Origin of the sequence: Kribbella polygonati, assembly GCF_050320105.1 — a bacterium.
Lineage (GTDB): Bacteria > Actinomycetota > Actinomycetes > Propionibacteriales > Kribbellaceae > Kribbella.
The window spans coordinates 5,978,356-6,035,842 of record NZ_CP190129.1; the positions used below are offsets into that span (position 1 = coordinate 5,978,356).

General features: G+C 70.0%; 47 protein-coding genes and 1 tRNA gene (2 of these 48 running past the window's edge). 17 read left to right on the top strand and 31 right to left on the bottom strand.

Annotated elements, in window-relative coordinates; translation table 11 throughout:
- A protein-coding gene (locus tag ACQHIV_RS28245) for a carboxylesterase/lipase family protein (RefSeq protein ID WP_427886688.1) crosses the window boundary here: on the bottom strand, positions 1–493 show its beginning. The gene continues 1,076 nt to the left of window position 1, outside the view; only the first 493 of its 1,569 coding nucleotides appear in the window; the start codon lies at positions 491–493; its stop codon lies off the left edge, out of view.
- Positions 494–585: 92 nt separating this feature from the next.
- On the opposite strand from ACQHIV_RS28245, the gene ACQHIV_RS28250 reads away from it, so the two are divergent.
- The gene (locus ACQHIV_RS28250) at positions 586–1,137 is read left to right on the top strand and encodes a TetR/AcrR family transcriptional regulator (RefSeq protein ID WP_427886690.1); all 552 of its coding nucleotides are present in this window, start codon (positions 586–588) and stop codon (positions 1,135–1,137) included.
- On the opposite strand, the gene ACQHIV_RS28255 is transcribed toward ACQHIV_RS28250, so the two are convergent.
- The 4 genes from ACQHIV_RS28255 to ACQHIV_RS28270 form a co-directional block, all read right to left on the bottom strand.
- The gene (locus tag ACQHIV_RS28255) at positions 1,134–2,138 is read right to left on the bottom strand and encodes a hypothetical protein (protein ID WP_427886692.1); all 1,005 of its coding nucleotides are present in this window, start codon (positions 2,136–2,138) and stop codon (positions 1,134–1,136) included. The genes ACQHIV_RS28250 and ACQHIV_RS28255 overlap by 4 nt on opposite strands.
- 11 nt (positions 2,139–2,149) lie before the next feature.
- Positions 2,150–2,668, bottom strand: a complete 519-nt coding sequence (locus ACQHIV_RS28260) for a SigE family RNA polymerase sigma factor (RefSeq protein WP_427886693.1) — start codon at positions 2,666–2,668, stop codon at positions 2,150–2,152.
- Positions 2,669–2,740: 72 nt separating this feature from the next.
- Positions 2,741–3,517 (bottom strand): GNAT family N-acetyltransferase, encoded by a 777-nt coding sequence (locus ACQHIV_RS28265; RefSeq protein ID WP_427886695.1) that lies wholly within the window; start codon positions 3,515–3,517, stop codon positions 2,741–2,743.
- Positions 3,518–3,532: 15 nt separating this feature from the next.
- Complete coding sequence (locus ACQHIV_RS28270; RefSeq protein ID WP_427886697.1) at positions 3,533–3,946, bottom strand: helix-turn-helix domain-containing protein; 414 nt, start codon at positions 3,944–3,946, stop codon at positions 3,533–3,535.
- Positions 3,947–4,008: 62 nt separating this feature from the next.
- Between ACQHIV_RS28270 and ACQHIV_RS28275 the strand changes: the two genes are divergently transcribed.
- The gene (locus ACQHIV_RS28275; protein WP_427886699.1) at positions 4,009–5,208 is read left to right on the top strand and encodes an MFS transporter; all 1,200 of its coding nucleotides are present in this window, start codon (positions 4,009–4,011) and stop codon (positions 5,206–5,208) included.
- On the opposite strand, the gene ACQHIV_RS28280 is transcribed toward ACQHIV_RS28275, so the two are convergent.
- A complete protein-coding gene (locus ACQHIV_RS28280) occupies positions 5,174–5,581 on the bottom strand; it encodes a winged helix-turn-helix transcriptional regulator (protein WP_427886701.1) in 408 nt (135 codons plus the stop codon). The genes ACQHIV_RS28275 and ACQHIV_RS28280 overlap by 35 nt on opposite strands.
- A gap of 64 nt (positions 5,582–5,645) precedes the next feature.
- Between ACQHIV_RS28280 and ACQHIV_RS28285 the strand changes: the two genes are divergently transcribed.
- The 3 genes from ACQHIV_RS28285 (at position 5,646) to ACQHIV_RS28295 (ending at position 7,793) form a co-directional block, all read left to right on the top strand.
- Positions 5,646–7,016 (top strand): MFS transporter, encoded by a 1,371-nt coding sequence (locus tag ACQHIV_RS28285; RefSeq protein WP_427886703.1) that lies wholly within the window; start codon positions 5,646–5,648, stop codon positions 7,014–7,016.
- 277 nt (positions 7,017–7,293) lie between these two features.
- Positions 7,294–7,473, top strand: coding sequence for a hypothetical protein (locus ACQHIV_RS28290; protein ID WP_380190534.1), 180 nt, complete (start codon positions 7,294–7,296; stop codon positions 7,471–7,473).
- Positions 7,470–7,793 carry a hypothetical protein gene (locus tag ACQHIV_RS28295; protein ID WP_427886705.1) on the top strand — a complete coding sequence of 108 codons (324 nt, stop codon included), beginning with the start codon at positions 7,470–7,472 and terminating at the stop codon, positions 7,791–7,793. The genes ACQHIV_RS28290 and ACQHIV_RS28295 overlap by 4 nt, the downstream gene beginning before the upstream one ends.
- 206 nt (positions 7,794–7,999) lie before the next feature.
- On the opposite strand, the gene ACQHIV_RS28300 is transcribed toward ACQHIV_RS28295, so the two are convergent.
- Entirely contained in the window at positions 8,000–8,752 is a 753-nt protein-coding gene (locus ACQHIV_RS28300) for a hypothetical protein (RefSeq protein WP_427886707.1), read from the bottom strand.
- 405 nt (positions 8,753–9,157) lie between these two features.
- Positions 9,158–9,949 carry a methyltransferase domain-containing protein gene (locus tag ACQHIV_RS28305; protein WP_427886709.1) on the bottom strand — a complete coding sequence of 264 codons (792 nt, stop codon included), beginning with the start codon at positions 9,947–9,949 and terminating at the stop codon, positions 9,158–9,160.
- A gap of 88 nt (positions 9,950–10,037) precedes the next feature.
- On the opposite strand from ACQHIV_RS28305, the gene ACQHIV_RS28310 reads away from it, so the two are divergent.
- On the top strand, positions 10,038–10,895 hold the full coding sequence (locus ACQHIV_RS28310; RefSeq protein ID WP_427886711.1) for an aminoglycoside phosphotransferase family protein: 858 nt from the start codon (positions 10,038–10,040) through the stop codon (positions 10,893–10,895).
- On the opposite strand, the gene ACQHIV_RS28315 is transcribed toward ACQHIV_RS28310, so the two are convergent.
- The 3 genes from ACQHIV_RS28315 to ACQHIV_RS28325 form a co-directional block, all read right to left on the bottom strand.
- Positions 10,876–11,613, bottom strand: a complete 738-nt coding sequence (locus ACQHIV_RS28315; protein WP_427886712.1) for a phytanoyl-CoA dioxygenase family protein — start codon at positions 11,611–11,613, stop codon at positions 10,876–10,878. The genes ACQHIV_RS28310 and ACQHIV_RS28315 overlap by 20 nt on opposite strands.
- A gap of 41 nt (positions 11,614–11,654) precedes the next feature.
- Positions 11,655–13,073: an alpha/beta hydrolase gene (locus ACQHIV_RS28320; RefSeq protein WP_427886714.1), complete on the bottom strand. Its 1,419-nt coding sequence runs from the start codon at positions 13,071–13,073 to the stop codon at positions 11,655–11,657.
- A gap of 85 nt (positions 13,074–13,158) precedes the next feature.
- Positions 13,159–13,521 (bottom strand): nuclear transport factor 2 family protein, encoded by a 363-nt coding sequence (locus tag ACQHIV_RS28325; protein ID WP_427886716.1) that lies wholly within the window; start codon positions 13,519–13,521, stop codon positions 13,159–13,161.
- A gap of 125 nt (positions 13,522–13,646) precedes the next feature.
- Here ACQHIV_RS28325 and ACQHIV_RS28330 point away from each other — a divergent pair, with 125 nt between their 5' ends.
- Both ACQHIV_RS28330 and ACQHIV_RS28335 read left to right on the top strand, forming a co-directional pair.
- Positions 13,647–14,441 (top strand): helix-turn-helix domain-containing protein, encoded by a 795-nt coding sequence (locus tag ACQHIV_RS28330; protein ID WP_427886718.1) that lies wholly within the window; start codon positions 13,647–13,649, stop codon positions 14,439–14,441.
- The gene (locus tag ACQHIV_RS28335; RefSeq protein ID WP_427886720.1) at positions 14,438–14,941 is read left to right on the top strand and encodes a DinB family protein; all 504 of its coding nucleotides are present in this window, start codon (positions 14,438–14,440) and stop codon (positions 14,939–14,941) included. The genes ACQHIV_RS28330 and ACQHIV_RS28335 overlap by 4 nt, the downstream gene beginning before the upstream one ends.
- A 38-nt stretch (positions 14,942–14,979) precedes the next feature.
- Here the strand turns inward: ACQHIV_RS28335 and ACQHIV_RS28340 are convergent, their stop codons facing one another.
- Together ACQHIV_RS28340 and ACQHIV_RS28345 are read right to left on the bottom strand one after the other, a co-directional pair.
- Entirely contained in the window at positions 14,980–16,011 is a 1,032-nt protein-coding gene (locus tag ACQHIV_RS28340) for a hypothetical protein (protein ID WP_427886722.1), read from the bottom strand.
- A complete protein-coding gene (locus tag ACQHIV_RS28345) occupies positions 16,011–16,526 on the bottom strand; it encodes a SigE family RNA polymerase sigma factor (RefSeq protein ID WP_427886724.1) in 516 nt (171 codons plus the stop codon). Before ACQHIV_RS28345 ends, ACQHIV_RS28340 begins: the two co-directional genes overlap by 1 nt.
- A gap of 174 nt (positions 16,527–16,700) precedes the next feature.
- On the opposite strand from ACQHIV_RS28345, the gene ACQHIV_RS28350 reads away from it, so the two are divergent.
- Positions 16,701–17,909, top strand: coding sequence for a hypothetical protein (locus ACQHIV_RS28350; RefSeq protein ID WP_427886726.1), 1,209 nt, complete (start codon positions 16,701–16,703; stop codon positions 17,907–17,909).
- Positions 17,910–20,034: 2,125 nt separating this feature from the next.
- Here the strand turns inward: ACQHIV_RS28350 and ACQHIV_RS28355 are convergent.
- The 5 genes from ACQHIV_RS28355 to ACQHIV_RS28375 form a co-directional block, all read right to left on the bottom strand.
- Positions 20,035–20,586, bottom strand: a complete 552-nt coding sequence (locus ACQHIV_RS28355) for a hypothetical protein (protein ID WP_427886728.1) — start codon at positions 20,584–20,586, stop codon at positions 20,035–20,037.
- Between the two features lie 151 nt (positions 20,587–20,737).
- Positions 20,738–21,262: a SigE family RNA polymerase sigma factor gene (locus ACQHIV_RS28360; protein WP_427886730.1), complete on the bottom strand. Its 525-nt coding sequence runs from the start codon at positions 21,260–21,262 to the stop codon at positions 20,738–20,740.
- Between the two features lie 21 nt (positions 21,263–21,283).
- Positions 21,284–22,606 (bottom strand): diguanylate cyclase, encoded by a 1,323-nt coding sequence (locus ACQHIV_RS28365; RefSeq protein ID WP_427886732.1) that lies wholly within the window; start codon positions 22,604–22,606, stop codon positions 21,284–21,286.
- A 529-nt stretch (positions 22,607–23,135) separates the two neighbouring features.
- Entirely contained in the window at positions 23,136–24,662 is a 1,527-nt protein-coding gene (locus ACQHIV_RS28370) for a helicase HerA-like domain-containing protein (RefSeq protein WP_427886734.1), read from the bottom strand.
- 52 nt (positions 24,663–24,714) lie between these two features.
- Positions 24,715–25,419, bottom strand: a complete 705-nt coding sequence (locus ACQHIV_RS28375) for a L,D-transpeptidase family protein (RefSeq protein WP_427886736.1) — start codon at positions 25,417–25,419, stop codon at positions 24,715–24,717.
- Between the two features lie 157 nt (positions 25,420–25,576).
- On the opposite strand from ACQHIV_RS28375, the gene ACQHIV_RS28380 reads away from it, so the two are divergent.
- Both ACQHIV_RS28380 and ACQHIV_RS28385 read left to right on the top strand, forming a co-directional pair.
- Positions 25,577–25,870: a type II toxin-antitoxin system VapB family antitoxin gene (locus ACQHIV_RS28380; RefSeq protein WP_209697067.1), complete on the top strand. Its 294-nt coding sequence runs from the start codon at positions 25,577–25,579 to the stop codon at positions 25,868–25,870.
- A gap of 32 nt (positions 25,871–25,902) precedes the next feature.
- Positions 25,903–26,466, top strand: a complete 564-nt coding sequence (locus tag ACQHIV_RS28385; protein WP_427886738.1) for a LytR C-terminal domain-containing protein — start codon at positions 25,903–25,905, stop codon at positions 26,464–26,466.
- Here the strand turns inward: ACQHIV_RS28385 and ACQHIV_RS28390 are convergent.
- The 5 genes from ACQHIV_RS28390 to ACQHIV_RS28410 form a co-directional block, all read right to left on the bottom strand.
- Complete coding sequence (locus ACQHIV_RS28390; RefSeq protein WP_427886740.1) at positions 26,463–27,974, bottom strand: potassium/proton antiporter; 1,512 nt, start codon at positions 27,972–27,974, stop codon at positions 26,463–26,465. The two genes, ACQHIV_RS28385 and ACQHIV_RS28390, sit on opposite strands and share 4 nt — an antisense overlap.
- A 109-nt stretch (positions 27,975–28,083) precedes the next feature.
- A tRNA-Ser gene (locus tag ACQHIV_RS28395) sits at positions 28,084–28,174 on the bottom strand.
- Positions 28,175–28,187: 13 nt separating this feature from the next.
- Positions 28,188–28,616, bottom strand: coding sequence for a nucleoside deaminase (locus ACQHIV_RS28400; RefSeq protein ID WP_427896582.1), 429 nt, complete (start codon positions 28,614–28,616; stop codon positions 28,188–28,190).
- A gap of 31 nt (positions 28,617–28,647) precedes the next feature.
- Positions 28,648–29,121, bottom strand: a complete 474-nt coding sequence (locus ACQHIV_RS28405; RefSeq protein WP_427886742.1) for a tRNA adenosine deaminase-associated protein — start codon at positions 29,119–29,121, stop codon at positions 28,648–28,650.
- Positions 29,122–29,380: 259 nt separating this feature from the next.
- A complete protein-coding gene (locus ACQHIV_RS28410) occupies positions 29,381–29,542 on the bottom strand; it encodes a hypothetical protein (protein ID WP_427886743.1) in 162 nt (53 codons plus the stop codon).
- A 104-nt stretch (positions 29,543–29,646) separates the two neighbouring features.
- Here ACQHIV_RS28410 and upp point away from each other — a divergent pair, with 104 nt between their 5' ends.
- Positions 29,647–30,288, top strand: coding sequence for a uracil phosphoribosyltransferase (gene upp / locus ACQHIV_RS28415; RefSeq protein ID WP_427886745.1), 642 nt, complete (start codon positions 29,647–29,649; stop codon positions 30,286–30,288).
- A gap of 6 nt (positions 30,289–30,294) precedes the next feature.
- Here upp and ACQHIV_RS28420 read toward each other — a convergent pair whose 3' ends face one another.
- A complete protein-coding gene (locus ACQHIV_RS28420; protein ID WP_427886747.1) occupies positions 30,295–32,793 on the bottom strand; it encodes a right-handed parallel beta-helix repeat-containing protein in 2,499 nt (832 codons plus the stop codon).
- On the bottom strand, positions 32,790–43,718 hold the full coding sequence (locus ACQHIV_RS28425) for an actin cross-linking domain-containing toxin (protein WP_427886748.1): 10,929 nt from the start codon (positions 43,716–43,718) through the stop codon (positions 32,790–32,792). The genes ACQHIV_RS28420 and ACQHIV_RS28425 overlap by 4 nt, the downstream gene beginning before the upstream one ends.
- Positions 43,719–43,850: 132 nt before the next feature.
- Here ACQHIV_RS28425 and ACQHIV_RS28430 point away from each other — a divergent pair, with 132 nt between their 5' ends.
- Both ACQHIV_RS28430 and ACQHIV_RS28435 read left to right on the top strand, forming a co-directional pair.
- Positions 43,851–44,753, top strand: a complete 903-nt coding sequence (locus ACQHIV_RS28430; RefSeq protein ID WP_427886750.1) for a hypothetical protein — start codon at positions 43,851–43,853, stop codon at positions 44,751–44,753.
- Positions 44,754–44,767: 14 nt separating this feature from the next.
- Complete coding sequence (locus ACQHIV_RS28435) at positions 44,768–45,076, top strand: hypothetical protein (protein WP_137255555.1); 309 nt, start codon at positions 44,768–44,770, stop codon at positions 45,074–45,076.
- A gap of 235 nt (positions 45,077–45,311) precedes the next feature.
- On the opposite strand, the gene ACQHIV_RS28440 is transcribed toward ACQHIV_RS28435, so the two are convergent.
- From ACQHIV_RS28440 to ACQHIV_RS28455, 4 genes are all read right to left on the bottom strand, one after another.
- Positions 45,312–45,758: a hypothetical protein gene (locus ACQHIV_RS28440; protein ID WP_427886753.1), complete on the bottom strand. Its 447-nt coding sequence runs from the start codon at positions 45,756–45,758 to the stop codon at positions 45,312–45,314.
- A 287-nt stretch (positions 45,759–46,045) separates the two neighbouring features.
- Complete coding sequence (locus ACQHIV_RS28445) at positions 46,046–50,545, bottom strand: FtsK/SpoIIIE domain-containing protein (protein ID WP_427886755.1); 4,500 nt, start codon at positions 50,543–50,545, stop codon at positions 46,046–46,048.
- A complete protein-coding gene (locus tag ACQHIV_RS28450) occupies positions 50,536–51,573 on the bottom strand; it encodes a hypothetical protein (protein WP_427886757.1) in 1,038 nt (345 codons plus the stop codon). Before ACQHIV_RS28450 ends, ACQHIV_RS28445 begins: the two co-directional genes overlap by 10 nt.
- Complete coding sequence (locus ACQHIV_RS28455; protein WP_427886759.1) at positions 51,570–52,094, bottom strand: sigma-70 family RNA polymerase sigma factor; 525 nt, start codon at positions 52,092–52,094, stop codon at positions 51,570–51,572. Before ACQHIV_RS28455 ends, ACQHIV_RS28450 begins: the two co-directional genes overlap by 4 nt.
- Positions 52,095–52,319: 225 nt before the next feature.
- Here ACQHIV_RS28455 and ACQHIV_RS28460 point away from each other — a divergent pair, with 225 nt between their 5' ends.
- Positions 52,320–53,285, top strand: a complete 966-nt coding sequence (locus ACQHIV_RS28460) for a ricin-type beta-trefoil lectin domain protein (RefSeq protein ID WP_427886761.1) — start codon at positions 52,320–52,322, stop codon at positions 53,283–53,285.
- Here ACQHIV_RS28460 and ACQHIV_RS28465 read toward each other — a convergent pair.
- Both ACQHIV_RS28465 and ACQHIV_RS28470 read right to left on the bottom strand, forming a co-directional pair.
- Positions 53,282–54,184: a 1,4-dihydroxy-2-naphthoyl-CoA synthase gene (locus ACQHIV_RS28465; protein WP_427886763.1), complete on the bottom strand. Its 903-nt coding sequence runs from the start codon at positions 54,182–54,184 to the stop codon at positions 53,282–53,284. The two genes, ACQHIV_RS28460 and ACQHIV_RS28465, sit on opposite strands and share 4 nt — an antisense overlap.
- 14 nt (positions 54,185–54,198) lie before the next feature.
- On the bottom strand, positions 54,199–55,212 hold the full coding sequence (locus tag ACQHIV_RS28470) for a LacI family DNA-binding transcriptional regulator (protein WP_427886765.1): 1,014 nt from the start codon (positions 55,210–55,212) through the stop codon (positions 54,199–54,201).
- Between the two features lie 145 nt (positions 55,213–55,357).
- Between ACQHIV_RS28470 and ACQHIV_RS28475 the strand changes: the two genes are divergently transcribed.
- On the top strand, positions 55,358–57,289 hold the full coding sequence (locus ACQHIV_RS28475; protein WP_427886767.1) for a Xaa-Pro dipeptidyl-peptidase: 1,932 nt from the start codon (positions 55,358–55,360) through the stop codon (positions 57,287–57,289).
- Between the two features lie 185 nt (positions 57,290–57,474).
- Positions 57,475–57,487, top strand: the start of a protein-coding gene (locus tag ACQHIV_RS28480) for a hypothetical protein (protein WP_427886769.1). It continues 821 nt past the right edge of the window; the window shows 13 of its 834 coding nt (coding positions 1–13); its start codon is at positions 57,475–57,477; the stop codon falls past the right edge of the window.

Below are 57,487 nucleotides of genomic sequence, written 5' to 3' on the forward strand. Positions count from 1 at the left end.
GAGACCGGAGGAACCCCAACGCTCCCAGGCGGTAGTTCAGCGTGACCACGACGACGCCGCCCTGGGTGACGAGTCGCGTCGGGTCGTACTGGCTGCCGGCGCCGGTCACGAACCCTCCGCCGGGGATCCACACGACGACCGGCAGCCGGCTCCCGACGCGGGCGGGTGCCCAGACGTTGAGGTTCAGGCAGTCCTCCTGGCCCGTCACACCACTGCCGTCCGGGGCGAACTGTGGGCAGCTCGGCCCGGGTCGGGTCGCGTCCCTGACACCGGGCCAGTGCGGTGCCGGCCGCGGCGATCGCCAGCGCAGCGGGCCGACGGGCGGTGCAGCGTACGGGATGCCGAGGTACTCGCGATGGTCATCGGCGACCGTTCCGCGGACGAGTCCGGCGGTGGTGCGTACGACCGTGGTGGCATCCGCGGGCACTGCGATCTGGGACGAGACGGCCACGGCGAGCCCGCCGACCGCGGCGAAGAGGCGACGAAGGTCCATGCCGTGAGCCTGCCGCGCGCTCCACCGGCGTGGCGTCCGCCACTGGGCGGCTTGCCCGGTACGCCCGACGTAGTACGGCTAACCTTGACAGGGTGTCAGAGAACGAGCCGGTACGTCGGCGTCGCGCGGACGCGGAGCGCAGTCGTTCGGCGATCCTGGCCGCGGCGCTCGAGCTGCTCGACGAGCACCCGGACGCCGGGCTGGAGCGGATCGCCGAGGCCGCGCACGTCACCCGGCAGACCGTGTACGCGCACTTCCCGTCCCGCGACGCGCTGCTGAACGCCGTACTCGGCGAGCTCACCGCGGAGACGCTGCGGGCCGTCGACGACCTGGACCTCGATCACGGTTCGGCGTTCGGCAACACGCTCGGGCTGATCGACCTGGCCTGGCGGACGTTCGAACGGCACCCGCTGCTGCTGCACGTACCGGCCGGCCACGACCCGGTGGCGGAGCGCCTCGAGCAGCTGATCCGCCGCGGCCAGCGCGAAGGCGAGATCACCCGCGAACTGCCGGTGCACTGGCTGGCCAGCACGCTGATCTCCCTCGGCCGCACGGCCGGCGACTCGGTCGCCGCCGGCCGCCTCACCGCCCGGGCGGCCTACAAGACGCTGCACACCACACTCACCCGGATCCCGCAGCCCTAGTGGTTGACGACCTTCAGGACGTTCCCGTGCTTGTCGTACGCGGTGAGCTTCGCGTCCGGGAGGCCTTGCTTGTTGCCGTTCAGCCAGGCCACGGCGTACCAGCCGTCGGTGACCGGGATGTCGTGCTTGCCGCCGGCGACCGGCTCGATCCGGATCCTGGCGATGTTCGACGCGACCCGGCCGCTGTCCAGGTACGCCCAGCCCGGGCAGGGCTTGATCGTCGCGCACTGCTGACCACCGGGCAGGTCGAAGTTCTGGTCGAACGGCTGCGGAGTGAGCGTCGCGACCGGGTAGATTCCCGACCCGGACTCCGCGGCCGGCGTCCACTTCGTCCTCAGCTGACACTCGGCGACCAGCCGGCCGGACGGCGACAGCGCGATCAGGGACGCACCAGCCCCCGGCTGCGTCTCGCGGGCGACGACCTTCCACTTGGTGAGGTCACTCCAGAACTGCACCGAGCAGTTGCGGAGCTGCCCTGCCTCGGTCGTCGGCAGCGGGTCCTGCTGCGCGGCCGCGATCAGCGCGGCCGACGGCCGGTCGCCGCCGGGAATCGTGCACAGCGAGGCGGCGGCGGGATCACCGGTCGTCAGTTGCCGCATGACGGTCATCGTCGTCCGCCACGGAAAGTTCGCCCGGAAGGGCTGGTGGTACTGCGGATACCTGACCTCGCACAGCCGCATCGCGTCGGCCTTCGACAGCTTCAGGCCGATCCCGGCCTCGCCGCGCGGGACGCCCGGTACGGCCGTGAAGTCAGCCTGCTTGGCCGTCGTCGCCGGCGTCCGTGGGCCGCTGACCGCAGGCTGGTCGGAGGCCGTACCGGCGTGCGGCAGCAGGCTCGCCGCGACGGCGACCGCCGCGACGCCCACGATGCCGCCGCCGGCCGACAGCAGCCTGCGCCGGCGACGGCTGCGCCGGCCGCGGGTCAGTAGGTCGTGCCCGTCGATCGGGTCCAGCGGGTCGGTGTTCGCCAGCCGCCGGAGTTCGGCGCCGATGTCGTCCATCTCGTTCTCCTTCACCGGGTCCGGCCGATCTGCCGGTTCCGATCGATGGCGTTCCGGAGAGTCTCGAGACCGCGGGCCGACTGGCTGCGCACCGTACCCGCCGAGCACCCGAGGATCGCGGCGGTCTGCTCGACCGACAGGTCCTCGTAGTACCGGAGCACGACGCAGGCGCGCTGCCGGGGTGCGAGCGATCCGAGCGCGGTCAGCAGCTCGTCACGCTCGGCCTGATCGCCGGCGAGGTCCGCGTGGTCGCCCGGCCGGACCCGGTCGGTCGACAGGTCAGCGGTCGGCACTTCCCGGCGCCAGGAGCGCCGGCCGCTGTCCAGGGCCGTGTTGACGACGATCCGCCGCGCGTACGCCAGCGGATTGCCCTGCCGGTCCACTTTCGTCCACGACCGGTAGAGCTTGACCAGCGATTCCTGTACGACGTCGTCGGCCCGGTGCCAGTCCCCGCACACCAGGAACGCGGTACGGCGTAACGCACCGCCCGCCGCTGCCACGAACTCGACATACTCCTGGTCCCGGTCCACCCGTCGTCCTCCCGCTCTCCGCTTGTCCCCCTCGATACGAGCCGGGGAGGCCGCGGCGTTGCATCGGGCCGGTCAGCGGAGGTCGGCGAGGTGCCCGCCCGGGTCGCCGAGGTGCACGGCGGTTGCCTTCGGCGCGTAGCCGAGCCGGCGGTACACGCGGTCCGCGCCGTCGTCGCCCGGGGTCAGCCAGGCGAGCGTCGCGCCGCCGAGCTCGAACGCCTTCGCGGTCGCGTACGCCGTCGCGATACCGCCGTACCCGCGGCGCCGGTGGCTGTGGACGGTGCCGACGCCGGCGACCTCGGTGACCGCGTCCGCGACCGCGGTCCAGGCGGCGGTGGCGACCGGTACGTCGTCGACGTACACGAGGACCGCGCCGCCGTCGACCGGGTCGGGCTTGAACGCGAAGCCGGAGTCGGGCATCTCGTACGCCTCCGAGGACACCGCGTCGGCAACCTTCTGGTCGCTCTCGGACGCGACAACCCGCACGGTCACGCCGTTCGGCAGGTCGGGGAGGATCAGGTCGGCGGGCTCGACGACGAGGAGCGGCAGGCGGGAGACGATCGTCATGCCGTTCGCCTCGAGGGCCTCGGCCAGGCCGGGGTTCGCCTCCTCGACCAGCTCCGCGCTCAGCCAGCGCCCCTCGGCCGCGAACGCCTGGCGGATCGTCTCGAGCGCCCACGGGAGGTCGTCCAGGCCGAACGGGTCCCCCGGCTCGGCGGCGACCATCGTCGACAGGTACCAGTCGTCCCGGTCGTGCAGCATCCCTGCCAACGGCCCCGCGACAATCTGCCGCCGCGACCGTCCCAGCCCCTCTACCTGCGCCCGCGCGATCCGCGCCCCGATCTCCACACCGCGGACCCTACGTCAGCCGAGTTCCGGCTGGCTGAGCTGGACGAGATCCAGGAGGCGGTTCAGGTCTGCGGAGGTGGGTGGATGGCCGAGGAGGGACTGGAGGGTGTCGAGGGTAGTGATGAGGTCTCGCCGGGCCGTGGCGTGGGAGCGGCCCAGGGATTTGAGGACCTTGCCGGCTCGGTCGGAGGCTGCGACCAGGTCCGCGGCGACGGACGGAGGTGGGGCGGGCTCCTCGTCGTCGATGCGGACTTCGAGGCGGGCGCCGAGCGCCGTCGCCAGGCGGTCGAGGGCGGCGAGGGTGGGATTGCCGCGGCCGTTCTCCAGGTTCGCGATGTACGGGACCGACAGCCCCGCGTCGACCGCCACCGACGCGATGGTCCGGCCGGCGGCCTTCCGGCGGTCCCGCAGTACGTCGCCAAGCTCCATGCGACCTATTCTCACAAAACAGTCTTGCCGATGTCTATCTCCTCAAGATAGATTCTCGAGCCGTGAGGAACCGAGACTTCCGACGGCTCTGGCTCAGCGGCGCCGTCTCCGGCATCGGATCGTGGCTGCTGGTGGTCGCGATCCCGGTGTACGTCTTCACGCTCACCGGCTCCACCGTCGCCACCGGCCTGACCCTGGCCCTCGAAGCACTCCCCGCCCTGCTCATCGGCCCCTGGGCCGGCGTACTCCTCGACCGCTGGGACCTCGCCCGTGCGATGTGGATCGCCGATCTCGTCAGCGCCGGCACGGTCGCGCTGATCCTGTTCGCGGACCGCGACCACGTCTGGCTCATCTATCTCGCGATCCTGCTGGAAAACACCGCGACCACGGTCTTCCGGCCGGCCGCCCGAGCGCTGCTCCCGGCCGTCGTCGGCACCGGCGACGAACTGGCCGCGGCCAACGCCCTGAACGCCGTCACCGGCAGCGTCCTCCGCCTGGCCGCGCCACCGCTCGGCGCCCTGCTCCTCGCCGGCCCCGGGATCGAGTTCGTCCTGGCGCTCGACATCGTCAGCTACCTCGTATCCGCAGCCGTGATCGCCACCGTCCGCACCCGCCGCCACGCGACCACCGCCGTACCGCCACGCCCCCTCGAAGGTCTCCGCGCCGCCGTCGAACACCGCGCGCTCCGCGGCATCCTGATCGGCCAAACCGTCTTCCTGACCGCGAACGCCGGCCTCACCGCCCTGCTGGTCCCGTTCACCGTCGACCGCCTGCACGCACCCGGGTACGTCGTCGGCTACCTGATCTCCGGCCTCGGCGCCGGGTACCTCGTCGGCGCCGCCCTCAGCACCCGCGCCGCCCGCCTGCTCGGCATCCGCGAACTCCTGACAGTCACCCAGCTTGCCAGCGCCGCGGCGTACTTCGCCCTCTTCAACGCCCCGAGCGTCCCGATCGCCGTCGCCGCCGCGGTGCTGATCGGCTTCCCGGGCAGCATCCTGCTGATCACCGCCGGTACGACGATCCAGCGCGCGGCCCCGTCTGCGGTACTGGCCAGCGTCGGCGCGATCTTCTTCGCCGCGGACTCGCTGGCGTTGCTGCTCGGCGGGCTGGTCGCGCCCGCGATCACGCTCGCGATCGGCCTGCCGACCACGCTGAACCTGCTGGCGGCGCTGGCGGTCGGCGCGGCCGGGCTGACGCTGATCGTCGTACCTCGGCACCCGGCAAGCTTCACGAGACCGCGTCGTACCTCGCCCGAGCCGTAGCGATCTCCGCCTGATGGGTCTCGGTCCAGGTGACGAGCGACTGGATCGTCGCATGCAACGTCACGCCGAGCGGCGTGAGCTCGTAGTCGACCCGTGGCGGCACGACCGGGTGGACCGTCCGGCTGACCAGTCCGTCACGTTCCAGCTGCCGGAGCGTGACCGTCAGCATCCGTTGGCTGATCCCATCGATCGTCTTCTTCAGCTCGGTGAACCGCATGCACCGGTTGTCCAGCAGCGCGATCACCAGGAGCGACCACTTGTCCCCGATCCGATCCAGGATCTGCCGGACGTCGCAGTCCTCCCGGGTGTCCCACTGGAACGCCTCCTCGGTGCAGCAGGAGTGACTCGGTTCCTTTGAAGTGCCTTCTTCCACGATTCCCGATGGTTCCTGATGATGGGGTCAGTTACAAGAGGTAACCATGAAAGGAACCACTCCTGTGTCGTCAACCATCACCCCGGAGCGCCTGACCGGCCGCGCCTGGGCCGTACTCCTCGTCCTCTGCGGCGCGATCTTCCTGGAAGGCATCGACGTCTCGATGATGGGCGTCGCGCTGCCGTCGATCCGGGCCGAGCTCGGCCTGGCCGTCGGCGAACTGCAATGGATCGTCAGCGCCTACGCGCTCAGCTACGGGGGCTTCGTGCTGCTCGGCGGCCGCGCCGCGGACCTGCTCGGCCGGCGCCGGATGTTCGTCAGCTGGCTCGTGGTCTTCCTGTTGTTCAGCGGCCTCGGCGGGTTCGCCACCGAGGGCTGGGTGCTGATCCTCGCCCGCTTCGTCACCGGCATCGCGGCCGCGTTCCTGACCCCGGCCGGGCTGTCCATCATCACCACGACCTACCCAGAGGGACCGCAGCGCAACAAGGCCTTGCTGGTGTACGCCGGTACCGCCGCCGGCGGGTTCTCGCTCGGGATGGTCACCGGCGGACTGCTCTCCGCCGTCAACTGGCGATGGGTGTTCTTCGCGCCGGTGATCGTCGCCGCGGTACTCCTCGCCGGGGCGCTCGTGCTGATCCCCCGCGACACCGCGGTCCGGAACCGCGGCGGCTTCGACCTCGGCGGCGCACTCACCCTGACCGGTTCGATGCTTCTGCTGGTGGCAACCGTCGTCCGCGCACCCGACGTACCGGCGACCCATACGCTGACGACAGCCGCGGCAGGCTTCGTCCTGCTGGCAGTCTTCACGCTCATCGAGCGGCGAGTGTCCACGCCGTTGATCAGACTCGGACTGCTGGGCAACGCCGCCCTGGTCCGAGCGAACCTCGGCGCGGTCCTGCTGGTCGGCTCGTTCACCGGATTCCAGTTCATCGCGGTGCTGTACCTGCGAGAACTCCGCAACTGGTCGGAGCTGGAGACCGGGCTCGCGCTGATGGTGATCGGCATCGACGCCGTCCTCGCGCCAACCCTCACCCCGTGGCTGGTCAGCCGGTACGGCGGCCGGCGGGTGGTCCTCGGCGGATTCGTCCTCGCTGCCATGGCGTACGGCGCGTTCCTGCCGCTGGGGCGGAGCTTCGCCGCGATGCTCCCGGCGTTCCTGCTCCTCGGGATCGCGTTCGCGCTGTCGTACGGCCCGTTGACGATCGCCGCGACCGAACGGGTGGCGGAGGACGAGCAGGGGCTCGCGAGCGGCGTACTGACGACGTCGTTCCAGTTCGGGTCCGCACTCGGTCTGGCCGTGGTGGCCGCGGTCCTGGCCGGCGACCTGACCGCAGACGAGTTCCGCACCGGCCTCACGGTGCCGTTGGCGGCCGCGGTACTCGGAATCCTGGTCGCCGCCGTACCGGTCCGTAAGCAGCTGCGCGCAAAGGGTTAGCAGGACGTCATAGATTTCGCTCCTCGTCGAATAACCCGGGGCGTCTCCGAATCGTTACCGGTAAATAGCTGCAAACATTCTTGACACCTTTCCTGAGGGGTCGGTGACCGTCCGGAGACGGCGTTGACCTGCACGTTCGAAGGTTTCCCTACTCTGCGTCAAGGCTCTGTAAAGGTCCCTACCGAAGTGTTCCGAAGGGCTGTCAGGTTTGGTGTTCTTTATCTCAACGCCGGACAAAGCCGTCCGGGGTGAGACCGAGACTGCCGAAGGAACCGCGATGACCGAGACGCTCGAAGCCCCCGCAACACACCGTCGGGTGCGGGTCTGGTTCGGCGCGCACCCGATCGCGGACCACACCGCCGACGCGGAGCAGGCAGTGCAGTACGAGGAAGCCATGCGGCGCCGCTTCGCCTCCCTCCGGGTGACGAGCGAGCCGGTGGTGGACGCGGCACGATGACCACCCGGCCGACGCTGCTCGGGTACGTACGGGCCGACGCGCTGAGTTGCGCGGAGGAACTGGCCGCGGCGACGGACTCCCTCGCCGCCTTCGCCAGCGCGGAGGGATTCACCCTCGGCACCGTGTACACCGAGCGCGACTCGGCCGAGTCCGCAGCCTTCCACGCACTGCTCGACGAGGTGAAACGCTCGGACGTCCGGGCGGTCGTCGTACCGACGATGAACCACCTCGGGCTCGGCAACCCCGGCGGCTCTCCGGCCGCGCTGCAGCAGCACCTCGAGTTCCACCACGCGCATGTGTGGGCGGTGGATCCGAGATAACTCCACAGACAAGCGGAGCTGACGTCTTGACCCCTGCATCGGCGTCGGTTCCGCTCTCCACCTCCACAGCTGCACCGGGGATGCCCGGGCGGTAGTGGACCACCAAGGCCCCACCGGCTGCTACCGGTGGGGCCTTGTCGTTGGATTGAAGGGGGTGGGGCCTTGTCGTTGGCCTGGGGACGAGTTGTGAGGGGCTGGGGGCTAGTTCAGGCGACGATCTTGTAGCCGTAGCGTTTCATTTCGTTGGCTACCGCGGTGTTGAAGATGCCGGTGACCTCGAGCTTGAAGTGCAGCTGGACCTTCCGGATCACCCGCTGGAAGTGCAGGTGCCACGGCACCCCCGCCGCCGGCACCGTCTCCGCCTTGGTGATCGCCCCGACCCGCGGATGCGCCGCCCACGCCACCACCCGCGCCCGGTCCGCGCCCCACACCCCGGTCATCGCGTCGTGGGTCCGCGCGTACGCCATCGCCGCCAGCGAGATCGTCGAGTCCGGCACCGGCTCCTTCGGCGGATGCGCCTTGAGATACAGCTCCCACGTCATCCCGTAGTACCCGGGCGGCCCGTCGTCCTTCCCGCGGTTCGCCAGCCCGTTCAGCTTCCGGTGGTACTCCGCCACCTGCACGGCAGCACCCCGCGACAGGTCCTTGTCCCCGACCGCGATCCCGTGCACGTGGTACGGCCAGTTGCCCTGCGCCGGCGTCCGCAGCCAGGCGGCGAACCCAACCTCGCGGAGCGCCTTCACCACCGCGACCCGCTGCGCGGCGCTCTTCGTCCGTACGTCGATGTCGACCGCGCCGCCGCCGTCGTGGGTGCCGGCGGAGGCCTCGACGCCGCCGGCGTTGTACGAGCCCTGCAGGATCGCGAACTTCGAGTGGTACAGCCGCTCGGCGGCCTCGACCATCGCCACGGTGCGCCTGTTCATGGTGAACCCGCGCCAGCTGATCCTTGCCTCAGGCATCTAATTCTCCGGACCCGAGCAGGACCTCGGCGTCGTCGGCCGCGCCGCGCGCCTCCAGTTCGTCCAGCTGGTCTTCGGTCAGCTCGTCGTCGAACACTTCCGGCATGGCGGATCCTCCCCGCGCACCGACCCCCGGTGCGGCGAAATCGGCGTACAGCGTAGGCCGTTGCCGGGTCAGGGACCCTCGAAGGTTTGAGGAATGTGAAGTTTTCCGGCCGTCCAGCGTGCCGGGAGGTGTGCCGGGCCGGAATCTGGGGTACCAGTAGGTGGTCCCGCGGTTCGGTCAGTGCCATTCGGGCATGGGTGGTGTTCACCGAGCCGCGAGTTCTCCCACTGAGGGGCGGGAGAACGACCGGCGCGGCGGGTGTGTCACTCCCAGGATGCACCCGCCGACTCCGGTAACTCTCACAATGCGGACGCGACGAACAGGTAGCGGTTGAGGCTGAAGAAGTAGCTGTCGCCGAGGCCGCGCAGGTCGTTCGCCCAGGCAGCGGTCTCCTCGGCCGTCACGTCGCCGTGCCCGGGGACGAAGTCCGACACGATGTCGATCAGCCCGGCACTGAACGTGCGTTCGTCGTACCCGGTGTTCAGGATCGGCACCACCTGCTGGTGCGTGGGCGTGAATCCGGTCTTCACCAGTACGTCGGCCAAGGTCCGCGGCAGGTGCGGATCCGCCAGGTGGTCCTCGAACGCGGTCAGCACCCGCGCCATCCGCGGATCGTCGTTCGACCGCCACACCACCGAACCCCAGTCGGTGTCCAGCAGTACGACGCGACCCGCCGGCCGCAGCACCCGCCGTACCTCGCGGAGCGCGCCGGCCACGTCCTCGACGTACTCGAAGACCTGGGTGGAGACCACGACGTCGAAGCTCTCCGCCGGGTACGGGATCCGGTCGACCGACGCCTGCTCGAGCTCGACCCCGGGTCCGCCCGGTACGTCGGCGCGGGTGCGCGCGATCGCGAGCATGCTGTCGCTGATGTCGATCCCGCAGATCCGCCCGTCCGGCCCGACCTCGCCGGCCATCTCCGCGGCCAGCAGCCCCGGCCCGACGCCGATGTCCAGCACCCGGTCACCGGGCCGCAACGCCAGCGCGGCCCGCACCGCCTGCCGCTGCTCGACCACGTCCGGCGTCGTGTACACCGCCTCGATCCGCCGGGACACCTGCGCGTCGAACTGCAATCCGTCAACATCAACCATCCCCACATCATGATCCCCGAGCCCGCCGCCGGGGAGGCCAGATCGAAATCGGATGAAATGCCCCGAGATGCCCCGATAAGTTGACGCGATGATCAAGTTGCCGGAGGCGTTCCTGGCGATGCCGCGGTGGTGGACGGAGGGCGGCGAGTGGCTGGAAGGGCTGCCGGCGGCGGTTGACCGGCAGTGTGCGGAGTGGGATCTGACCGTCGTGGGAGCGGTTGCACACGGGTCGAACGCCATCGTCATCCCGGTTGCGCGGGACGGTGCGGAGTTCGTCCTGCGGATGTCGCCGCCGGGTACCGAGGTCGACGAGCAGGTCTGGGCGCTCAACTGGTGGGCAGGCCGGGGCATGGCCCAGCTGTACGACGCCGACGCCGAGGCTGGGGCGATGCTGCTGGAGCGGTTGTCCACGCCCTTGACGAGCCGACCGATCGACGAGGCGGCCGCCGTACTCGGACGGCTGATGCGCCGGCTCGCCGTGCCGGGGCCGGACGACGCGCCGTCGACCGCGGACCTCGTGACGACCTGGACGGCCGAGCTGGAGCCACGGTGGGAGCAGCTCGGCCGACCGTTCGACGTGGCTGTCCTGCGCGAAGCAGTCGACGTCGCCCCGACCGAAACCACGTCGACGCTCGCGGTCAACGGCGACTTCCACTCCGACCAGGTCCTCGCCGGAACCCGGGAGCCGTGGTTGACCGTCGACCCGCTGCTGTACCGCGGCGACATCGAGTTCGATCTCGGCCGGGTGCTGTGGACCCGGCTGGACGAGATGCACGACATCGTCGAGTACTTCGACCTCGCCGTCGCCGAGGCCGCACTCGAGCGGGACCGGGCGCGCGACTGGGTGATCTGGCGGACCGTCGGCTACTGGCTGTGGGGGCTCTCGGTCGGGCTGACCGAAGATCCGGTCCGCTGCGCCCGGTTGATCACCGCGCTCGGTAGATGAACCGGCTGCGCATCATCCGGGGTACGTCGGCCGCGTTCGGCGCGATCGAGTGCAGGATCCACGGATGCGTCAGGTACACGTCACCCGCCTGACCCGTCAGCTCGACGACGCGCACCGGCAGACCGTCCAGGTCCACCGGCTCCATCGGGTCGACCGTACGCTCCTCGGACGTGAGGTTCCGGAACCACGGATCGGACCGCAGCAGCTGGTCACGGACCGCCTTGAACTCGCGCTCCTCGGTCGTGGTCAGGAACCGCTCGAACACCCGGTGCGAGCCCGCGACCTGCGGCGTACCACCGCCTCCTGGACCAACCGAGTCGTAGAACGCCCAGATCTTCACGGCGTGCAACGGCTCCTCGAAGCCCGCGTCCGTGTGCCACTGCCGATGCGGCACCGCCCACGGCACACCCTCCGGCATCGTCACCAGCACCTGTCCCTGGTGCTTCGGCTCCAGCCATTCGCCGAGCAGGCCGTCGAGCGCGGACCGCACCCGCGGCCCGAGGATCGCGTGTGCCCGGCGGTCGAACTTCGTCGTCTTCAGACCGGTCGGCCGCAACACCGTCCACGTCGTCCGGTCGTCCCGGTCCATCCCGTGCCGCTCGGAGAGCTCGCGCCACAGCACGTCGCGCATCCCGGCAGCCTCGTCGACGGAGAACGCGGACGGGATCTTCACGATCCCGTCCCGCTCGAAAATTTCCAGCTCCTCGGTGGTGAGCATGCGTTCCATGGTGCGCCCGCCACCAACACGGCGCGACCGAATTAGCAGCTGTCCGTAGGCATCTGTCCCTTCAGGAGGTACGTCGTGATCGCGTCGCGCGCGCACTGTGAGTTGAAGTACGCCGTGTGCCCGAACGTGTCGGCGGTGAGCAGTCGGCTGTTGTCGATCTGCCGCGCCAGGCTGCGGGCGTTGACGACCGGCGTCGACGGGTCGTGCAGCGTCGACGTGATCAGGATCGGCGGCGCACCGTGCACCGGCGTCGCCTGCCACGGATTGCTCGGCGGGATCGGCCAGCCGGCACAGGCGGCCGTGATCGCCCAGCCCTCGACCGCGGCACCGACGCGCGGCGCGACCGCCTTCGCCAGCGCGAGCCGGGCGCGCACATCGGCGTACCCACGCAGCTCACCTGGCAGGTCCATGCAGGACACCGCCGCGTACGCCGTCTCGGGATCGCCCACGTAGCTGATGTTCGCGACGTCGGTGCCGTCGCCCTTCGCCGCCTTCGCGAGCGCGGTCGCGAGCGCCGGCCAATTGTCCGACACCATTGATGTCAAGGGCAACAAACTCGGCAAGGCCATCCGGATCACGTCTCCGTTCACCGGGCCTCTCGGGCTTGGTAGCGGGGTCTTGTCGGCCTTCGCCACGGTCCGGTCCCAGACGGCGCCGACGTTCTGCCCGTGCAACGCGCAGGACGCCTCCTTCGAGCACCAGGCAGCGAACCGGTTGAAGCCGTCCTCCATCACCTTCGCCTCGTCCAGCATGAACTTCGCCGGATCCTGCTTGTGGTCGACGATCCCGTCGAGCACCATCCGGCCGACGCGTTGCGGGAACTGCTGCGCATACAGCGTGCCGAGATACGACCCGTACGACAGGCCGATGTAGTTGAACTTCGACTCGCCGAGCGCCGCCCGGATCGCGTCCATGTCGTGCGCGACCGTCCGGGCGTCGAGGTTCCGCATCAGGTCGCCGTGCTGCTTCAGGCACTGCTCACCCGTCGCCCGGCTCGACGCCACGAGAGCGTCGTACTGCGCCTTCGTCTTCGGGAACACCGGTACGCCGCGGCGCAGCACCGGGCCGCAGTCGAGCTGGCTGCTGCTCCCGGTCCCGCGCGGATCGAAGCTGACCAGGTCGTACCTGTCCCGGAACTGCGGCAGAACAGCATCCGCGAGCCCCGCCGCGAAGATCGACCCGCCCGCGCCACCGGGCCCACCCGGGTTGAAGAACAGCGCACCGAGCTTGTGTTTCTGATCCTTCGCCGGCACCTTCGCGACGAAGACCTTCGTGGTCGGACCGGACGGTCTCGACCAGTCCAGCGGCACGGTCAGCGTCGCGCACTGCTCGACCGCGCCGGGCCTACATTCCTTCCAGGACAGGGATTCCGCGGCCGCCGCCGTACCTGCCGGTACGACGGCGAACACCACGGCTCCGGCCATCGATGCCGCCGTCAACGATCTCCACATGCCCGCCAACCTATGCGGCAGCTCACCCGGATCACATCAACCGTTCGGCTAGTCCGGCGTCATCCCCCGGTCGCATACCCGGGTATCAGTGCGCCGGTGCGAAGTCGTGGAACCCGATCAGCTTCTGGATCTTGCCGTCGGCGTCCAGGACGACGACGTCGGTGCCGCCCGCCACCGGCTCCTGCCCCTCGGCCTGCAGGTGCCAGGTCCAGCGCAGGTAGCTGTGGTGCTCGTCGATGTCGCCGATCCGGACGAAGCTCAGCCCCGGGAACATGTGCTGCGCGGCGCCGACCAGCTTGTTCAGCTCGTCGTGTCCGGTGGTCTCGAAGCTCGGGTCCTGGAAGGTCGCGTCCGTGGTCCAGGTGGCCGCGATCAGCTCGGCCCGGCGGTCCGCATCGGCGGCGTTCCACATCGTGAAGTACTGGTCGGCGAGAGCCTTGGCGTTCATGGTGTTTCCTCCTTGGTCGGTTCTGCTGACCAGAACCTTGCCGCCACACCCGGCGTACCGTCGATGACGTCACAGGTAATGGAACTGTCTATGTCATCCAGGAGCGACCCGATAACGTCGGAGCTATGGCAGCGACGATCGAGGAGACCTTCCAGCGCCCGGTGGGGCAGCTCCTGCGCGGCTGGCGGGAACGCCGGCGGCTCAGTCAGCTCGAGCTGGCGAACCGGGTCGAGGTGTCCACGCGGCACGTGAGCTTCGTCGAGACCGGGCGGTCCAAGCCCAGTCGCGACATGGTGCTGCGGTTGGCCGAGCACCTCGACGTACCGCTCCGGGACCGCAACCAGCTGCTGCTGGCGGGCGGTTTCGCGCCGATCTACAGCGAGGCGTCGCTGCACTCGCCGGCGATGCTCGCGATCCGTACGACGCTGCGCCGCCTGCTCGAGGCCCACGCGCCGTACCCGGCACTCGTCGTCGACCGCTGGTGGAACATCGTCGAGGCGAACGCCGGGATCGCGATCTTCACCGCGGGCGTCGACGAGAAGTTGCTGCAGGCACCGGTCAACGCACTCCGGCTGACCCTGCACCCGGACGGCCTGGCCCGGCGGATCGGCAACCTCGCCGACGTCCGCGCCGCCGTACTGACCAGCCTGCAGCGGCAGGTCGCCAGTACGGCGGACCCCGAGCTGCAGGACCTGTACGACGAGCTCCGCGAGTACGCCGTCCACGACCAGCCGGCCGCGCCAGGCCCGACCGATGTCGTCGTACCGCTCGAACTCACCCACGACGGACGGGAGCTGTCCTTGCTGACCACGATCGCGACGTTCGGTACGCCGCTGGACGTGACCGTGTCGGAGCTGATGATCGAGTCCTTCTACCCAGCCGACGACGCCACCGCCGAGTACCTGCGGGCGCTGTCGTGAAGCCGGGCCGGGAGGTCTCGGACACGATCGAGCTGCACCTGCAGTACCTCGACCGGTACCGCGGGATCATCTCGGCGAAGCTGACCGGCCTGAGCGACGCCGACCTGCGCAGCAGCCGGCTTCCGTCGGGCTGGACGCCGCTGGAGCTGCTGAAGCACCTGATCTTCATGGAACGGCGCTGGCTGCGGTGGGGATTCACCGCCGAGCAGGTCGAGCACCCGTGGGGCGACTCTGCTGACAACCCGGACGGGCGCTGGACGCTCGCGCCGGAGGACACTCTTGACGGGCTGCTCGCTCAGCTGCACGCGGGTGGGGAGTTCACCCGCCAGGTGGTGAGCGGCCGGGATCCAGCCGAGAGTGCGTCGGCCGGGGGCCGTTTCGGGACCGACGACCGGCCGACGCTGAACTGGATCCTGTTTCACGTGCTGCAGGAATACGCCCGGCACGCGGGCCACCTGGACGTGGCCCGCGAACTCGTGGATGGTGCCACCGGCGAGTAGGCCTGCAGGGTTGACCTACTCGCCGGTGGCCGGGAGCCCTAGCGGCCGATGGAGGGGTGGCCGGTAGGGAACGACGTCGGGACGCCCGGGGTCGGGAAGCTGGGCTTTCCGGTCGGCGCCGGGATGGTCGGCTTGGACGGCAGCGTGGGCTTCGACGGCAGGGTCGGCTTCGCGGTCGGGACCGCCGGCGTACCCGGGTCGACCGTCACCTCGACACCGGCCGAGACCGAGGCCGACGGCTTCGGCAGCGACGGCTTGTCGGTGGGCTTGCCCGGGAGGGTCGGCTCAGGAAGCGACGGCTTCTCGGTCGGTACGCCGTGGACGCAGTCGGGGAGCTGCTGCGACGGGACCGCGGTCGGCTCCGGAAGCGTGGGCTTCGCGGGCAGCGACGGCTTGGTGGGCAGGTTCGGCTTGCCCGGCATCGTTGGCTTCCCCGGCAGGGTCGGCTTGCCTGGCAGGGTCGGCTTGGTCGTCGGCACGTTCGGCAGCGTGGGCTTGGTCGACGGGAGGGTCGGCTTCGGCGGGAGGGTCGGCTTGCCGGGGAGGGACGGCTTGCCGGGGAGCGTCGGCGTACCCGGCTTGCCCGGCAGGGACGGCTTGGACGGCAGCGTCGGCTTGCTCGGCAGCGTGGGGATCGCGGTCGGGAGGCTCGGCTTCGACGGCAGGCTCGGCTTGCCGGTCGGCAGGGTGGGCTTGGCCGGGACCGACGGCGGGGTGTTCGGGTCGATGGTCTTGTTCACCGACACCGTCACCTTCGGCAGCTGCGGCTTGGCCGGCTGCTGCGGCAGACAGGTCGGGTCGACCGTCGGCACCTTCGGGGTGTCGGTCGGGACCACGGCCGGCACCGGCGGCTTGCCGCCACCGGCCAGCAGGTTCTTCACCGGCGCCGGTCCACCCACCGCCGCGGACACCGTCGCAACGGTTCCGGCGAGGGCGGTGACACCCGCCGCGGCCAGCCCGCGGCGCAGCCAGGTGAGCCGCTTGCCGCGCCGCATCAGGTCGGCGGCGTTCGGCTGCCAGGGCTCCATCTCGTACGTGAGAGCGTCGCGTACTCGCTTCTCGTCACTCATCAGTTTCCTCCAACTCCGCTGTCGATCAGGTCGGGTGCCAGACGCAACTTGGCCAGCCCACGGGATGCCGTGCTCTTCACGGTCCCGGGTGCCATGCCGAGCAGCTCGGCGGTCTCGGCCTCGGAGAGATCCTGCGAGTAGCGCAGCGCGACCACGGCTCTTTCCCGGACGGTCAGACCACTCAGGGCCGAGAGCACGGCCTCCCTGGTCTGCACCTCCCCGGCGAAGTCCGCCACCGCTCGCTGGTCCCAATCGTTGAGCACCGGATCACTGGGTACTTCGTTGTTCCAGCGCCGGCGGGCCTGGCTGAGGAAGCGGTTCACCAGCACCCGGCGGACGAACCGCATCGGGTCGCCCTCCAGCCGGTGCCATTTCGGGTACGACCGCATCAACGCTTGCTGCACCAGGTCCTCGGCGGTGTGCCGATCTCCGCACAGCATCTCCGCGAAGCGGAGCAAGGGGGTCGACTGCGCCTGCACGAAGCGCTCGAAGTCGGCGTCCGCGGTCCGGGTCATCGAATCTCCTCAGCCTCAGCCTCTGTCACACCGGTCCAAACCCGGTGAGCGACCGATCGGGTTCTGTTTCGTCACCAACTCCTTCGAAGAAATTTATTGACGGGCTAGCCACAAGCGACGTTCATGAGTCACATTGGGTGAGCACACACCTTCACCGCCCCGGAGGTTCCGCCCATGCGTATCACTCGTACAAGCACGTCCGCAGCCTGTCTGACGGCTGCCGCGGCCATCCTTGCCGCGACCTTTACGCTGGCCTCACCCAGCACCGCGGCCCCGACCGCACCGGTCGCCGTCTCCGCCCGGCCGGCCGACTCGAGCAACGTGAAGCTCGACGGCAACCGGATCGTCCTCGGCGACGCTGCCGCCACGATCGGCGCCGCCGAGATCAAGCAGCGCTCCGGCCTGGCCGAGCTGACCCCGGTCCGGTTCGGTACGCCGACGTCCGCGGTGATCGTCGGGTACACGAGCGGCGTACCCGCCGGTTCGTCGGCCGAGGTCGACGTACGCGCGTGGGCGAACGACAGGTGGTCCGAGTGGACCGCCGCCAAGTCAGGTACGCCGACCGCGTTGCCGGCGGCAACTGACCGGGTACAGGTCCGGATCATCGTGCTGGCACCGCCGACCGGCGGGAAGCCGTGGGTCGGCGACGTCACCGTCCAGCCGACCGACAAGGCCGCCGCACCGCGGATGACGATCCAGGCCGCCCCGCTGAAGTCGCACGTGTTCGCCACCCGCGAGGGTCTGGTCGGCGGTACGACGGCCAACGGCCACGTGATCGCCAGCCGCGACCACTTCGTCGCGCTCCCGTCCCGGCGCGGCCTGGCCGGCAACGGATCCGGCACGTACTCCGTCAAGGTCTGCACGGCGACGCGCTGCGCCTTCGAGCCGGTGTGGGACGTCGGCCCGTGGAACACCAAGGACGACTACTGGAACCCGAGCGCGACCCGCGAAATGTGGAAGGACCTCGCCCAGGGCAAGCCGGAGGCGCAGGCGGCGTACCAGAACGGGTACAACGGCGGGAAGGACCAGTTCGGCCGTACGGTCGCGAACCCGGCCGGGATCGACCTTGCCGACGGCGTGTTCTGGGACGCGCTGAAGCTCGCCGACAACGGCTGGGTCGACGTCACCTACCTGTGGACCGGCGACGGCGGCCGCGGCACCGTCTCCATCTCGTCCGGCTACCTGAACGTCCGCAACGCCCCCAACTCGACCGGCGCCGTCGTCGGCATGGCCGGCAAGTCCGCCCAAGTCACCGTCGAATGCCAAACCACAGGCGAATCCGTCACCGGCTCCCAAGGCACCAGCAACGTCTGGCTCCGCGTAAACGCCGGCATGTACGTAGCCAAGGCCTGGGTAAACACCGGCACCTTCGGCACCTGCTGACCCCCGGGGCGCCCACACCAACCCTGCGGGCGCCCACCTGTCAGTCCCCACGCTCCCGACCAAGCATCCCCATCACGGCCACCGACCGCCCCGCGGCGACCGAGACACGGACCCCCACCCCATCACAATCCCCCACCACCCCGCCGTCCCCCGCACAACCACCCCCAGCCCCACCGATTGTGATGGCCTGCAGCTCCGCCCACCACCACTCACCACCCGCGCCCACACGCCTGCTATCCACCCAGCCGGCACCTACTTGGTGAGCGGTGGCGGTCCGGGCACCTACCACCTGCGAGAACACCCGCGAACGCGGCCGATCTGCAAACCCCCACGCCACCAAGACATCCAACACACAACCTGCACCCACCGGACCGCCACCACTCACCAACCGTCGCCAAGAAGCACGCACGCCTGCTGACCACACCGCCGCGCGCGTGGCACCTGCTTCGTGAGTGGTGGCCATCCGAGCACCTACCACCTGCAAGAACACCCGCAAGCGCGCCGGCTGCCCGCCAAACACCCACGCCACCAAGGCGGACAACACACAACCTCCTACACCAGCCGGACCGCCACCACTCACCAAACGACCACAACAGAGCAACCGCAGCCCCGCTTGCCCTCCAGCGAACCTGCGGCTGCCTGCTTGGTGAGTGGTGGGGGTCCGGGCTCGGCACCGCTCCAGACCCCTCGGCGGATAACGCGGCGCCGGCGTGTGTTGGCCCCGGCTCGGTGAGTGTCGGCCGTCAGGCCGACCGCCCACCGCCCACCGCTCACCGCCCACCGCCCACCGCCCACCGCACGGCGAGACCGCTGGTGTGATCGGGGTGCGGGCTGGCAGCTCGACTGGAGCCGGACCGCACGACACGGGCTCGGGTGGTTAGGCACCGCCTCTCGCGCCCGACACCCGATGGTCTGCTCGGGGTGCGGGTCGGGCGCTCGGTTGGAGGCGGCCCGCACGACGCGGGGGCGGGTGGGAGGGACTACTTGCCGCGTGGGGAGGCCGTTGGTGGGCGGGTGGGTTCGGGGGTGCGGGTCGGGGGCTCGGTGGGGGTGGGGCGCGGGGCGCGGGTTGGGGCGACGGTCGGCGGTTCGCTTGGCGTCGGGCGCGGGCCTGGGGTGCGCGTCGGCGGTTCGGTGGGGGTGGGGCGCGGACCGGGCGTACGGGTCGGCGGGGCCGAGGGCGATGCGGTCGGCGTACCAGAGGACTCGCAACTCGGCACCGCGCTCGGTACCGCACTCGGCGACACCGTCGGCGGGAGGGTCGGCGTTGCGACGCGGCGGGCGCTCGGGACGGCGCTCGGTGAGACGGTTGCCGTGGGCACCGTCCCGCGGGTTGGGCGGAGGCTCGGCGGCTGGGTCGGAGTCGCGACGTGGCGCGGGCTCACGGTGGGAGGCGGCGTCGGCCTGGGTACAGCGCGACGGGTCGGGCTTACCGTGGGCGGCTCCGTCGGCGGCAGTACGGCGCGACGGGTCGGACTCACTGTCGGCGGCTCAGCCGGGGTCGGACGGGCGCTCGGGGGCGTGATCGGAGGCGGGGTTGGGGTTGCGGCTCGGCGAGTTGGGCGAACGCTTGGAGGGATGGCTCGGGTTGGGGTTGCCACCGTGGGGGTCGGGATTGCTCGGCGGCTTGGGGTCGCCGAGGTGGGGGACGTGGTTGCGGTGGGGGTTACCCGAGTTGGCGCCGGGGGTGTCCAGCAGGTGGGCGTGGCGGAGGGGGTGGCATCGGTGGGGCTGGTGGTTGGTTGGGCTGGAGTGGCTACGGGACCACCCTGGACCACGGCGTCGGCGTCGGCGTTGTTGCTGCGAGCCATCGCCGTACCGCCGACAGCGACGCCGACCACCGCCGCGGCGGCGAGTCCACCGAGCACGATCCGGGTCGTACGCCGGTTCCGGCCTACCTCGTTCATTGTTGCCCTCCGCACCTATGTGATGTTCGGTCGGGCTGAAGGACGCCACCCGCATCCGAAATGGTTCCGCCCGCCGCCGAGTACGTCGTTCGCTCGGTTGGTGCCCCCCGGTCGGTGCGGGGCACCCAGTCGGCGCGGAGTACCCGGTCGGCACGGCGCACCCGGTTGGTGCGGTACACGCGGTTGTTCGGGGTGCTCGCTTAGTTCGAGGTGCGTGGTTAGTTCGGGGGGTGGGTGGGTGGGGTTGAGGGGGTGGGGCGGTGGCGGGAGGTGGGGGGTGTGGTCATGCTGGGCAGGCTGGTTGCGGGGCCGGTGGGGGTGGCGGTTGGGGCGTGGGTGGGTCTGTTGGTGCGGGCGCCGGGTGGGGTTGGGAGGTTGGTGGGGGTTGCTGGTGCGGCGCCGGTTCGGGTAGCGGTTGGGCGGACGGATGGTGGCTCGGTGGGCGGTACGGTCGGGGTCGGCTTGGGGGTGGTGGGTGGGGGCGTGGGGGTCGGGGTGGTCGGGGTGGTCGGGTGAGCGGGCACGGTGGACGGTGGGTTCGCGGGCTGCGGTACGTCGCCCCGCAGCGAACCGTTGCCCACAACACCCGCAAGCACGACCACCCCGGCAACAGCAACCGAAGCCGCCGCGGCAGCCGTCACCCGTCCGCGGAACCTCCGCCGCCGCGCCCCCGCGATCACCCGCGACGGATCGAGCGGCGCGATCGAATGGTCAGGCGCCAACGCAACCCGAAGCTCCTCCTCCACCACACTCCCCTGCTCGTCGGTCATCCCAACCCCCTTCCCACCATCACCCTCAAACCCCCACACACCACTCCCACCCCACCCAGCCCCAACCACAGGCAGCCCCGGGGGGTGCTGGTGTGTGAGTTGGCGTGCGGCGTTTGGGGCTTCCCGGGCAGGTCTGGGGGCAGGTTGTTGGTCATGGGCGGTCGCCTGCTTCGGTCAGTTCTGGGGAGGTGCGTAGTTTCAGGAGGGCTCGGGCGTTGGCGCTTTTGACTGTGCCGAGCGCGACGCCCAGGGTGGCAGCTGTTTCGCGTTCGGTGAGGTCTTCTACGTAGCGGAGTACGACGACGGCCCGTTCGCGGCGGCTCAGGGTTTGGAGGGCGGCTCGTACGGCGACTTGGTGGTTGATGCCGGTGCTCGGGTCGGACTCTGCTTCCAGGAACAGGTCGAGTTCGGCCGCGTCGCCGCTGGGGCGTTCCCGCCAGGGGCGGCGGCGTACCCAGGACAGGTGCAGGTTGACCACGGCCCGCCGGACGTACCCGAACGGGTCCGCCATCTCGATCTTGTCCCAGCGCAGGTACGCCTTCTCGAGCGCGGTCTGTACCAGGTCCTCGGCGAGGCCGGCGTCGCCGCAGAGCATCCGCGCGAAGTGCACCAACCGCGCGGATCTGGCCAGCACGAATGCCGTGAAGTCGTCGTCACGACTCCCCGTCGCCGCCATGCGCTCTCCGTCCTGCCGTCCTCACCTCACAGGACGCTGGGCAGGAGCCAAAGGTTCTGTCTGTTCCGGGAATTGGTGCAGGAGGACCGTGTCCGCGGCCAGCCGGACCCGGTTCCGCCCGGCGGCCTTCGCGGCGTACATCGTCCGGTCGGCGCGGAGGAGGAGGTCGTCGACGGCCGATCCGTCGTTCGGGTACACCGCGACGCCGATGCTCACGGTGAGCTGGAAGGTGTCCGGGTCCAGGTCCGGATCGTCGAGTACGCCGGCGCACATCGCGGCCAGCGGGCTGTTCGCGACCGCGTTGCGGAGCCGGTCCGCGGTCACCGTCGCCTCGTCGATACCGGTGTCCGGGAGCGCGATCACGAACTCCTCGCCGCCGAACCGGCCGATCACGTCCTTGGCCCGGATCGCGCTGCGCAGGATCGTCGCGACCGCCCGCAGCGCCTCGTCGCCGACCAGGTGGCCGTGCCGGTCGTTGACGAGCTTGAAGTGGTCGATGTCGATCAGCAGGACCGCCATCGGCTCGTGCTGGTTGCGCGCGGTGCGGAGCATCTGCTCGGTACGGCGACGCCACCAGTCGACCCTGGTCAGGCTGGTCTTCGGGTCGGTCTGCGCCTCGGTCTCCAGTTGACCGAGGAGCAGCGCGCGCTGCGCGGTCAGCGTGATCGGGATCGCCACGAACGCGAACCACGGAGTGACCAGGCAGGCGGCCGCGAGCAGGCAGCCGAGGGTGGCGGCGGTCGCGTCGGTGCACAGGTCGTCGAGGTCGCCGACGGTCTCGCGGCGGTTGCTGCCGGGGACGATCAGCGAGATCGCCAGGCCGCACAGCAGGGTGTCGGTGACGACGTACGCGAAGCCTCCGGCGGCCATCGAGACGACCAGGCCGAGGTCGCCGCCGCCGGTCAGGTGCCGCGCGGAGACGAACACCGCGTGCGCCGCGCCGACCGCGAGGACGCAGACCGCGGTCGAGAACGCCCAGCGGTACGGGATGCACTTGCCGGCGCGGATCCGCCACCAGATCCGGAGCAGTACGACGACCAGGATCGCCAGCGCGGGGTGGAGGACGACGGCCGCGGCGATCATCCAGGCCGGGGCGAGGTCCTTGTGGAGGGCGCCGCCGCGGCGCCGGCGGCTTTCCACCCGGCGGGCGCCCTCGACGGCGATCAGCGCGGAGACGGTGAGCGCGAACACGACGTCCAGGCCGCGCCAGCTGGGGCGGTCGGTGAACGCGTGTACGCCGTACCCGATGGCGCCGAGGTCGATGAGCACGACGAGCAGGAACGCCGGGACCGTCAGGGTCCAGAGCGCCCAGGTCCGGATCGCCTGCCTACTCTGTGCAACCATCACCTCACACGGTACGACGAGTGGGCGCCCAGGCCCAATCGGTCGCGGCGCGGTGCCGGATGACGAGTTGAGAACGATCGCCGCTACTTCAGGATTCAGTCGTTTGATCAACAATCAAACGAAGGTTTTCCCTTGCAAAACAGCAAAACACCTGCCCCTGCGGGGCGGGGCTGTGGGGCGCCAACCCAGCACTCGCGGTGCGGTAGGCCACCCTGCAGCAGGTGCAGCAGGTGCCTCGGCGGCAGGTGCAGCGGGGTGCCTCGGCGGCGGGTGCGGTGGATACGGCCGCAGCGGCGGGAAGCCGCCCCGTGTGAGGGCGCACCGCCGCTCCGGCGGCGGGCCGGCCGGCGGGGCAGACTCCGCGCAGGGGCCGGAGCCCAGGCCTTGGGTTGGTCGGCTGGGTCTGTCTCGCGTAGGGGCGGTCGTGAGGCCCGACCCGGGGGCGTGGGCCGGGGCGGTGGGGCCGGGAGCGGTGGGGCCGGGAGCGGTCGGCCTGTCCCGGGGGCGGAAGCCGCCCCCGGGGGGTCGGTTAGCGGCGGCGGGCGGCGCCGAAGAGGCCTCGGACTATTTCTTTGCCGGCGGAGCGGGCGAACTGTTTGAAGGCGGTGGAGCCGATCACCTGTTCGACCATCGACTTCTCGTGCTTCTGCGGTCGCGGCGCCGGCGCCTCTTCCTGCTGCTTCTCCGCCTCGGCCTGGGCCGCACCGGCCTGGACCTTCGCCGCGAGGATCTCGTACGCCGACTCGCGGTCGACCGCCTCCGAGTACTTCGCGTTGTTCGGCGAAGCCTGCACCGCCGCGGTCAGCTGCTCCGCCGTCGCGGGCGCCATCAGCGACTGCGGCGCCCGGAGCCGGGTCCACGCGACCGGGGTCGGTGCGCCGGACTCGTTCATCACGGTCACGATCGCCTCGCCGATGCCGAGCTGGGTGAGCACCTCGCCGAGGTCGTACGACGAACTCGGGAACGTCGACACGGTCGCCTTGAGCGCCTTCGCGTCGTTCGGGGTGTGTGCCCGGAGCTGGTGCTGCACCCGGGAGCCGAGCTGCGCGAGCACCGCGTCCGGCACGTCCTTCGGCGTCTGGGTCACGAAGAACACGCCGACGCCCTTCGACCGGATCAGCCGGACGGTCTGCGCGATCGAGTCCAGGAACGCCTTCGACGCGTCGTTGAACAGCAGGTGCGCCTCGTCGAAGAAGAACACCAGCTTCGGCTTGTCGACGTCGCCGACCTCGGGCAGGTCGTGGAACAGGTCCGCGAGCAGCCACATCAGGAAGGTGGAGAACAGCGCCGGCCGGTCCTGCAGGTTCGGCAGCTCGAGCAGCGAGATGACGCCCTTGCCGTCGCGCTGCTGCAGCAGGTCCGCGGTGTCGAACTCGGGCTCGCCGAAGAACGCCTCGGCACCCTGGTCGGCGAACCCGATCAGGGCCCGCAGGATGACGCCCGCGGTGGCCGCGGACAGCCCGCCGAGCTCCTTCAGGTCCTCCTTGCCCTCGTCCGAGGTGAGGTGCTGGATGACCGACCGCAGGTCCTTCAGGTCGAGCAGCGTCAGCCCGGCCTTGTCGGCGTAGTGGAAGATCAGCCCGAGCGACGACTCCTGCACGTCGTTCAGCCCGAGCACCTTGGACAGCAGCACCGGGCCGAACGAGGTGATCGTCGCGCGGATCGGGATGCCGGTCCCCTGCCCGCCGAGCGCGTAGAACTCGGTCGGGAACCCGCTCGCGGTCCACTCCTGGCCGATCGCCTTCATCCGGGCGAGCAGCTTGTCGCCGCCCGCTCCGGGCTGCGAGATCCCGGACAGGTCGCCCTTCACGTCGGCCGCGAACACCGCGACCCCGGCCGCCGACAGCTGCTCGGCCATCAGCTGCAGGGTCTTCGTCTTACCGGTACCGGTGGCACCCGCGACCAGACCGTGCCGGTTCATCATCCCGAGCGGGATCCGGACCGCCGCCTCCGGTTTCGGCTCGCCGTCGACCAGCAGCGCACCCAGCTCGAGAGCGGCTCCCTCGAACGCGTATCCCTGCTTGACGGTCTCGACGACGTCGGCTTTCTCGGCCATCTCAGCGTGCCTTTCCCCGGTTGACGGAAATAACCCGCTCGAATGTTAGACCTCAGCGCAGCACGATCACACGCGTCGGGGCCGCCGCGAACGACCAGATCGTCGCCGACATCGACGCCGAGACCCGGATGCAGCCGTGCGAGGCCCGGTAGTTGGTGCCGAGCAACCAGTCCGGGTGGATCTGCGCGCCGTTCGTCTTGTACGTCGGGACCTGGTGGAACCCGATCCCACACGGCGCGAACCGGACGAAGTTGTTCAGGTACAGCCGCGCGCCGTCGGTGTTCTGCCGGATCCGCGCCGCCTTGCCGCACCGGCTCCCGCTCAGGTAGCTGCCGGGCTTCAGGTACTGCGGGTTGTCGATCATCCCGCCCTGCCGCACGACCTTGCCCTGGGCATCGATCGCCCACAGCCAGTTCTGGGTCTGGCTGATCACGATCCGGCGCCCGCTCCCGGACCTGCCCGGTACCGCGCGGACGTCGCAGCGTTTCGCGGACGACCCCATCAGCCGGGTGTACGTCGTACCGCTGAGCAGCCCGGTCTGCCCGAGCGCGTTCGCGGACTGGAAGCGCGCGGTGGCGGCCTGGGTCATCGCGCCCGCCTGGCCGTAGACAGGTCCCGACGTACAGCCGAGCGCGTTCAGGCGGGCCTGAGCACCCTTCACCTGGGCCACCGTTCCGGCGTCGGCCGGCACCGCGGCTCCGAGGCCGACCGCCAGTACGGCCGCCGTGACGAGGCCGAGTTTGGGAAGAATTCGCATGACGTTAACCCCCGTTCAGGTGCCCGCCAGTGACGTGCACCGTCGTTGTCCGGGTCTGACGCCGTACTCCTCCGAAAGGTTGAAAAACGGCTGTTGACTGTTCCGGTGACATTCATGACCTCCTCGCGGGACCTGATCCCCGGCTAGACTCCGGGAGGTGATCTTCAAGCGCGTCGGGGACGATCGGCCGTACCCGGACCACGGACTGCGGCCCAAGGACTGGTCCGCCCTGCCTCCACGGCAGGTTCGGCTGGACGAACTCGTCACGACCAAGGGCACCTTGGACCTGACCGCGCTGCTGGACGAGGACTCGACGTTCTACGGCGACCTGTTCGCGCACGTCGTGGAGTGGAAGGGCGACATGTATCTGGAGGACGGCCTGCACCGCGCGCTGCGTGCGGCGCTGCAGCAGCGTCAGGTCCTCCACGCACGGGTACTGGTAGTGGACTGACCTATGGCTGCCGCTCACGGGGGGTGGAGCAAATGACAGCGATCCATCCGCAACCGAGACCGCACTCGCGGATCCGGTGGCGTACGCCGATCACGATGGTGATCCTGCTCGGAATACTGGCCGGTGGCGGCTGGTGGGGCTGGAAGTCGCTGATGAGTTCCAGCGCCGACCCGACCTGTACCGAGCAGACGCTCACCAACAACCGGCTGCTGCCCAAGCAGGTGGTACTGAACGTCTACAACGGCGGCGCCCGCGCGGGCTCGGCCGGCCGGGTGGCGGACGCGCTGAAGAAGCGCGGGTTCAACATCGACAAGATCGCGAACGAGCCGAAGGGCGACAAGACCCCGATCGTGGCGCTGCGCGGTGCCAGCGCGACGGCGCCCGAGATGCTGCTGGTCGCGGGTCAGCTGAACCAGAAGGCCCAGATGATCGCCGACGGCCGGACCGACCACACGGTCGACCTGGTGATCGGCGCCGGCTTCGGCTCGGTGAAGCTGAAGGGCATCCCGTCGGTCGCGGTCAAGGCCGGTACGTCGGTCTGCCTGCCGGTCGTCCACACCCCACAGCCGATCCCGTCGGGGCAGAACCCGAACTAGTGCTGCTCTCGCCCGCGTTCGCCGAACCAGCCGGCCAGGCGGCCGGCCCGGGAGACGGCGCGGAGGCGGCGTACGGCCTGTTCGCGGACCGGGCTGGGGGTGACGATCAGCAGCGAGTCCCCGGCCCGGAGCACAGTACGGCGGTCCGGGACGAACGCCTGGTCGCCGCGGATCACCAGCGAGACCGACACGCCCGGCGGGAGCCGTAGCTCGCCGATCTCGACACCGGCGAGCCGGGACTTGCTCGGGACGTGCACCTGCAGCATGTCCGCGCCGAGCGACTCCAGCGGCGCCACGTCGATGTCGACCTCGTGCGCCGCGTTCTCGTCGAGGACGTTCAGCCGCTTCGCCAGCCACGGCAGCGACGGCCCCTGCAGCAGCGTGAAGACGAGGACGAGCACGAACACCACGTCGAAGATCCGCTCGGCCTGCGGCACCCCCTCGGCCAGCGGAATGGTCGCGAGCACGATCGGTACGGCGCCCCGCAGCCCCGCCCAGGAGATGAACGTCCGCTCCGCCCACGGCAACCGGAACGGTGCCGCCGAGATCGCCACCGACGCGAACCGCCCGACGACCGTCACCGCGATCCCGATCACCAGCGCGACCAACAGGTCGTTCCACCCGAAGGCGCCGGGTGACGCGAGCAGCCCGAGCATCACGAACAGCCCGATCTGCGCCAGCCAGGCGATCCCGTCGACGAACGACCGGGTCGCCATCCGGTGCGGCAGCTCCGCGCGCCCGAGCACCAGCGAGGTCACGTACACCGCGGCGAAACCGGACACGTGCAGCAGCACGGAGCCCCCGGCGTACGAGAGGAAAGCCACCGCGAGTACGGCGACCGGGTACAGACCGGCCGACCCGAGCGCCATCCGCCGGATCAGGCGGACGGCCACCCAGCCGATCGCCAGCCCGAAGAGCGCTCCCACGACCAGCTCGTACAGAACGAGCCCACTGAACGCCAGCAGCCCCTTCTCGCCGACCTCGCCGGTGCTGACGAGTGTGACCAGCAACACGGTCGGAGCGTCGTTCAGACCGGACTCCGCCTCCAGCGCCCCACGCAGCCGCGGCCGGATCGGCACCCGTCTGAGCACCGAGAACACGGCCGCCGCGTCCGTCGGCGACGTCACCGCCCCGAGCAGTACGGACAGCTGCCAGTTCAGCCCGAGTACGAAGTGCGCGACACAGGCCACCACCGCGACGCTGATCGCGACCCCGACGGTCGCCAGCACCAGCCCGAGCGGCATCACCGGCCGTACTTCGTTCCACCGGGTGGTCAGGCCGCCCTCGGTCAGGATCACGACCAGCGCGGCGAACCCGAGCGCGTGCGCGAGCTGCGCGTTCTCGAAGTGGATGTGCCCCGGGCCGGCCTCGCCCAGCACCAGCCCCATGCCGAGGTAGATCAGCAGCGAGGGGAGCCCGATCCGGGCGGACAGCCGGACCGCGACCACGGCCACCAGCAGGACAGCCGCGCTCCCCAGAAGGATCCGGTCGAGCTCAGCAACGTCCATTGGGGGGCCTCTCGTCGAGCGTCGGGTCCCGAGTCAGGTCCAGAGAGACGAAAACCCTGACGCATCACACAGCATCAGGGTCTCCGGCTATCTGCCGCCCGAAGGCGGTTGGCGGTGGCGGAGGGATTTGAACCCTCGGACGGGGGTTGCCCGTCACGCGCTTTCGAGGCGCGCTCCTTCGGCCGCTCGGACACGCCACCGCCGAGGACAATATCAAGGTCTGTGGCCGATGAAGAAATCGCGGAGCCGGGCACCGGCCACGTCGGCCATCACACCGCCCACGACCTCGGGCCGGTGATTCAGCCGGCGGTCCCGTACGACGTCCCACAACGACCCCACCGCGCCGGCCTTCTCGTCGTACGCCGCGAAGATCAGCCGCTCCAGCCGGGACAGCACGATCGCCCCGGCGCACATCGTGCACGGCTCCAGCGTGACGACCAGCGTGCACCCGGTCAGCCGCCACTCGCCGACGTGCCGGGCGGCGGCGCGGATCGCCAGTACCTCGGCGTGCGCCGTCGGGTCGCCGGTGGCCTCGCGCTGGTTGTGCCCGCGGCCGATGATCTCGCCGTCCTCGGTCACCACCAGCGCGCCGATCGGTACGTCGGGCAGCGCCCGCTCGCCCTCCTCGAGCGCGAGCGCCATCAACCGCGACCACTCCCGGCGCAGCAGCGGGCTAGCCAACGGCCTCGACCGCGTCGTGGAACTGGCTGCCGAACCCGAGCTCCTCGGCGATCTCCTCGAGCATCTCCTCCGGGTAGAGGTCGACGTCGTCGCAGAGCGCGCCGAGGTCCATCGCGGTCATCCCGAGGTCGGCGATGATCGCCAGGTCGCCGGCCGGCACCTGCTCGTCGTCGTCATCGGCCAGCGGGATGTCCAGCTCGTCGACGATCTGCCGGGCCAGCGGCCACTCGGTCGCGGCGGTCACGTCCGAGATCAGCAGCCGGGCGCGCCCGCCCTGGACCCGGACCAGCACGAAGAAGTCCTCGTCGACCGAGACCAGCCCCAGCACCCCCGCGTCACCGGGGAACCGCCGGAGCGCGGAGACCAGCGTGGCCAGGTCCAGCTCACCGCGCAGAACCAGCGGCGTGACGGTCCAATGCCCGTCCTCGGTGTAGGCAGCGACCGCGAAATCCAGGTCCACGGTCATGGGGCCTCCCGGTCTGGACTGAGGAGCGGCGGGAGCGGAGCGACCAGAGCGACGAGGGAAGACCGGGAGTAACAGGCCCATGGCCCGCCGCGACGGAGTCGCGGCATCGGCACAGCCGTATCAGACACGCCTTCATGGTCGCAGAGTCGCGGGGGTTGTGGGGGGTTGCGGACGCCCAGGCCATCACAATTGCGTCTCTTCGGGCCGCGCTCGCCTGCGGCGGGCGGGCCGGTGCGATTGTGATGGCCTGGCGGTCCGCTCAGTGGTGGTACGTCGCCCAGCGCATCGCCTCGCGCAGTTGCCGGGCGCGGGCGCGCCGGGGCGCGATCCGGTCGCGCAGGGCCAGCGCCTCCTCGCGCTCCCGCAGGAACGCCGCGCGGCGCCGAAGGCGGTCGAGCTGCTCGGGCGTCTTCTCGGTCATCGGCTCACTCCCTGGAGGGCGACAGGGCAGAATCCAATGCAGTTTCCAGTGTGCCAGCGAGCGCGCTTCCCCGCGCCGAATCGCCGACGGTACCGTTCGGCCTTATGCAGATCCTCGTCGTGGACCACCCGCTCGTCGCCCACAAGCTCACCGCGCTGCGCGACGAGCAGACGGACTCACCCACGTTCCGCCGGCTGACCGAGGAACTCGTCACGCTGCTCGCCTACGAGGCGACCCGGGACGTGCGTACCGGTCCGGTCACCGTCCGTACGCCGGTCGCGGAGGCCGAGGGCGTGAAGCTCGCCGCCCCGAAGCCCCTCGTGGTGCCGATCCTGCGCGCCGGGCTCGGCATGCTCGAGGGCATGACCCGGCTGCTGCCGACCGCGGAGGTCGGCTTCCTCGGCATGGTGCGCAACGAGGAGACGCTGACGGCGTCGACGTACGCCGAGCGCCTCCCCGAGGACCTGTCCGGCCGGCAGTGCTACGTCCTGGACCCGATGCTCGCCACCGGCGGCACGCTGGCCGCGGCGATCCAGTTCCTGGTCGACCGCGGCGCGGACCACATCACCGCGATCTGCCTGCTCGCCGCCCCGGAGGGCGTCGCGCGGGTCGAACGCGAGCTGACCGACCTCGACGTACCGTGCAACCTGGTGATCGCCGGCATGGACTCCCACCTGAATGACAAGGGCTACATCGTCCCCGGCCTGGGCGACGCGGGCGACCGCTTGTACGGCGTCGCCCAGTAGCTCTGATCAGGACGTCAGGAGTGGGATGTCGGCTGCCTCCAGCGCGACGAGCTGGTCAGGGGTGGGGGCGGTCAGTTCGGAGAGGCGGTGGGCCTGGCGTTCGGTCATCGCCTGGAAGATCTGCCGGGCCGACCGGCCGTTGCCGAAGCCTTCGCCGCGGGGCATCCGTTCGAAGAGGTCGGAGAGGGCGGTCCGGGCGTCGGTGGTGACCTCGTACTGGTGGCCGCCGGCCTGGTGCTCGACGATCGCGACCAGCTCCGCCGCGGTGTAGTCCTCGAACATCAGCGTGCGGGTGAACCGGGACGACAGGCCAGGGTTGGATCCGATGAAGCGGCCCATGTCGTTCACGTACCCGGCGACGATCACGACCAGGTCGTCGCGGTGGTCCTCCATCAGTTTCACCAGCGTGGCAATGGCTTCCGCGCCGAAGTCGTTGCCGATGCCAACGGGTGACAGCGAGTACGCCTCGTCGATGAACAGCACCCCGCCGAGCGCCTGGTTCACGGCCGCGGTCGTCTTCGGCCCGGTGTGGCCGACGTACTCGCCGACCAGCGCCGTCCGGTCGACCTCGACGAGGTGGCCCTTCCGGAGCAGCCCGAGCGCCTTCAGCACCCGCCCGTACAGCCGGGCGACGGTCGTCTTGCCGGTGCCGGGGTTGCCCGCGAACACCAGGTGCCGCGACAACGGCGGCGCCGGCAGCCCGGCCTCCTGCCGCATCCGGACCGTCTGCATGAGCTTCACCATCGACTGGACGTCGCGCTTCACCCGGTCCAGGCCGACCTGCTCGTCCAGCTCGGCGAGCACGTCCTCGAGCGTCTCGTCGTCCGGCGGCATGCTCTCGTCGAGACCCGCCGTCGGCACCACCTCGGGGACACCGGCCGCGGCGACCATCGGCTTGGCCGGCAGCAGCGGTACGCCGTCCACCGTGCAGTCCTCGAACGTCGGCCGCGCGCCGTCCTCCTGCCCCACCGCGTCCACGCAGTCCCGGATCCGCAGGTGCTGGAACACCGGCGCCGCCGCCCTGCTCAGGTGCAGCGCCGGGTACTTCGTCCCGTTCACGTCGCAGTCGGCGTACTTCCCGGCCGCCTGCTCCGCGAGATAGATCCCGTTCTTCGCCACCCCCGCGACCCGCAACGCGCGGACGGCGGGTGCTGCCGACGCCCACACCACCAGCCCGGACCCGCCGCAGTCCTCGATCGCGGACCCCGACACCTCGGCCGCGGCGCCCGTGGCGACGACGATCCCGGCCGCCTTCGACCCGCTCACCCGGACGGCGTCCAGGGTCGCCAGCCCCGCGCCCGCCAGCTCGATCGCGGTCCCGACCGTTCCGCTCACGGACGACCCGCGCACCCCGGTCGCCGCGCTCGACTCCAGGTGTACGCCGGTCCCGCCGCCGCTGACCCGGCAGTCCACCGCCTCCACGGTCGCGCCGTCGACGACCGACAGCCCGGTCAGCCCGACATCCGCGATCCCGCACCGGGTCAGCTCAACCCGCGATGACGCGGTCGCGTGGACGCCGTGCTCGGCCCCCTCCCGGACCGTGCAGTCCGTCAGCCGCACCACCGCCGTACCGGTGAGGTGGACGGCGCTGTACACCGACCGGTCGAACCGGGTGCCGGTCAGCGTCGCGGTCGCGGAATCCGATGCCAGCAGGGCGTTCGCGCCCGCGTCGGCGACCACGCAGTCGGACGCCGTCAGGTCGGACTGGTCCTGTGCGACCAGCCCGCTCGCCCGCGCGTTCCGTACGCCGCAGTCCGTCAGCCGCACCTTCGCCGTACCGGCCGCGTGGATCCCCGGTCCGCCCGCCTGCTCGATCCGTACGTCGGTCAGCGCCGCCGTCGCCGCGTCCTCCAGCAGTACGCCGGCCATCCCGGTCTGCCGGATCACCGCGTCGGTGGCGTCCAGCCGGCTCGCCCCGCGCAGCCGGAACCCGTATCCGGACGTCGCGGTCATCCGCAGCCGGGACGTCTCCAGCAGCGCGTTCCCGGACAGCACCACGCCGATCCCGTCGATCGTGTCGATCACCGAGTCCTCGACCTTCGCGCGGACCCGCCCGGACAGGTGCAGCGCCGCCAGCCGGCCCTTCTCGATCCGCGTCCCACGCAGCATCAGCGTGGTCACGCCGTACCCGGTCAGGTCCGACGACCCCGCGGCACTTTCGTTGCCCCGGGCATGGATCCGGCCGCCGGCCACCCGGCAGTCCTCGAGCAGCAGCCCCGCTCCGGGCGCCACGCCGACGGCCGGCGCGTCACCGCCCGCGGACCGGATCACCAGCCCACGCAGCGAACACTCCAGCCCCTCGGCGACCACAGCCGGTTCCCCCGGTACGCCGACCAGTTCGACGGTGCCGTCGGCAACGATCGCGACGGACCGGTCCAGCCGGAGCTGCTCGGCGTACTCGCCCGCGCTCACCACGATCACGTCGCCGGGCGCCGCGGCCCGCAGCGCCTCGGTGATCCGGCGGTAGCCGCCCCGGCCGCGCGGGGTCACGTAGCGGTTGGTCACAGTGTCCCTCCAAGAGCCGGCGGAACTTGATACCACACCGGGTTGATCGACGCCCGGATCGCGGGGGTCAGGAACGCACCGCCGATCCCCTTCTCGAACAACCGGAACGGCATCGTCAGCACGATCTCCGCGAGTCCGCCCTTCTGGTAGAACCGGCCGACCGCGAAGTTCCCGCCGAGCAGCTTGGCCAGTCCGGCGCTGTTCGCGATCGCGTACCCGGTGAGGACCGCGATCCCGCCCTCGCCGACCGCCTCCCAGCCGGACAGCTTGACCGTCTTGCCGTCGGCGTTCGGGACGCCGAAGATCGCCGCGTTCATCGCGCCGTTGACGAAGCCGGTGATCGGCAGCAGCAGCATGTTCAGGCTGTAGTCGAACGTGCCGCCGCGCCAGCGCAGCGGGCTGGTGTTGCCGGCCCACTCCACGCCCCAGGTCGCGTCGTTGTTGTTCGGCCGCTTGGTGACGAACTTGCCGCCGTCGACGTTGCTCATGGTCTGCTTCAGGTTCCGCAGCGAGCCGCCGAGCTTGGTCTCGGTGAGCGCCGCGCCGGCCACCGACTTCAGCGTCGCGCCGACCGCGGCGTTCATCAGGGCCTTGAGCGCGTCGTTGCCGGTGAAGGGCTTGTTCTGCGCCTCCGCGACGATGCCCGCGATCATCAGGCTGGCCGCGTAGTCGAGGAAGAACTCGGTCCCGACCTGCAGCATCACCTTCTGCGTGAGCAGCCGCGAGAACGGCGCGTAGTTCGCCTCGCGGAACGGGTTGCCGCCCGGCGTCAGGGTCTTGTTCGCCAGCGTCCAGTCGGACTGCATCAGCCACGGCTGCCGCTGCGCGTCGCCGATCCGGGTACTCCAGCCGCGGTACTCCGTCATCGCGCCGCGGAAGTCGAACTCGTTCCCGGTCAGCGTGAGCCGGCCGTCGACCATCTCGAAGACCAGCCCGTTGTCGGACCGCTCCCCGATCACCGCGCCCGCCTGGTCGTACAGCTTCCACTGGCCGTGCACCTTGTCGGTCTCCAGGAAGTTGTTCCCGGAGGCCACCCGCTCGCGGACGACCTTGTCGAAGTCGAACTCCTTCCACTGCCGCAGGTCCGTCTGCCCGTTGTCGAGTTTGTACTCGCGGATCCGGATCGGCCGGTCGCCGCCGATGTGCGGCGGCGTCTCGCGGAGGATCTGCGGGGGTACCTGCCCGTTCTGCGGCAGGCTGTCCCGGAAGTGCTGACTGCCCGGCGTCCAGTGCTGCTGCCAGGAGCCGTCCGCGGCCCGCCACTGCCGGTCCAGCCGGGTGCTGCCGACAACCTCCGCGCCGGTCTTGTCGAACTCCGCGACCTTCCACCGGTTGCCGTCCTGCCAGGACTCGACGAACCGCCGTTCGTCCAGCAGGTGCCGGTCCCGGATCAGGTTGCCCGCGGCATCGAAGTCGCGGAACGAGTTGTCCCAGCTGATGCCCTCGTCGCCCGATCCCTTGAAGTGGAACCGGTCCCCTTCGCGACCCGCGATCGGTACGCCGGTGTGGTCCAGCTCGCGCCACCGCCAGGTGGAGGAATCGGCCGCGCCGGTCGCCACGACGTACCGGTGGTTGCCGCCGACCGGCGCCGGGGTCTGGTGCGAGCTCCCGACCAGGTTGCCGTGCGCGTCCCGGTCCACCCAGATGTTCCGGTCGGTGCCGGGCTGCTGGAACTCGCGGACCACGCCACCCGGCCGGCTCTCCCGGACGACCGTCCAGCCGTGTCCGTCGAGCTCGGCGTAGTCGCGCCAGCCGTTGGTGTTGTCGAAGACCCGCCACCCGCTCTGGTCGCCGGCCTTCCACGGCGTCGTCGCGTTCAGGTACTGGTTCGCCGGCGGGGTCGCGTGGTCGCCGACCTTGATCTCGGTGCCGTCGTGCAGCTTGCCCTTCGAGCGGACGAAGTCGCCGTTCATCGTGACGTCGACGACCGACTCGTCGGTGCCGACGTACCGGATGCCGCGACCGGCGTCGGCGCCATCGGTCTCCCAGCGGAAGATCTGGAACCGGTTGTCGCCGGAGATGTGCGCGACGCTGCCCACGGTCGGCGGGTTGTCGAGGAAGTTCTGCCGGACCCACACCGGCGGCCGCTGGTCACCCTGCCGGACGGTCTGCAGCAGTACACCGCCGTCCAGCAGCTCGCCCTTGCCGATCGACTTGAGCTGCGGCGACTGGACCTCGAACTCGCCCGACCGGGTCGGGTGCGTGGCGCCCGGCTCGAGCTTGAACTCCTGGTACTGCCGGGCCTTGTCCGGGCCGTGCCAGGTACCCCACTTCTGCTGGGCGACCCGGGTCACCTCGTTGCCGTTGTCGAGCACGCGGACGGTGTCGGTCCAGCCCTCGCCGATCTTCTCCAGCGTCCGGTCGCCGTTGGCGATCCGCAGCCCGTCGGCGTCGTACCGGTGCCAGGTCCAGTTGCGCCCGTCCTTGATCGCGAGCACGTGGCCGGTGATCTCCTTGTCGGCCTTGCCCAGCGGGGTCGGCTGCTCGGCGATCGGGTTCGCGTACTTCTGCAGGCCCTGCTGGTAGTCGCGGACCACGTTGCCGTGGTGGTCGTAGTCGCGCCAGCCGGATCCGCCGGTGCCGAAGTGCCGCTTGCCCCAGTTCGCCAGGGCTCCGTTCGCGTCGTACGTCGCCCAGGTCGTCCGGCGGTCGAACGACCCGAAGCCGAGGGTGTCGGTCCGACGGAAGCTGTCCAGGATCGTGCCGTCCGGCAGGAACCGCCGTTCGAAGACCTCGACCTCCTTGGCGGTCGAGCTCTGCAGCCGGACCCGGCCGTTGCCGAGACCCACGACGTCGACCTTGCCGTGCTGGAAGCCGCCGGTCCCGTCGACGCTCGCGCCGTCCACCCGGCGCCACGTGTTGTCGGTGCGGTTCACGACGTACGTGAACTCGGTCGCCTGGCCGTTGCGGACCACCGGGAAGCCCTGCTCGGTCAGCGTGCCTTCGCGGGAGAACACGTGGAACTCGCCGTTCCGCGGGCCTCGTACGTCGATCTCGAGCCGGACGCCGCCCTGCGCGTCGATCGCGACGCGGTGCGGGGTCGGTACCGGTACGCCGTTGCGGTCCGTCCAGGTGACAGCGCCGTTCTGGTCGCGGGTGACGCGGGTGAGTCCCGCGCCGAGGGCGTGCCCGTCCAGGTCGGTGACCTCGCGGACGACGGCGCCGTTCAGGTCGAACACGTCGAAGCCGCCGGCGCGGGTGACCGTGATCTCGCCGGCCGCGCCGTCGAACGTGACCGTGCGACCGGGAATCGGCTGGTAGTTCGCGTCGAGGCGCTGCGCGCCGGTCGGGGTGATCTCCAGGAAACCGTGCTCGCCGGGCAGCGCGACGGCGTGCCCGTTCGCCTGGAACCCGCCGTCCGGGTCGTACGCGCGGTAGTTGCCTCCATCAACGACCCGGTAGCCGCCGCCCGGGATGTGCTCGACGGTACGGCCGGCGCCGGCCGGGTCGCGCAGCGTGAGGTTGTTGTTGACGTCGTGGACCACGACCTGCTGGTTGCCGAGCGGGACCTGCCGGTCCAGGTAGCCGCCCGCGTCGTCGAAGGTGCGGGCGATCCCGTTCGCCTCCGTGACCCGGAAACCGCCACCGTCGAGGGTCGTGACCCGGCCGGGAAGCTGCGCGCCGGCGTTGTCGACGAGGACCGGATCCATGCCGTGGGCGCGGTACAGGAAGGTCTGGCCGGCGTGCGCGGGATCCGTCACCTGGATTCCGCTGCCGCGCTGGATGCCGGTCCGGTCGAACCACCGGACATCCCCGAAAGCGTTGTCGGAAACCCGGAAGTGCCCGTTCCCCAGGTGCTCCACCTGCGCGGTCGGTACCGCCGTACCGTGCACGTCGGTCGCGTGGACCCCGCCGCCACCGTTCGGCTCGGTGAAGAGGTTGGCCTGTGGGTTGAACGGGTCCCGGAGTACGACGCCGTCGCCGAGGTGGGCGCCGTCCGCGCCGTACCGTGCGACCCGGCCCTGTGGACCGAGCACCCGGAAACCGCCGTCTGGCAGGTCGGAGACGCGCAGCTCGTTGCTCCCCGCGACATGCGGCCGGCCCTCGAGCGGCCGGACGATCCACTGGTCGCCGAACCGGCCGCCCCCGATCTGCAACCGGACGTCGAGCTGCTTGCCGTCGGCACCGAACCCGATCCCGTGCCGGCCGTCCGTGACCACGAACCGGCCGTCCGGCAAGGGCTGCAGGTGGGCGTTCGGGATCGGTACGCCGTGCTGGTCGACCAGGCGGGTCCCGCCGGGGAGGTTCTCGGTGAAGTGGTTGCCCTGCGGGTGGTTCAGCCGGATGCCGTCGCCGCGCAGTACGCCGTTCCCGTCGTACAACTGGGTACGACCGTCCGGGCCGGTGAGGCGGAAGCCGTTGTCGCCGAAGTCGTCGAGCGTCAGGTGCTGCGCGTTCGGGCCGGTGACGTGCGGGGTGCCACCCTCCGGGCGGATCACCACGTGGTTGTCGAACGCGCCCGCGAGCGGGTGCTGCTGGATCGGCGGCAGCTGCACGGTCCGGACGATCACCGGCTCCTGGCCGCCGAGGACCTGGTCCCAGGCCTGCGGGTACCGCGTCATCATCCACTCGGCCTTCTGCTGCACGGTGGACATGGTGACGATGCGCTGGTCGGTCTTGGTCGCGTGGTCCGGGAACTTCTCACGGAACCAGCCGGCGAAGTCGCCCCGGTTGTCGGTGTGCCCGACGGCGCCGTTGATGTGCTGGACCGCGGCACGCCGGCCCGGGCCGAGATCGGCCAGCAGGTCGGTGATCGAGGCGGTCGGCAGCTTCTGCGTCGGGACGAGGTGTTTCAGCCCGTCCGGTACGGTGCGGAATTCGAACAGCAGCGCCTTCTCGCCGCCGATCACCGCGTCGTTGATGCCGTGGCCGGCGACCTCGCCGCCGCCCAGGATGTACAGCTTCGACTCCCGCCAGATCGCGCCGTCGCCGACCTCCGGCAGCTCCCGGAGCAGCTTCAGCGTGGCGGCCTTGTCGACGTCGGACAGGCCCTCGAGGACGAGGTTCGGGCGGGTTCTCGGGAGGACGGCCCAGTCGTTCTTCACCACCGGGTCGGTGAGGCTGTGGAACGGCGACGCGCCCGGGTGGTTGCCGATCGGGATGCCGTGCTTGTCGACCTGCTTCGCGGTGAAGGTGATGACCGACTTCAGGTAGGTGTACGCCGACTCGACCGCCTCGGGGTTGTCGAGGGTCGTGTGGTCGAGGTTCCGGACCGCGTCGTCGTTGCGGAACCCGGCGTCGTACCAGGGGTTCTCGCGGAGCAGCCGCAGCTCGTCGGTGGTGGCGAACTCGGTCGCCTTCACGCCGACCGTGAGCTGCTGGCCGCCGAGCGGCATCGTGACCGAGCCGACGTCGTCCAGCTGCATGCCGCTGCCGCCGCCGATCACGTGCCGGCCGTTGGTGATCTCCAGGCGGAAACGTCCGTCCGGACTGGTGATCGACTCCATCGCCTGGTGGTTCGCGGTGTTCAGGCGACTCTTGAAGGTGTCGAGCAGGAACTGCGTGGCATCCTCGCGGAGCGCGATCCCGGCCTGGTCGCCGACGCGCGACGGATAGTTGACCAGCTCGACGGTGTGCGTGGTCCAGTTACCACCGCGTGCTGCCGGAAGGTCTCCCGGATTGCGGTAGATCCCGTTGCTCATGTCCTTGGTCACCATCACCAAGGACTCGTCGGTGTCCACCTTCTTGACGAACGCGAACACCCGGTGCGACCCCTCCGGCATCGCGACCACAAACCCGCCGAGCTCACTCTCGGTCCCGAACGAAGCACTGTCGAACCGCTTCCCAAACTCCGGCGCCACCACCCGCTGCCCCCGCGCCGGCACATGCCCACTCCCAGACGAAACCGCCCCACGCCCCACCAAAGGCGGAGGAGGCGGAGGCGCCAGGTGCCCCGCCAAGGGTGGCGGAGGTGGAGGCGGCGGCGCACCATGCACGCCCGGCTCGGGCACAGCCCCATGCGCGCCCGGCTCGGGCACCCCACCGTGCGCCTGCGGCTCCGGCAGCACACCACGCACACCCGGCTCCGGCTGCACACCGTGCACGCCTGGCTCCGGCTGCACACCGTGCACGCCTGGCTCCGGCGCCACGCCATGCAGGCCCGGCTCCGGCACCACGCCATGCACGCCGGCGGGCGGCGGGCTGCCGGGCGCCGGAGGCGGCGCGCCGTGGGTGGGCGGGGGTGTAGGGACTATGTGGGTGTCTTCGAGGTCTGGGGTAGTGTGGCCGGTCGTGCCGCCGAGGAGGCGGGGGCGGTCTTTGAGGGACTGGTCCAGGAGGTTGCGTAGCTGGGTCTGGATGTCGGCGACCGACGTACCGGGGTACTTGGCTTCGAACGTCGTCTTCGCCTGGTTGAGGTTGTCCTGCGCCTTCCACAGGTTGACGAACATCTTGGCCCCGACCGGCGGCCCGTCGGACGGCCCGTCCGCACGATGCCCGTACAGCCGTACGTCGTGGATCGCCGCGTCCACCTGCGCCTGCGCGCGCTGCACGTTCACGAAGTCGTCCATCTTCGCGCCGGCTGTCGCATCCGTGTCCCCAGGCCCCCGGAACACCTCGAACCGGGCCGCGAAGTCGTCGTCCCACGCCTTCGCGATCCCCTTGCCCTTCCCCGGCACCTGGTCCCACGACGCCGGCTTCGGCATCCCGGCGAACGCGTCGTTGTTGTGCAGCACGTTCCCGCGCAGGTCGGTGGCCAGGTTCGAGAACTGCTGCCCGCTCCACGTCTTGTCGAACTTGTTCGCGCCGTCCGCGGTCCAGATCACCCGCACCGAGTCGTCCTGCGGGTTCCGCAGTACCGAGATCGTCAGCTCGTCCGACGACCCCGGCTTCGTCACATGCACCGTGTGCGACAACCCGTCCACACTCGTGGTCGCCCGGGTTGTCACGTCCGAGAGCCCTTCGAACCCGCGCAACCCCGGCGTCTCGAACGACTTCACGAAGTCCCCGAACGCCGCCTCCGACGAGATCCCCGGCCACTTCGCGGTGATCACCTCGTCGAACCTCGACGCCGGGATCGGCTCGGCCTTGACCGGAATGATCCGGTGCCCGTTCTCGACGATGTCCGGCCCGGTCCGCTTGAACGTGGCGGGCCCGAGCGTGATCTCCCACTGGTCCTGGTTCCACGCCCGCGCCTCGCCCGTCCCCGGGTGGTACCCCTCCGGGTACGCCATCGCCAGCTTGCTGTGGTTCGGCGGTACGTCGACCTTGAACACGACCCGGTTCGAGTCGACTCCGTTCTTCGCCCACTCGTCCTGGAACTTCAGCGTGCTGGACGTCGACACCGGCAGCCGCTCGACGAACTCGTCGGCCTGCGCGCTCAACGGATCCATCGACACCCCGCGATACACGGTGATGTGATCCGCGGCCCCCTTGAACTGCAACTCGCGAGCAACCGTGTCGAAGTTCTTCACCTTCGCGACCAGCGTCCCGTCGGCCAGCGAGGACGGGTTCACGTACCCGCCGAAGCCGCGCTTGGACGTGAACGACCCGCCCATCACGTCCTTCATCAGGTTCTCGACCGCCTTGTTGCCGGCCGCCTCCGTGAGGTGCGTCCGCGACAGGTCCACCTGCGCGTTCCACCGGGCGAGATCGTCACCCGCGAGGTGCGGCGGCGGTACGGGCCGCACCAGGTCGCCGGTGGCCGTCGTACCGATGCCGTGGAACGAGCCGTCCCGGCCGTACCGCATCGGCCCGTGCGGCGATGCCACCACCAGGCCGGCCTCGGTGACCTTCACGGAGTACTTGCCGTCGGCAACTCCGCTGTCCAGGTTCCCGAGCTTGCCCTCCAGCGACACCGCCTTGCCGTCGAAATGCCCGCCGTGCAACGAGAACGACTCACCCACATGATTGGCCCGACCACCGAATCCCAGGCTGTACGTCCAGGTGTGGGACCCGTCGGAGATCGTCAGCGTCTTACCGACCACGGTCGAGGTGAAGTCGTCCGCCCCCGGCCCGTGGACGTGTACCTGCGCACCGTTGACGTCGAACTTCAGCCCGGCGTGCCCGGGTACGTCGTACGTCATCGTCCGCGCGCCGCCGAGCAGCCGCGGCCGGACGCTCAGCGACTCCTTCGTCAGGTCGTCGAGCTGCTTCTGCAGACCGTCGACGCCGATCCCGTGCTTCCCCTCGAAGGCGTTCTTGGCCAGGTCGAGGTCGTGCTGCGCGCCGTGCAGGTCGATGTGCACCTGGTCGCCGACCGACGGCGCGTTCGACGGCCCGTCCACCCGGTCGCCGTGGATCGCCACGTTCTCCTGCGCGATGTGCAGGTTGTTCTGGGCCTGCTGGACCCGGGTGAAGTCGTCCAGCTTCGCGTTCACCGCGGCGTCGGTGTCGCCGGGCTTGCGGAACACGCCGGCCTTCGCGGCCAGGTCGCTGTTCCAGGCCGCGTTCAGCGACTGGTTCTCCAGTTTGCCGTTCGCGTTGTAGTGCCAGGACATCCCGTCCTTGCCCAGCACGTGGACGCCGCCGGTGTCGAGCGCGCGGATCGTGACCTGGTCCGGGATCGCGGTGCCGTCCAGGGTGGTGATCCGGAACCCGCCGTCCGGCTGCTTGATCAGCACCCGGTCGTCGATCCGGGCGAGACCGTCGCCCTTGGTCAGCCGTACGCCGTGGTCGACGACGACGCCGTTCGGGTCGAAGCGGGTCGTCGTACCGGTGGAGGTGTCGGTGAACCGCAGGCCCCCGCCGTTCAGCGGGTCGAGCCGCCCGTTCGGGCCGCCGCCGTGCAGGTTGAACTGGGTGACCCCGCCTTCGAACCGCTCGACCTTCACGACGATCCCGGGGTGGTCCGGCAGCCCGTTCAGCGGGATCTCGCTCCGGCCCGGGCTGAACGTGTGCGGCGCGACCTGCTGCTGCGGCGGTACGTCGGTCTTCGGCACGTTCACCGGCTGCACGTGCGCGGTCGGCGGAGTCGCGACGTTCTGGACCCCGGTGAACGTCGGCGTCTCGGTCCGGAGGTTGGCCGGGCTGACCATCTTGAGGTCGGCCGGGCCGCCGGTGATCAGGTCGAGCGCGGCGTTCACGCGCTCGACGGCCGGCGGGCTGACCACGTGACCGCCGTTCGTCGCGGCCGGCGCCGGCGGCCGGGTCAGTTCGTCCAGCGAGAGCCGCAGGTGGTTCGCCTGGAAGCCGTGCGACACGCCCTCGTTGATCGAGGTGGTGATGTGCGGCGAGATGGAGGTCGTCGAGTTGTTCCGGAGGCTGGAGTTGACCAGGTCACCGATGCTCGTCGACTGCGGCGTGGAGACGTGCAGCGAGCTGATGTTCGTGACCGGCGGCGTCACGTTCATGCCGCCGTTCAGATGGGTCAGCGACGTCGAGGTGGTCGGGATCTGCACGTTCCCGGTCACCCCGTTGACACCGTGGATGCTGTTCACCGCGGGCTGCCCGATGTTCGCCGACGGGATGTTCGTGAGGTTGGTACCGGCGGTCGAGGGCACATGCACGCCGCCGGGCGTGACCACGGTCTCCAGGTTGACGCCGTGCCCGAGGTTGGTGTTCATCGGCGGCAGGTGCAGGTCCTCGAACGCCTTGCCGGCAGTGATCCCGGACTCGGTCGCGAACCCGAACTGGTTGATCTTGACGTCCGGCTTCAGCGGCGGCGGCGCGATCATCTCCTGGAAGAACACCTTCGTGTTCTCCAGGAACGTCAGCTTCGGGGTGTTGATCGGTACGGCGCTGATCGTGTGGCCGAGCGCACTAACCATCGGCAGGCCGAACACGTGCTGCCCGGCCAGACCGCGGCCGAACACGCCGACCTTCAGCGCCTGCGTGAACGCCTGGAAGTCCGTCATACCGAGCGCCTTGAAGGCCCGGATCTCGTCCGCCGCCACCGGCAGGATCAGCCGGGTCCACTGCAGCCCGCCGAAGTGCGCGGAGATGAACTGCTTGCTGCCGGTCCAGACCGTCCCGAGGCCCTTGCCGACGGCGCTGAACCCGCGGACGATCGTGGCCGGCAGCTGGGTGAACGCCGTACCGAACTTGCCCAGCGCGCCGAGCGTGATCGAGCCGAAGCTGGCGCCGAAGTTGCCGACCGAGACGGCGAAGTTGCGAATGTTCGACGCGACGAACAGGCCGGTCTCCCGGATCGAGAGGGTGACCAGCATCGGCATCCCCTTCAGCCCGGTCATCATCGTGAACAGGAAGTCCTTGCTGAAGATGGTCCGGAAGCTGCTGGCCAGTCCCTTCGCACCGGCACTGATGCCCTTCGCGATGCCTTTGATGATGCTGAAGATCGGCAGCGCCTTGGTGGTCGGCGCGATCAGCCCGAGGCCGGCCAGGAACAGGTCCAGGAACGACGCGTCACCGTTCGCGACGTCGACGATGGTCTTGATGAACAGCGCCAGGTTGACGCCGAGCGCGAGCAGCGCGATCGGACCGCCGAAGATCAGCGCCGGGATGATCAGGATGATCGCCAGCCACTTGAACGCCTCCCAGAACGCCTCGCAGGAGGAGATCGGCAACTGGATGTCGGAGACCCCGTTGATCTTTCCGGCGTACGTCGAGGCCTGGTCGGACTGGTCCCGCCCGGCCTGCTCGGCGATGCCCTTCTGGGTGTCCCGCTCCGGGTCGTCCTCCTTCAGCCCGCGGCCGGCCGCCAGCGCGGCGTCGGCCTTGCGCTGCTGCTCCTCGACCACCCCGCGCCAGTCACGCAGCGCCTGCGCCGAGGTCTCGAACGCGTTCGCCACGTCCTCGACATGCCCGCGCAACCGGTCGTCCACCTTGCCACGCAACGCGTCCGCGGCCTGGCCGACGAACACGCTGTCGTTGTTGGTGTTCATCACCGACTGGATCGCGTTGAAGATGTCCCGCGCCTTGCCGCCGAGCTTCTGCAGCACCTCGGCCAGCTGGCCGATGGTCTCCGGCTCCCCGGGAGTCGGGTCGCCACCGAGTCCGATCGCGTCCCAGTCGCTCGGCCGTGGCATCCGCCCTCCCTGGTGATCCGGTCCTCCGTACTGACCACGCCGTACCGGGGTCCCGGGTTCAGACCGAAATGAACCCGACCGTGGGCTGCGGCGTGGTCAGGACGGAGCCGTCGTGTTCGAGGAGGCATCGCTGTGCCGGACAAGCTGAAGATGAACTACAACCTGCTGAACGACGCCAAACGCAATCTCGAAGACCTGGCGAACAACATCGAGCCGACGCTGAACGACAGCCTGTTCAGCACGCTGGCCGGGCAGGACAGTTCGAGCGTTCTCGGCAGCAGCGACATCGACCTCGCGATCACCGACCTGCACACGAACGCACAGGGCACGATGACGAAGGCCGAGAAGGGCCTGAAGGAGCTGGCCAACTCGTTCGGGTCCGTCGGCGAGGCGTTCCTGCAGTTCGACGCCGAGATCGCCCAGGGCATGAACGTGACGAACAGCAACCTGGCGCTGTCGAACTGGCAGCGGCAGAAGGACACCTGGGACTACTACCAGTCCCACAAGAGCGAGTGCGAGAACCTCCCGGCCGGCCAGAAGGCGCCGGACTTCTGCAGCGCCACGGACCCCGGGCAGCAGCCGCTCGACCAGACCATCACGACCGACCGCGGCAACATCCACACCCACCTGACCCTGGACGACAAGGGCAACGTGGTGAAGGAGGAGACCACGGTCACGTACGACGGGAAGACGTACACGTCGACGTCGACGTACACCGAGGACAAGCACCACGTGATCACCGACAGCACGTATCCGGACGGCAGCACCGTGCACGACGACACGCACCTGAAGGACGACGGCAGCAGTACGACGACCACGACCAGCACGGACTCCGACGGCAAGAAGGACACCAGCGACGTGGCGCTGAAGGGCGACGGCAGCGGGACCAAGCACTCGACCGACAGCGACGGCACCGTCCACGACTACACCCGCGGGCCGGACAACTCCGACGGCACCTCGGCCGACTGGGTCGAAACCCAGGAAAGCATCGACCGGAACACCCCGGACGACACCTACATCCCGATCACCTACTGAAAGGCAGCGCAGTCATGGCGTACGACGGCATCAACCTCGAGTACGGCAAGATCACCGAGGTCGCCAACCTCCTGCACAACGCCCACGAACAGATCGTCCCGCTCATCGTCAACCTGCGCAACAAGGTCAACCACCTGGTCGAGGACGGCCTCGTCTTCAAACAGTCCAGCGAGGTAATCCGCAACACCTACAACCAGTTCGACACCAGCCTCAACCTCGCCGTCAAGGGCATCGAAGACTTCAAAGAAATGTTCAACAGCATCATGAAAAACGCCGAAGACTTCGACAAGGGCATCAGCGACAGCCTCAACCAGAAGAAGTAAGAGACCCAGGAAGAACAGAAAGAAAAACAAGGAACCAAAAGCAAAGAATATTGCTGCTTTGCATGTGGCCCAGTTTGGCGCGCCGGCGACAGCCGGCCTGCCAAACCAAATGCTCAATCAGGCGCCGCCGGGGCATCTACAAGGCCCGACAGCGACCGCGACTCGCGAGGAAGCGGCCCAGCTTCCGGGCTGAACGGCGGGCGCATAGCGCAGGTTGGAGTGACGCGCATGCACGCTATTGCAGGACTCGACTGGTCGCTGCGGTTGTCTCCAACTCGCCGGTGAGGAGCGCAACGAACGCGTCAGCAATTCGACGTACCGAGCCAAGTTCTAAATCGCAGGTCCAAACGACACCCTCGCCGCCAACACCTCGGTCATTCAGCCACGCGGCGGGCACATGGCCCGTCTCGCCCGCGACCCGGAAAACGTGCTCATACGCCTGGTCCATGAGCGCAAGTAAGGTCTCGACCCGGTCGTCCGAGATAAGCCGCGAATCCAGGTCGGCGTCGACACATCCTTGGAAGCCGGCGCGAGCGTGCAGTCGCCAATGCCGCTCGGCGTCACGCAGCCACCTCGGCGCGTCGGCGGGAACAACCTCAGCAAGCACCTCGAGCCAGACTTCGAGAAGACCGTCCCGCGCCCAGAAGCCGTACCCCCGGAAGTCCGTGAAGCTCGATCCCATGCCCACGACTCTGGCGGCAGACGCCGAGCAATGCAATCCGGACTCGCGATACGCCCCACCACGTCATCGGATGCATTGCCGACTGGCTCTGACAACGCCCTTGGGACCGGATCTGAGGACGCCGAGCGATTGGCGGTCGCAATGGGCGGCGCGGAGACCATCGTCTCTTCGGCTGACACGAACCTCCGGCTCACCGCCGGAGCCAGCCACCACTCTATAATTGTTCTTTTCCCCGATCTCCCTTCTTTTATTTCTCCCTTATTTCTTGTTCTACTTCTCATAGTTTCTCACTGCTGGGGTTTCAGAACTGTTAGTGGGACTTGGACGGGGATGGGGGTGGAGGCGGGGCCGGTGGTCCAGGAGCGGCCTTGGCGGGGGGTGCTGCGGGTTATGTTGGCGGCTAGGCGGACGCCTATCAGTTCGCCGTCGCTGAAGGAGCGGGCCTCGAGCAACAGACCGCGGCGGGCTCGGCGGGCGGCGCCGGCCCAGCCGCTCATGCCGGACTGGAAGCCGTCGGTGGTGGCGCCGAAGATCAGGGCCAGGCCCTGGTCGCGGCCGGAGACGACGATGTCCTTCAGGAGCTTGTCGGCGGCGGCGGTCATGATCAGGTCCGCGTCGTCGATGACGACCACCTTCGGCCCGGGCGGCAGTTGCTCCAGGGCTCCGCGGAGTACGTCGTCCGCCGGGTCGGCCTGATCCATCAGCAGTACGTGCGGGTGCCGCGCGAGCATCCGCAACGGGGACTCGCGTGGGGTGATGACGACCAGCGAGGAACCACCTGCGAGCAGCGAGACCGCCAAGCAGGACAGCGCGTTGCTCCGTCCGGACCCCGGTGAGCCGAGTACGGCGTACGACGAACCGACGCCCGCGAGGTCCACCCCGACGGCACCGACGTCGTCGCCGCCGATGCCGATCAGGCCCCACTGCGGCCGGCGTTCCGCGTCGCCGACGCGTTCGTACGCCTCGGCGAACTCGATCGACGACGGCAGCTCCGCCAGCTGGAACGGTCGCCGCGCGGCCGGCACCTTCGCGTCCCGCTTGACCGCTTCGGCCGCGATCGCGGTGATCGCGTCCACCTGCTCGGCACCGCCACCGGCGGCCAGTACGGCGACCTGTGTCTCGGTCCCGGTGAGTACGTGCCAGCCGCGCCCGGGCAGCACGATCGACGGGATCTTCACCCGCAGGCCGACGCCCTGGTAGTCGGTCCGATCCGCCTGCCGGAGCAGCAGTTTGTGGTCGTTGTGCGACGCCAGCCGCCCGCCGAGCAGCGACCGTTCGGACGTGGCGACCACGTGCATCCCCAGTCCGGCGCCCTCCCGCAGCAGCCGCATGACGTCCGCCAGCAGGTGGCTGTGGTCGCTGTCGTCCAGCGTCGCCGCCAGCGCGTCCCACCCGTCGACGAGCACGAGCACATGCGCCGGCCGCTCGTTCTTCGGCAGTGCCTTGCGGAGCTCGTTCAGCCCGGTCGCGTTGTGCTTGCCGGCCAGCTCTTGGCGCTCGCTCAGCTCCTGGTTCAGGCGGCGCAGCAGCCGGGTCATCCGCTCCATGTCGTGCCGCGAAACGACCGCGCCACAGTGCGGCAGTCGCTCCAGCGGTGCGAGACCGCCGCCCGCCGCGTCGATGCCGTAGATGTGGACGTCCGCGACGCTCAGGTTCTTCGCCGCCGAACCGGCCATCGTCCGCAACGTCTGCGTACGCCCGGACCGCGGCGCCCCGATCACGTACAGATGGCCGAACGTCTCGAAGTCGAGCCCGGCCACCCGCTGCTGCTGCAACGCCGGAATGTCCTCCAGCGCGTACGGCGCGAACATCGGCGTCTCGCTGGTGTCGGGCAGTTCGCCGAGCAGGATCTGCTGCCCGAGCGCGGGCTTCCACGGCTGCGGCTGTACGGCGAAGTCCGGCAACTCGGCCGCCGCCGTACGCAACGCCTGCACCAACGCCTGCAGATCCGTCGGCGCCGGAGCCGTGGGCCGACTCTCGTCGAGATCATCGTCTTCCCGATCGACAGCGCGGCCAAGCTCCGACCACGGCAACTCGGTGACCTGCACGCCCGCAGGATCGACCGGACCGGCCGGTTCTTCGGAATCCGAAGGTCGCTCGGCCCCGACCCACGCCGTCTGGAACAGATCCGCCAACCGCGGCCCGCGCCGGATCAGCGCCCGCCCGGGGATCCCCGGGCTGATCGACGCGGCCTCGTTCACGTCGACCACGTCCTGGCTCTCGGACTGGTCGGTGACGCGTAGCGCGATCCGCAGGTTCGTGTTCGCCCGGATGTCGCCGGTCACCACGCCGGCCGGCCGCTGGGTGGCCAGAATCAGGTGGATCCCCAGCGATCGGCCGCGCTGCGCGATCCCGATCAGCCCGGGGACGAAGTCCGGGATCTCCCGCACCATCGCCGCGAACTCGTCGATCACCAGCAGCAGGCGGGGAAGCCGCGCCAGCTCCGGGTTCGCGACCCGCTTGGACTGGTAGTCCGGCAGGTCCTTCGCGTCGGCGGCGGCCAGGATCCGCTCCCTCCGCCGCAGCTCCGCCTCCAGCGACTCCAGTACGCGCTCGACCAGGTGCGCGTCGAGGTCGGTCACCATGCCCAGCGTGTGCGGCAGCCCCGCGCACTCCTTGAACGCACTGCCACCCTTGTAGTCGACGAGTACGAAGGTCAGCTCGTCCGGACGGTTCGCGACCGCGAGCGACGCGACCATCGTCTGCAGGAGCTCGGACTTGCCGGATCCCGTCGTACCGGCGATCAGCCCATGGGGGCCGTCGGCAACCAGATCGACGGTGAACTTCCCGTCGAAGTCGGTCCCCAGGACGAACGACGTACTCGCCGGCCGGCGCTGCCACCGGGTCAGGATGCCGGAAGGCTCCGGCGGCTCCAGGTCGAGCTCGTCGAGCAGCTTCACCGTCTTCGGCAGACCGGCGTCGTGGTCCGGGCTGACGTCGCGTACCGGTGCCAGCGACCGGGCGATCTGCTCGCACCACTCCGGCGTCACCAGGTCCGCGCGAACGTTCTTCTGGTCCGGGATCCCCGGCCGCCGGACGAGCAGCGTGTCGTCCTCGGCCAGCACCACCCCGCTGCACTCCTGGGGCAGCAGCCGCTCGTCGCGGTCCAGGCAGACCGAGTACACCCCGACCGCGGGCCCCTCGGTCAGCACCTGCACGAACCCCGGTACGTCGCGCAGCCGCCGCGACCCGTCCGCGATCATCATGATCTCGTTCTCGAGCATCGGCTGCCGTTCGGTCGACGCCTCGGCCCGCCGGTGCCGCCCCTGGACCTGCGACACCAGCTCGCCGATCCGGGCCGCCGTGGTCGCCTCGTCGTTCGCGATCAGTACCGTCGCCGGTCCCTTGCCCGGTCGCAGCTGCGGCAGCCACCGCACCCAGTCCCAGTCCGCGGCGTCGTCGGACTCCGCGAGTACGACGATCCGCAGCGACTGCGGCGAATGCAGTACGGCGGCCTGGATCGTCAGCCATCGCGCCAGCGCCCGCACCGAAGCTGCCTCGCCGGCGATCCCGAGGACGCCGTGATTGCGCAGCGGTACGGCGATCGGCGCGTCCGGGATGGTCCACCGGATCGTTCGGTGGTTCTCCTCCCGGCCCTGGTCGTCGAGCTCCTTCAGCGACGCCTGGTCCGCCGTACCGACCCGCAGCAGCAGGTAGTCGGGGTCGTGCCGGCGGCGTTCCCAGAGCCGGCTGCCCGGCCGGGTCGCCAGCTGCGCGATCCGGACCGGGTCGGGCGCGGTCAGGTTCCGGATCACCCGTTCCCGGGCCACCGCAACCGCGATCTCCTCGTCGAGCGCGGCCTGCCGGGCGAAGTACAGCCGGCGGGCCTTGATGTGGTCGAGCCGGTTGGTCTTCCGGCTCGAGAAGAAGTTCATCCCCATCATCAGCGGGCTGACCAGCGTGAAGACGAGGAAGTAGTACGAGTTGAACAGCCCGACCATGACCAGGCCGAGCACCAGCGGCATCAGTACGACGGGCCACGGGAACGGCCGGTTCTGCGGCGGCGGTGGCGGTGGCGGCAGCCGGAGCTTCTCCTCGTCCAGGTGCGGCGCGAGCCGCGGCGGCCGGTTGTAGTCGAGCCCGAACCCGTCGTCGGCGACCCGGATCGCGGCGATCGGCTCGATATCCCCGCTGCAGCGCAGCAGCATCGGCCCGACCACCAGGTCCTCGTCCGGCAGCCAGTCCTGCACCTGACCGACGGGCACCGTCCCGGGATCGACGACCCGCTGCAGGGGTTCCGGTCCGGGCAGGGGCTCGTCGTCCTGCGGGCGGATCGCGCTGGTCGCCGCGTCGTCCGCGGGCGGCCCGATCCGGCGGTTCGAGACCGCGCCGCCGACGTCCTCGGTCCGGTGCCAGTACGCCTCACCGCGCGCGCCGACGGTGACCCACAGCCCGCGCCGCGGTACGTCGTCACCCTCGAGCCGGATCGCGCACTGCGGATCGGCACCGATCTCGTGGCTGCCCGGCCCGACCCGCCACACGCGCCCGGCCTGCGGCCCGGAGACGGCGTGCAGTTCCACGACGGCGGTCGCGTGCCCGGGCGGGGCGCTCTGCAGCAGATCGGGTACGTCGACCGGCCCGCCGAGGCCGATCACGCCGCCTGCACGGACTCCGGACTTCGCGAGCGTGGCCGACGGATCGAGGCGCTTGCGGCCGAGGTACAGCGTCGTACCGGGCTTCCCGAGGCCGTCGGCCAGCCCTGCGACGGACAGACCGCGTGGTATCCGCACGATCTGGTCGGCGCGGGAGCCCGACCGCGAGTCGACAGTGGTCAGGTTCAGCTCCACGAGGCGGCCTTCCCGTCGGTCACCGCGGACACACCCACCGACCCGGCGGGCGTTTCGAGGTCGCTCAGCTCGTCGGTGGTCACCGTCTCCGGGCTGAACGGTACGCCGCTCTCGAACTCGTGCGGTGGCAGTCGCCGGATCGTCCGCGCGACGGCCTTTGCCAACGGCAACGGATCGATCCGCAGCCAGGTCGCGCCGCCGTGCAGCCGCAAGGTCTGGTCGGGCAGCGCCTCCAGCAACCGGCTGCTGCCGCGCGCGACGCCCAGGGTGAGCATCCGGCGTCCGGCCTGCAGTGGTCCGGCCAGTGGTCCGGCGCCGACGATGAACCAGGCCCCGAGCCGCCGCGCGGCCTCCTCCAACGGCATCCCGTCGTGCCGCGGATGGATGCCCTCGGCAACTTCGATCGCCCCGACCGGCAGCCGGACGTCGAGCTGCGCGGCCAGCGCCTGGACGACGGCGCGGGCCGTCCGGTCGACGCCGTACACGGACAACGTCCGCGGGCCGGAGAGCAGGTCCAGCATGATCACCGTCGTACCCCCGGAGTCGATCCCGGCGCAGACCAGCAGCGGCAGCTCGCGCACCGACCCGGTCTCGGGCACCTCGGCGCGCGGGATCCACCACAGCCGCGGGTCCAGCGGGTCGGCGCTCCACGGCGCCGGCGGTTCGAGCTCGGACATCCCCGCGAGCAGTACGCCGATCCGGTCCTTGGCCAGCGCGACGGCGTACGGCGCCATGCCCGGGGTGACGGCGGCCGCGGCGACGATCGCCTGCTCGGCAGCCGACCACGCGGTCCGGTCCCGCAGGACCGAGGTCAGCAGCCGCAGGCGCCGCTTGTACCGCCGGCGGGCCGCGATCGGCTCGGTGAACGCGCGGACCGTCCGCCGGGTCTCCCGCCGGATCCAGCGCAGCAGCCGTTTCCAGCCGCCGAGTTTGCGGACCAGCAGGTTGACCAGGATCACGACCAGCAGGACCACACCGATATAGCCCAGAACCCCGCGAACACCGCCGCCACCGAAAGCAGTGCTCATGCAGCGGCTCCCGCCCGGCTCAGTTCGGCCCGGAGCTGCCGGACCGCGTTGTGTGCCCGCGACTTCACCGTCCCGATCGGGACACCGAGCGCCGCGGCCACCTCCTCGCCGGCGTGCCCGAGCAGATGTACCCGGGCCACCACCTCGCGATGCGCGGGCGACAGGCCGCGCAGTACGTCGACCAGTACCCGCCGGTCGAGCACCTGCTCCGCCGGGTCCGGCTGGCTCACCCGCTCCTCCAGCTCACCGGCACCGAGGCCCACCGGGACCGCCCGGCCGGACCGGCGGTGGTGGTCGACGACCAGGTTGCGGGCGACGCGGAACAGCCACATCCGCACCGGCCGGTCCTGCCAGTCGATCCGGTCGGCCAGCCGCCATGCCCGCAGCAGCGTCTCCTGGACGACGTCCTCGACGGTGTGGCTGTCGCGACCGAGGATGCTGGTCACGTAGCGGCACAGGCTCTCCCGCTCCGCCAGACAGAGCTCCATGACGGTGGTCCGGCAGGCGCGCTCGTCGATCATGGGTCTCCCTCGGGGCGATACTGCGGTGGAGAACCTGGCTCGGCTCAAAATAGGTTGAGAACGCTCTCATGGCAACGCCAATGGATGAACACTCAGCAACAATCTGATCTCGTGCAGTGATCGCAGTCACGTTTCCGCACACCGTTTGACGCCGGGCCGGTCTCCGGGTGATCCTCGGCAGCAGAGCTGCTCTCGCCCGTCCGTCCCCGAGTCCTGGAGCACGTCGTGCGGTCACGCCGATCCCCCGGTTCGTCCCGTTTCTCGGACACCTTCGCCAGCCGTCCGGGGCTGCCCCGGATCACCCGGCTGCCCGACCGGCGCGCCTGGTCGACGACCGCGGTGGTCGCGGCGCTGATCGGCGGGATCGCGATCGGCGCCTCGTCGATCGCCGGCGGCGGTTCCGGTCCGACGTACACCACCGACGTGGCCTACGTGCCGCAGAGCCGGCCGACCGTGACGCCGACGGTCACCGTCACCCCGGACCCCGAGCAGGTGGCGGGGCCGACGAAGACGATGACCGTGAAGGGCGATCCGCAGCAGGTCGTGAAGACCGTGATCATGCCGGGCGTCACCGTCACGCTGCCGCCGACCACGGTTACCGCGAAACCCCCGCTGGCCGGTACGCCGCCGACCGCGACCGTCACCGCGACCACTACCGCCACGGCGACCACGACCGCGACCGCGACGAAGACCGCAACCACCCGGACCACGGCGACGACCACGGCGACCACGACCGTGACCGCGAAGCCGCCCGCACGGACGAACGACTCGAACACCGGGAAGCCGCCGGCCGCGGCCGCCGCGCCGATCGCGCTGCAGAGCGACCAGAGCAACCGCTGCATCGACGTACCGAACGCCGCCGACGGCATCGGTCACGACGGAACGCCCTTACAGGTCTGGGACTGCGGCGGCAACGCGGCCAACCAGCAGTGGGTCTTCCAGCCCGACGGAACCGTCCGCTCGATGGGCCTGTGCATGGACCTCGCCTGGGCCTCGACCGCCGACGGTACTCAGGTCCAGCTGGTGAACTGCAACGGCGGCTGGGCCCAGAAGTTTGCCCTGAGCAACAACCACGAGCTGGTCAACCCGAGCGCCGGCAAGTGCGTCACGGCCGATGCCGCCGGCAACGGCGGCCGGTTGACGCTGCGCGGCTGCAGCGGCAGCGCCAACCAGAAGTGGCACAAACCCTAGAAAGCGTAGGGGTACGGCGACCAGTCGGCGGGGCGCTTCTCGAGGAACGAGTCGCGGCCTTCGGCGGCCTCGTCGGTGCCGTACGCGAGCCGGGTCGCCTCACCCGCGAACAGCTGCTGCCCGACCAGGCCGTCGTCGATCTGGTTGAACGCGTACTTCAGCATCCGCTGCGCGGTCGGCGACTTCGCGCAGATCTTCTTGCCCCACTCGAGCGCGACCGCCTCGAGCTCGGCGTGCGGGACGGCCTTGTTCACCATGCCCATCCGGTACGCGTCCTCGGCGGAGTACTCGTCGCCGAGGAAGAAGATCTCCCGCGCGAACTTCTGCCCGACCTGCCGGGCCAGGTACGCCGACCCGAACCCGCCGTCGAACGACGCCACGTCCGCGTCGGTCTGCTTGAACCGCGCGTGCTCCGCGGACGCCAGCGTCAGGTCCGCGACCACGTGCAGGCTGTGCCCACCCCCCGCGGCCCAGCCTGGTACGACGCAGATCACGACCTTCGGCATGAAGCGGATCAGCCGCTGTACTTCGAGGATGTGCAGCCGGCCGGCCCGCGCCGGGTCGATCGACTCCGCCGTCGTACCCTCGGCGTACTTGTACCCGTCCTTGCCCCGGATCCGCTGGTCACCGCCGGAGCAGAACGCCCAGCCGCCGTCCTTGGGCGACGGGCCGTTCCCGGTCAGCAGCACGCAGCCGACGTCCGAGGACATCCGCGCGTGGTCCAGCACCCGGTACAGCTCGTCCACGGTCCGCGGACGGAACGCGTTCCGCACCTCCGGCCGGTCGAACGCGATCCGCACCACACCGGCGTCGACCGCCCGGTGATAGGTGATGTCGGTCAGCTCGAAGCCGTCCACCTGCTTCCAGGCCGACGGGTCGAAGATCTCGGAGACAGTCACCCTTGGAGCATATTTCAGCGCCGCGCGGTGCTCTCCCGCAGTACTACTTCGGCCTTGAACGTCTCGGTGGTCGGCTCGCCGCCCTCGACCGCCAGCTCCAGCGCCCGGCGGCCCATCTGCTCCAGCGGCAGCCGTACGGTCGTCAGCCCCGGCCACACGTCCCGCAGCGTCGCGATGTCGTCGAACCCGGCGACACCGAGCTCCGCCGGTACGTCGACGCCGCGGTCGCGGAACGCGGACATCGCGCCGACCGCCATCACGTCGTTCACCGCGAACACGCAGTCCACGTCGGTCTTCCGGTCGAGCAGCTGTTCCGCCGCGGCGTACCCGCCGTCCCGGGTGAACTCACCGGCCTCGACCAGAACCGCCGCCAGCCCCGCCTCGGCCAGGCCCGCGACGAACCCGTCGCGCCGATCGCGTGCGGTGGCAAGGGTTTCCGGGCCGCCCAGTACGGCGAACTTCCGGTAGCCGAGCCCGACCAGCTCCCGCGCGAGGTCCGCCGACCCGGAACTGTTGTCCGGCTCAACGGTGTGCGCCGGCATCCCGGACTGGCTGACCAGCGCCAGACCCGCGCCGGAGTTGAGGAAACTCTCCACCTCGGTCGCCGTCCGCGCGAGGCTGTCGGCGTCGGTACGGCGGCTGCCGATCATCACCGCGGCCCGGGCCCGCTGCGCCCGCAACGACGACAGGTAGGCGATCTCGCGGTCGGAGTCGCGGAACGTGCTGGCCATCATCACCAGCAGCCCACGCTCGTCCGCGGCCCGCATCACGCCGTTCGCGATCGCCGCGAAGTACGGGTCCTCGATGTCGTGCACGAGGATGCCGACCACGTTGGTGGACGACTTGGCCAGCGCCTGGGCCTGCGCGTTCGGCGTGTAGCCGAGCTCGTCGGCCGCGGCCTTGACCCGTTCCTGCAGTTCCGGACGTGGGACGCGGTCCCCGCCGTTCAGCACGCGGGAGGCGGTCGCGACCGACACGCCCGCACGCTGCGCCACGTCCAGCAAAGTCACCGGTGCTCGCAGATTCATGGCCTACCCTTCCTAACGTCCCCCCGGTGGGCGGTGGCGGTCACCCTACCGAACTCGCCAGTTCTCACCCTGAGTATCGGGCAGGTCGCTGCCAATCTCGGCAGAACCTGGCATTGCGGCGCGGGAGTGACTAGCCTTCCCAGCCATGAGGACCGTCCGCGCCAGGGTGACGATCCTGGTCTCGTCCGCTGTGCTCAGCCTGACGACCCTCACCGGTCCGGCCATGGCTGCCCCGCTTCCGGACGGGCCCGGTACGCCGGCCCCCGCAGCACCCAGTGTGCCGCAGCACGTCGACGCGCGCACCAAGAGCACGCAGCCGGTCTACGACTACTCCGACGCGATCCGCGAGTCGGTGTACGTCGACACCACGATGGACACCGACTCCGACGGCACGAACGACGTGATCGCGGTCGACATCGTCCGGCCCAGCGAACCGGCGCTCACCGGCGCGAAGATCCCGGTCATCATGGACGCCTCGCCGTACTACACCTGCTGCGGCCGCGGGAACGAGAACGAGAAGAAGACGTACGACGCCGACGGCGTGATCCAGAAGATGCCGTTGTTCTACGACAACTACTTCGTGCCGCGCGGGTACGCGATGGTCGGCGTGGACGTGCTCGGCACCGGCCGCTCCACCGGCTGCGGCGACGTCGGCGGGCCGAACGAGATCCAGTCCGTGGTCGACGTGATCGACTGGCTGAACGGCCGCAACACCGCGCACACCGCCGACGGGCAGCCGGTCAAGGCGACCTGGACCACCGGCGCGGTCGGGATGATCGGCAAGTCGTACGACGGCACGCTCGCGAACGGCGTCGCCGCCACCGGGGTCGAGGGCCTGAAGACGATCGTGCCGATCTCGGCGATCTCCTCGTGGTACGACTACACCCGCTCCGGCGGCGTACCGTACTCGGACGACTACATGCCCTGGCTGGGCGGGTACGTCGGCCACGACAGCCCGGCGTGCGACGAAGTACGCGGCAAGCTCGGTGACAGTGACGACGACGACACCGGCGACTACACGTCGTTCTGGGCGGCGCGTGACTACACGAAGAACGCGTCGAAGGTGAAGGCGTCGGTCTTCATGACGCACGGGCTCAGCGACTACAACGTGCAGACGAACCACTTCTCCCAGTGGTGGTCGGCGCTGGCCCGCAACAACGTGCCGCGCAAGCTCTGGCTCGGGCTCGAGGACCACGTGGACCCGTTCGAGTTCCGCCGCGACGAGTGGGTGGACGAACTGCACAAGTGGTTCGACTACTGGCTGCAGGGCCTGCAGAACGGCGTGATGAAGGAGCCGATGGTCTCGGTCGAGACGACGCCGGACGTCTGGCGCGACTACAAGACCTGGCCGGCCGTGAACCGGCCGATGTCGGTACCGGTCGCGGCAGGCAAGCTAGGTGCCGCAGGCAAGGGAACCGTCACGATCACCGACGACCCGGACCTCACCGAGGACGACATCGTCGCCGATCCGTCCGAGGTGATCGCGGGCCGGCAGATGTTCCTCTCCGCCCCGCTGGCGGCCCCGCTGCGGATCAGCGGTACGCCGTCGGTCACGCTGCGGCTGAAGTCCGACTCGACGACGACGCCGGTGACGGCCCGCCTGATCGAGTACGGCGACGGCCAGCGCTACTCCGGCATCCGCCGTACCGACCAGAGCACGTGCGAGGGCGAGAGCACGGACTACGACGACAGCTGCTACTTCACCGTGCAGAAGCTCACCACCCAAAGCGATCACGGCATCGTCAGCCGCGGCTGGATCGACGCCGCCCACAGCAAGTCCCTGTCCACGCCGACCCCCCTCAAGCCCGGCACCTGGACCACCGTCAACGTCCCCCTCCGCGCCCAGGACGAGATCATCCCCAAGGGCCACGTCGTAGGCCTGGCCATCACCCTCTCCGACACGGAGTGGACCACCCCCAACGACACCGGCGCCACCATCGACATCGACCTCTCCGCAACAAAACTCAACGTCCCGGTCACCGGCGGCAAAATCACCGCCCCCACCAAACTCCAGCCGATCGACGTCGAGATCACCACCCCCACCCAACGCCCCAACCTCCACGACCCCAAGAACTGACCCTTCCGCCGAGTCGTGAGTTTCGGCTGACGACACGCGGGTTTCGGGCGCCGGAATCCACGACTCGCGATTCCTGGGTCGAGCCGATCCACACGGCTCGGCGGGGCTGTGGATAAGTCGGGCCGGCCGGGTGGGCGAGGCGGGATGATGGGGTGGTGTTGTTTACGGCGGCGCAGGGGCGTCGGATGGGGATCTCGC

What these genes read in the sequence shown, in the direction of transcription:
- ACQHIV_RS28305 (WP_427886709.1), bottom strand. Translation starts at nt 9,949, where the DNA reads ATGGTTGATGTTGACGGATTGCAGTTCGACGCGCAGGTGTCCCGGCGG.
- ACQHIV_RS28325 (WP_427886716.1), bottom strand. Translation starts at nt 13,521, where the DNA reads ATGAACGCCAAGGCTCTCGCCGACCAGTACTTCACGATGTGGAACGCC.
- ACQHIV_RS28255 (WP_427886692.1), bottom strand. Translation starts at nt 2,138, where the DNA reads ATGGACGACATCGGCGCCGAACTCCGGCGGCTGGCGAACACCGACCCG.
- ACQHIV_RS28270 (WP_427886697.1), bottom strand. Translation starts at nt 3,946, where the DNA reads ATGGAGCTTGGCGACGTACTGCGGGACCGCCGGAAGGCCGCCGGCCGG.
- ACQHIV_RS28300 (WP_427886707.1), bottom strand. Translation starts at nt 8,752, where the DNA reads ATGCCTGAGGCAAGGATCAGCTGGCGCGGGTTCACCATGAACAGGCGC.
- ACQHIV_RS28435 (WP_137255555.1), top strand. Translation starts at nt 44,768, where the DNA reads ATGGCGTACGACGGCATCAACCTCGAGTACGGCAAGATCACCGAGGTC.
- ACQHIV_RS28295 (WP_427886705.1), top strand. Translation starts at nt 7,470, where the DNA reads ATGACCACCCGGCCGACGCTGCTCGGGTACGTACGGGCCGACGCGCTG.
- ACQHIV_RS28440 (WP_427886753.1), bottom strand. Translation starts at nt 45,758, where the DNA reads ATGGGATCGAGCTTCACGGACTTCCGGGGGTACGGCTTCTGGGCGCGG.
- ACQHIV_RS28390 (WP_427886740.1), bottom strand. Translation starts at nt 27,974, where the DNA reads ATGGACGTTGCTGAGCTCGACCGGATCCTTCTGGGGAGCGCGGCTGTC.
- ACQHIV_RS28365 (WP_427886732.1), bottom strand. Translation starts at nt 22,606, where the DNA reads ATGGTTGCACAGAGTAGGCAGGCGATCCGGACCTGGGCGCTCTGGACC.
- ACQHIV_RS28310 (WP_427886711.1), top strand. Translation starts at nt 10,038, where the DNA reads ATGATCAAGTTGCCGGAGGCGTTCCTGGCGATGCCGCGGTGGTGGACG.
- ACQHIV_RS28405 (WP_427886742.1), bottom strand. Translation starts at nt 29,121, where the DNA reads ATGACCGTGGACCTGGATTTCGCGGTCGCTGCCTACACCGAGGACGGG.
- ACQHIV_RS28475 (WP_427886767.1), top strand. Translation starts at nt 55,358, where the DNA reads ATGAGGACCGTCCGCGCCAGGGTGACGATCCTGGTCTCGTCCGCTGTG.
- ACQHIV_RS28320 (WP_427886714.1), bottom strand. Translation starts at nt 13,073, where the DNA reads ATGTGGAGATCGTTGACGGCGGCATCGATGGCCGGAGCCGTGGTGTTC.
- ACQHIV_RS28330 (WP_427886718.1), top strand. Translation starts at nt 13,647, where the DNA reads ATGGCAGCGACGATCGAGGAGACCTTCCAGCGCCCGGTGGGGCAGCTC.
- ACQHIV_RS28410 (WP_427886743.1), bottom strand. Translation starts at nt 29,542, where the DNA reads ATGACCGAGAAGACGCCCGAGCAGCTCGACCGCCTTCGGCGCCGCGCG.
- ACQHIV_RS28450 (WP_427886757.1), bottom strand. Translation starts at nt 51,573, where the DNA reads ATGAGCACTGCTTTCGGTGGCGGCGGTGTTCGCGGGGTTCTGGGCTAT.
- ACQHIV_RS28345 (WP_427886724.1), bottom strand. Translation starts at nt 16,526, where the DNA reads ATGACCCGGACCGCGGACGCCGACTTCGAGCGCTTCGTGCAGGCGCAG.
- ACQHIV_RS28425 (WP_427886748.1), bottom strand. Translation starts at nt 43,718, where the DNA reads ATGCCACGGCCGAGCGACTGGGACGCGATCGGACTCGGTGGCGACCCG.
- ACQHIV_RS28385 (WP_427886738.1), top strand. Translation starts at nt 25,903, where the DNA reads ATGACAGCGATCCATCCGCAACCGAGACCGCACTCGCGGATCCGGTGG.
- ACQHIV_RS28455 (WP_427886759.1), bottom strand. Translation starts at nt 52,094, where the DNA reads ATGATCGACGAGCGCGCCTGCCGGACCACCGTCATGGAGCTCTGTCTG.
- ACQHIV_RS28315 (WP_427886712.1), bottom strand. Translation starts at nt 11,613, where the DNA reads ATGCTCACCACCGAGGAGCTGGAAATTTTCGAGCGGGACGGGATCGTG.
- ACQHIV_RS28340 (WP_427886722.1), bottom strand. Translation starts at nt 16,011, where the DNA reads ATGAGTGACGAGAAGCGAGTACGCGACGCTCTCACGTACGAGATGGAG.
- ACQHIV_RS28350 (WP_427886726.1), top strand. Translation starts at nt 16,701, where the DNA reads ATGCGTATCACTCGTACAAGCACGTCCGCAGCCTGTCTGACGGCTGCC.
- ACQHIV_RS28360 (WP_427886730.1), bottom strand. Translation starts at nt 21,262, where the DNA reads ATGGCGGCGACGGGGAGTCGTGACGACGACTTCACGGCATTCGTGCTG.
- ACQHIV_RS28470 (WP_427886765.1), bottom strand. Translation starts at nt 55,212, where the DNA reads ATGAATCTGCGAGCACCGGTGACTTTGCTGGACGTGGCGCAGCGTGCG.
- ACQHIV_RS28370 (WP_427886734.1), bottom strand. Translation starts at nt 24,662, where the DNA reads ATGGCCGAGAAAGCCGACGTCGTCGAGACCGTCAAGCAGGGATACGCG.
- ACQHIV_RS28375 (WP_427886736.1), bottom strand. Translation starts at nt 25,419, where the DNA reads ATGCGAATTCTTCCCAAACTCGGCCTCGTCACGGCGGCCGTACTGGCG.
- ACQHIV_RS28400 (WP_427896582.1), bottom strand. Translation starts at nt 28,616, where the DNA reads ATGGCGCTCGCGCTCGAGGAGGGCGAGCGGGCGCTGCCCGACGTACCG.
- upp (WP_427886745.1), top strand. Translation starts at nt 29,647, where the DNA reads ATGCAGATCCTCGTCGTGGACCACCCGCTCGTCGCCCACAAGCTCACC.
- ACQHIV_RS28355 (WP_427886728.1), bottom strand. Translation starts at nt 20,586, where the DNA reads ATGACCGACGAGCAGGGGAGTGTGGTGGAGGAGGAGCTTCGGGTTGCG.
- ACQHIV_RS28290 (WP_380190534.1), top strand. Translation starts at nt 7,294, where the DNA reads ATGACCGAGACGCTCGAAGCCCCCGCAACACACCGTCGGGTGCGGGTC.